This is a genomic window from Reyranella sp., from assembly GCF_052439685.1.
Classification (GTDB): Bacteria; Pseudomonadota; Alphaproteobacteria; order Reyranellales; family Reyranellaceae; genus Reyranella.
The window spans coordinates 121,107-174,994 of record NZ_JBQVQG010000009.1 but is presented as its reverse complement, the minus strand read 5'-3'; the positions used below and the strand labels follow the sequence as shown (position 1 = coordinate 174,994).

Sequence of the window (53,888 nt, the reverse complement as noted above, 5' to 3'; positions counted from 1 at the left end):
CCCAGCGCCTGGGCGCCCTGCAGGACGACGACCACGGTCTTGCCGGCCTGCTCCAGCGCCGCGACCCTGTCCGCTTGATCCGGCGTGAGCGCCGACTTTCCCGCGGCATGGCGTGGGGATCCGACCGATACGAAACCCGCCTTGAGGCGCGCCGTCACCGCCTTGCCGGGGGTGACGCTGCTGCCGCCGAAGGCGCGGGGAATGTCGAGCCCGCGCCGCTCCGCTTCGGCGACGATGGCGAGACCCAGCGGATGACTGGAGCCACGCTCGACGGCGGCCGCCATGGCCAGCATGTCGTTCTCGTCACCTGCAAGACACACGATGTCGGTGATCTGCGGCTTGCCGCGCGTCAGCGTGCCTGTCTTGTCGAACGCGACGGTCTTCACCTTGCTCAACGTCTCCAGCGCGGCGCCTCCCTTCATGAGGAGGCCGCGCCGGGCGCCGTTGGCCAGGCCCGACGCGACCGCGGCCGGCGTCGAGATCACAAGCGCGCAGGGACAGGCAATGAGGAGAACGGCCAGGCCGCGATAGATCCAGGTGAACCAGTCGGCGCCGAACAACAGCGGCGGCCCGACGATCACCAGCAACGAGATGGCCATCGCCGCCGGCGTGTACCACTGGCTGAACGTCTCGATGAAGCGGGCCACCGGCGCCTTGGTCGCTTGCGCCTCTTCGACCGCATGGATGATTCGCGCAATCGTGTTGTCGGCGGTCGTGCGGCTGATTTTGACCTGCAGCTCGCCGTCGATGCCGATGCTGCCGGCATAGACGGTCGAGCCGGGCTCCTTCAGCACGGCCACCGATTCGCCGGTCACGGGCGCCTCATCGACGCCGGACGTGCCGTCGATCACGTCGCCGTCAGACGGCACTCGGTCGCCCGGCCGGACCAGCACGACATCGCCGATCTGCAGCGCCTCGACGGGCACGGTTTCGACCTCGGATCCGCGCAGCCGGCGGGCCGTGCGAGGCACCAGGTCCATCAAGGCCCTAATGCCGGCCCGGGCGCGGCCCGATGCGAGGCCCTCGAGCAGCTCGCCAACCGAGAACAGGAAGATGACGAGGGCGGCTTCCGGCGCTTGGCCGATCGCAACCGCGCCGAGGGCGGCGACCGACATCAGCATCTCGATGCTGAAGGGCGTTCCGGACAGAGCGGCAACGATCGCACGCCGCCCAATGGGGACCAGTCCGATGGCCGTGGCGGCAACATAGGCCCACGTCGCCCATGACGGTTCGATGTGGGAGACGATGTAGGCGACGGCGAGCAGCGCCGCGGTGCCGATGACCAGCCTGCCTCGCGGCGACCTCCACCACGGGGCGGTCGCAGCCTGCGCGTCGTTGGCCGGGGTCCGTGCCACATCGGAGCCGGCCGGCGTGTAGCCCAGCGCTCGGATCTTGCCTTCGATGACTGCTCGAGAGGTTCGATCCTCGTCGAGCGTCACTGAAAGCAGTTCCTGCCCATAGCTCACCGAAATGTCGGTGACGCCGGGAAGCCGCTTCATGGCGTTCTCGATCTTGGTCGCGCAGGCGGCGCAATCCATGCCGCCGACGTGCAACTTCAAAGGAATGGTCATGGCGCTTCCAGTTATAGCATCAAAATTTCAGCTCGCCTGCGTGTCGATAAATCGCGGTGTCGGCGGCTAGCAGCGCGTCAGCAGACGCAATCCCGCGATCAGAAGAATACCGCTGAGCACGAAGCGCGTCGTGCGTTCGGACAGAAAGCGCCGTCCGATCATAGTGCCCAGGGCCGCGCCGACGAGCGCGGCGCCGGCATAGACAGGCAATTCGGCCGCCATCGTCTGCCCCGCGGCCAAGGCGCCGGCGAGGCCGGTCAACGAATTGCCCAAGATGAACAGCAGCGACAGCGCGGCGGAATGGCGGAGCGACGTCCAGGCTAAGACGATCAGGGCAGGGGGCGATGACCGCCGCCCGCGCCGGTCAGACCCGACAGCAGGCCCGCCGCGCCGCCCAGCAGCGCTAGATCGCGTTATGCTCCTTTGTCAGCAGGAAACAGACAAAAGCGGCGAATGCGAAGGTGGCCGCGAGTGCGCCCTCTGCACCAAACACGGACCATTCGCTGGCGGCCATCGGATGCAAATTAGCATGCACAAATAGCGTGACAGCGAGCAGCGATAGCGAGCCCGTCAGCACGATGGTAGAAAACAAGACCACAAGAGCTGGTCGCAGTCGCAAGGCTGCATGCGTCAGCAACAGAAAGCCGACGGCGAGAGAAGGGGCAGTCAGACTGTGATCGAACCTCTGACCTCGAGCAAACAGGTGTTCGTGAAAAAGGGCCACTACCAACAGGGCATCGATGACAACGAAGACCGACGTGAACCAAGCTGGCCCCCTTCGTATCCAGGTAAGCACCAAGGCAACGAAGGTCGCGATCACGTAACCGCCGATCACTTGAGCATGCACGAGCAGGCTATCGCCGTGGTTGCTAGCCATAAGGTTAAGCACGAGCACGGCGAAGACCAGCACCCGCAACCACGCGGACCGTATTTCGCGGCGCCACCGGAGTTCCTCCAGCGAAAGGCCGGCTTCATTTATAGCTAGCGCAAACAAAGGCGTTAGATTCGAAATGCTCTCAGCCGCAAGGCATTTGCAATGACACTGAACGAGGACAGCGCCATGGCAGCTGCTGCGATGATCGGCGACAGGAGGATGCCGAAAGAGGGGTAGAGCACGCCCGCGGCGATCGGGACGCCGGCGGCATTGTACACGAAGGCGAAGAAGAGATTCTGGCGGATGTTGCGCATCGTCGCTTCGGACAAGCGTCTGGCCCGCACGATGCCCATCAGGTCGCCCTTGAGCAGCGTCACGCCTGCACTCTCGATGGCAACATCTGTGCCGGTTCCCATGGCAATTCCTACATCTGCCGCAGCCAGCGCCGGCGCGTCATTGACGCCGTCGCCGGCCATGGCGACGACGCGGCCTTCGGCCCGCAACTTCTCGATGATCGCGCTCTTCTGTTCGGGAAGCACGTCCGCTTCGACCTCGGCAATGCCGAGCCGGCGCGCGACGGCTTCCGCCGTGGTGCGGTTGTCTCCGGTAAGCATGACGACCCGGATGTTCTCGGCGGTGAGCGCGCGGATCGCCTCGGGCGTTGTCGGCTTCACTGGATCGGCAATGGCAAAGACAGCCGCCGGGACTCCATCCACGGCAAGGAAGATCGCGGTTGCGCCCTCGAGCCGGAGACGCTCCGCTTCTGCCTGCAGACTGTCCGGACTGACGCCGAATTCCGCGAGGAACTTTGCGTTGCCAAGCACTAGTTTGCGACCGTCAACCGTGCCGACTACGCCCTTGCCGGTCGGCGAGTCGAACTCGCTTACCTCTGATAATTTAATCTTCCGGTCGGCAGCTTCCTTGACGATCGCCAGGGCAAGCGGATGCTCGCTGGCCCTCTCGGCACTTGCCGCCAGCGTCAGGACCGCGATCTCCGTGAACTCCTTGCCAGGGACGATGGCCACCACCTTCGGCTTGCCCTCCGTTAAAGTTCCGGTCTTGTCGACCACCAGCGTATCCACACGCTCCATGCGCTCCAATGCTTCCGCGTTTTTAATCAGGATGCCTGCCTGCGCACCGCGCCCGACGCCGACCATGATCGACATGGGTGTGGCAAGGCCCAGCGCGCAGGGACATGCGATGATCAGAACGGCGACGGCGGCGACGAGCCCGTAGGCGAGCCGCGGCTCTGGTCCAAACACGGACCAGACGATGAAGGCTGCAATCGAAACGGCGATCACGACGGGCACGAAGTATCCAGAGACCTGGTCGGCCAGCCTCTGGATCGGCGCGCGACTGCGTTGAGCTTCGGCCACCATCTGGACGATTCGGGCGAGCATCGTGTCGCGGCCCACCTTGTCCGCGCGCATGACCAGGGCCCCCGTCGAATTGAGGGTGCCGGCGATCAGACTTGCACCCGTCTCCTTGGTGACGGGCATGGATTCGCCGGTGACCATCGACTCGTCGATCGCCGACCGGCCGCTCAGCACCTCGCCGTCTACGGGCACCTTCTCGCCCGGCCTGACGCGCAGGCGATCACCGACCGAGATGGCGTCTAGCGACACAGTCTCGTCGCTGCCATCCTCCTTGAGCCGTTGCGCGGTCTTGGGGGCGAGATCAAGCAGGGCCTTGATGGCGCCGGAAGTCTGCGCACGCGCGCGGAGCTCGAGCACTTGGCCCAGCAGGACGAGCACCGTGATGACGGCCGCGGCCTCGAAGTACACTGCCACCGAACCATCGCTGCTCCGAAAGGCGGCCGGGAACAGACCAGGCGCGAGGACGGCCACGACGCTGTAAATCCAGGACACGCCAGTGCCGACGGCAATCAGCGTGAACATGTTGAGGTTGCGTGTGACCATGGACTGCCAGCCACGCACGAAGAAGGGCCAGCCGGCCCACAACACGACCGGCGTGGCCAGGACCAGCTGAATCCAGTTGGAAGTCCTCTGATCGAGCAGCATGTGAAGCGACGTGAGGTGTCCGCCCATCTCGAGCGCCACGACGGGCAAGCTGAAAGCCAAGCCAATCCACATGCGCCGCGACATGTCGATCAGCTCGTGGTTCGGGCCATCGTCGAGCGAGACCTCTGCGGGTTCGAGCGCCATGCCGCAGATCGGGCAGCTCCCCGGACCGACCTGTCGGATTTCTGGATGCATGGGGCAGGTAAAAATCGTGCCGGGCGCTACGGGAATGGCGGGTGTCTTGTCCCCTGGCTTGAGATAGCGGGCCGGCTCCGCCTCGAACTTCTGCAGGCACTTGGGGCTGCAGAAGTAATAGGTCTGGCCTTCATGCACGGTCGTGTGCTTTGCCGTCGCGACGTTTACCGTCATGCCGCACACGGGGTCCGTCGCGGTGTCAACCGCGGTGGGCTGGGGATGGGCATGGCCCTGATGGGCGGCGTGTCCGCCGCTGCAGCAATCGTGTTTCATGGCTTGCCATGTATACCCTACAGGGGTATGGTTCAAGGCATGGATGCTAAATTAAAGAAATCTCAACTCGCCCGGCTCGGCCGCATCGAGGGTCAGGTGCGTGGAATCGCCCGAATGATTGAGGAGGAGCGGTACTGCATCGACGTGCTGACGCAGGTCCGCGCCGTGCGCGCCGCGCTGAACAAGGTCGAGCAGGAGACGCTTGCTGACCATCTGCAACATTGTGTCGCCCATGCCTTCCATGCAGGCTCGGAGAAGGACAGGATCGGTAAGATCGAAGAGATTCTTGAAGTCCTCGACAGTCGCCGCCGCTGACCGCTTGCGATTCTGCTAATTGACAACTCACCAGTCCCTGCTCATTTATTGCCTCATGATCGCCGCGCTTTCTCTAAGAAGGCTTGCACAAGCAGTTTTGCTTGCGCTTGCGGCATGGCTGCTCACTGCGGGTGTTGCATCTGCTCACGGCGGTCATGCGGGCATGGACACGCGGTCTCCGTCAGAAGCGGTGTCATCGCTGCCGGCTTCCCAGAATGGAGATCTCACAGCGGGTAGCGCCGAGCTAGCGGAAGGGAATGAGGCGTTTGTTGAGCGCGGCGAAGACTCTTGCCCGACTGGCAACCCTGCGAAACACGCCGGTAGTTGCTGCACTGTGGCGTGTCATGCTGCAATGGCTGCCCCGGCCATCGATCCTTGGATTGGGCCCAGAGCGGTATTGTCCCTTCTCTCCGGGCTGAGCGACATGCTCGAGGGCCGCTGCGGCGATCGTTCGGAACGTCCACCCAGACTCGTCTGACCGCGTTCGCGCCATAGGCGCGTGTCCGGTAGAGAGCCTCTGATCGGTTCATCACCTCACGACACCTGACTTGCGCGAACTCCAAGAGGTCGCCGCGACCCGTGGCGATGCTCCGTCCGTCGCGTTCACGTTAATTCCGTTTGGGTCGTCATCATGAAATTCTTGGTTCTAGCCGTGCTCGCGCTGGGAGCGGCTTCCTGCGCCGCGCCGCCTTTACCCGAGTTGTCGCCTACCGATGCGTCCAGTTCGGATGCTCCGACCGTCGCCACTCCCTACCAGCCGGTGATGTCCGGCACTGCCCCCCACATGCCTGTCGGGCTAAAGCCCTGGCGGGAACTTAATGATCGCGTCACTCCCGGCGCGGGTCGTTCACAATGAAGATCATCACAAGAACTGCCGCCATTGCATGCGTAAGCTTGCTGGCCGCGGGCTGTGCGAAGTTCACGGACGATGGCGGCATGGCGCCAGTGACCGACAGCATTAGGAAGGAAATTGGCCGTGACGCGGTCAAGCTTTCGTCGCCCGAAGATATGCGTCGCGCACGCGAGCGCGTACAGGCTTTGCTGTCGGAGCCCCTGACCGAAGATACGGCCGTACAGATTGCACTACTCAACAATCGCGGGCTGCAGGCGGCGTACAACGATCTCGGAGTGTCGGAGGCTGAGTATGTCCAGACCAGCCTGCCCCCAAATCCGGCCATTACCGTGGGCCGTTCCTTCGGTACAGGCAGCTTCGTTGAGTTCGGCTTTCAGCTCGTCGGGAACTTGCTCGCATTTGCGACGCTGCCGAGAAAGTCTGAGATTGCGAAGCGTGAATTCGAAGAAGCGCGCTACCGCGCGGTCGCGACGACCCTCAGCCTGACTATTGATGTACGTCGGACTTACATCAAGGCGATTGCTGCCCAGCAACGCCTCGCCCTGCTGGAGCAGGCCCGACAGACCGCCGACGCATCGGCCCGAATGATGCAGCAGCTTGGCGAAACAGGTGCAGCCAACAAGCTCGACCAGGCGCGCGTCACCGCTTTTTATGCCGACCTGAGCGCCCAGGTTGCTCAAGCGCGACTGAGCGTCAGCAGCACACGTGAAGCTCTAAACCGGATGCTGGGCGTCTGGGGAAGTGATCTCACCTATAAGCTGCCGGCTCGTCTTCCGGCCCTGCCCGCGGCCGCGGATGCTCTTGCGGATATTGAAGTCGAAGCGATGAAGCGGCGCGTCGATCTCATCATTCTTCGCTACGAGATCGTGACGCTTGCGAAATCGGCAAAATTCGTCGACGCCACCCGCTACATGTCTTTTCTGGAACTTGGGCTCGGCTTCAGAAACGAAGTCGAAACCAATGATGCTGGCGAACAGACGTCAAAGAACAGATACGGTCTAGAGCTAGGCCTCGTGATTCCGATTTTTGACACCGGTGAAACCCGTGTGATCACGGCGCGGGAAATCTATATGCGCGCCGTCAACAGACTTATCGAGCGTTCCGTTAACGCCCGCTCGGAAGCGCGAGTTGCTTACACGACCTATCGCGCGACCTATGATATCGCGCGATTCTACCAATCGCGCATCGTACCGCTTCGACGCCAAATTTCGGCTGAGGTTCTCCTCCGTTACAACGGCATGCTCGTCGACGTTTTCGAGGTGCTGATCGAGGAGCGTGAGCGAATCACGGCCAACATCGCCTCGCTCGATGCGTTACGCGACTACCACCTCGCCGTCGCCGACATGCAGGCTGCTTTGATTGTTGGCGGCACCGTTCCGCCGTCCGGCGTCATCAACACGACCCCACCTCCGGAAACCGTCCCTCTCGGACTCTAGAAAAAGGGAGAAACACATGAGCATCTCCAGACGCGATCTCGTTGGAGCATCCGGGCTCGCACTCCTCGGCGCTGCCGCCGTAAGCGGGCGTGTCCAGGCGCAATCCATACCCGAAGCGCCGACTGCCACCACAAATACGATGCAGCCGCCTCTCTACCCGACCAGCGGCCCAGACTATCAGCCGGTGGTTACGCTGAATGGCTGGACGTTGCCTTGGCGTCAGAACGGTGACTGGAAAGAGTTCCATCTGGTCGCAGAGCCGGTCGAGCGCGAAATGGCACCGGGCATGACGGCGCGGCTGTGGGGCTACAATGGCCAGAGCCCTGGGCCCACGATCGAGGCCGTCGAAGGCGACAAGGTGCGGATCTTCGTCACCAACCGCCTGCCGGAGCACACCACCATCCACTGGCACGGACAACTGCTCCCGTGCGGCATGGACGGCGTTGGGGGTCTCACCCAGCCGCACATCAAACCGGGCCAAACATTCGTCTACGAGTTCCAGCTCATGAAAAGCGGAACCTTCATGTACCACCCACATGCCGACGAAATGGTGCAGATGGCAATGGGCATGATGGGGTTCTTCGTCGTCCATCCGCGCGATCCCAAGCTGCATCGCGTCGACCGCGACTTCGTCTTCTTGCTTAGCAGCTACGACATCGATCCCGGCAACTACGTGCCGAAGGTCGCTGAAATGCTGAATTTCAACATGTGGACCTTCAACAGCCGAGTCTTTCCAGGAATCGATCCGCTGGTGATCGCGAAGGGCGACAGGGTTCGGGTGCGGGTGGGCAATCTCACAATGACCAATCATCCAATCCACATGCACGGCTATGACTTCGAAGTGACGTGCACGGATGGCGGCTGGGTACGCCCCGAAGCGCGCTGGCCCGAGGTAACTATCGACATACCGGTCGGCGCCATGCGGGCCTACGAATTCGACGCCGTCTATCCGGGTGACTGGGCTTTGCACTGCCACAAGTCTCACCACACGATGAACGCGATGGGCCACGACATCCGTACCTTCATTGGCGTCGACAAGAAGCAGTTTGCAAAGCAGATGCGGCGCATGGTGCCGGATTACATGCCGATGGGAAGTGCCGGCATGGCCGACATGGGCGAGATGGAAATGCAGCTGCCGGACAACACCCTGCCAATGATGACTGGCTTCGCGCAATTCGGGGCAGTTGAAATGGGCGGCATGTTCACAGTCGTGAAGGTGCGCGAAGGCCTCGCCGCTAACGATTACAGGGATCCGGGTTGGTACAAGCACCCGCCCGGAACGGTCGCCTGGGAATGGAAAGGGCCTAGGCCCGCGGCGACTCGCGCTCCATCGCCTACGCCGCCTTCGAAGACCGGTGGCGCGCAACCACGCGCGGTTAAGCCGTCAGATCATGGTTCCCACTAGTAGTTCAATCATGAAGGCAATCTTGAAAGTTCGAACTCTCCTCGCTGTATTCATTGCTGCCGTGCTACTGACCGGCGCGGCCACGGCTAGCCCTGGACACAAGCCAGGCGAAGGGCATTCGCACGGCGACGATGCGGTATATGGCAAGCCGGGTGATCCCAAGAAGCCAGCGCGCATCGTTCAAATCGTCTTCCGCGAGGATGATGGGAAGATGCTGTTTCTGCCCGACAAGCTCAAGTTCAAGAAGGGTGAGCAAGTCCGCTTCCAGCTTCGCAACAATGGCGTCCTCGACCATGAGTTCGTCATCGGCACTGTCGAGGAAAACCTGAAGCACATGAAGGACATGGAAAAGAATCCGGACATGGAGCACGACGATCCTAATGCAAAGCGTCTGAAGCCCAAGGCAACCGGGGAGATCCTCTGGCAGTTTACCCAAGCGGGAACCTTTGACTTCTCTTGCCTCATTCCCGGACACCGCCAGGCCGGCATGTTCGGCACCATTGTCGTTGAGTAAGCCAACACAACTGAAGGAGCATCAAATGTTCAAGAATATCGTCACTATCGTGCTGACTGCGATCCTGTTCTCGGTTCCGGCATGGGCCGACGGCACCATGGTGAAGGCTGAGGTCGTAAAGGTGGACAAGTCAGCTGGAAAGGTCACGCTGAAGCATGGCCCCATAAAGAATCTCGATATGGACGCCATGACCATGGTGTTCCGCGTCGCTGATCCCGCCATGCTCGAAAAGGTGAAAGCCGGGGACAAGATCGAATTCGAGGCCGATCGCGTCAATGGCGCCATCACCGTCACCAAGATGGGCAAAGGGCACTGATGGTGCGCCGATGAAGCGGGCGATGGTCGGCGCCGCTGTTTGCCTAGCCGTGACAGCCATTAGAGGGCCGTCAGCAGTCGCCGACGACCGCGAGTTGCAGGCGATATTGGTCAAGCAAGCTTGCGTAGCCGACATAATAAATCGGACGGCCCTGTCACCGTTGGTCAGCGCCTACGAGGTGACCTGCCTAGGTTCGGGCCGGGTCCTTACCATCGTGTGCGTGGACGCGGACTGCCGCCTGCAGCCCAAGCCGCGACAGGACGATGAAGGCGCGAAAGCCACGGAATCGTTCGATGGGTAGACGATTGTTTGCCACGCCGCGCCGCGACTGGCGGAGGATCGGGTTTGGCAGCGCGATGCTCGTGATCGTTCTCACGGTCATTGGTTTCGTGCTCCTTGGGGAGGGATCGGTCCGCATCGATCCCAGCGACAACAACCAGGTGGCGCTCGGCAAGCGGCTCTATGCGACGGCTTGCGCGAGTTGCCACGGAGCCGCTCTCGAGGGACAGCCGGACTGGCAGCGGCGCCTTCCCAATGGCCGGCTCCCTGCACCTCCGCATGACGCAAGTGGGCATACTTGGCATCATTCGGACACCTTCCTGATGAGCGTCACCCAGCGTGGTCCCGCAGCCTATCCGAAGGGCTATCTGACCGATATGCCAGCCTTCCGAGATTCCCTTTCGGATCGCGAGATCGCAGCGATCCTGTCTTATATCAAAAGCGAGTGGCCGAAGGACATCAGAGTTCGGCAGAACCGCCTCAATAGCGCACGATGAGGGTCTGCCGCTCCGCCGCATATAGCTGACCTTATTGGAGATCGATATTGAGAATCGATCTGGACGTGGCGGTTGGTTGCCATCACTTCACCAATCCATAGATTGCGGGATTCACGAGCAAGGTAAGCAGCGTCGAACTCGCCATCCTGCGAGCATCGGCACAGCGATGCGCTGCATGATCTCCGAACCGGTGCCCTCGTTCCACAGGATGGGCGGTAGGCCGGCGGCGATCGCCGTGGCCGTCATCTTGGGCCGCACCCGCTCGACGGCACCCTCCATGACAGCGCCATGGAGATCGGTGCGCGTGAAGGCACGGCTCTCCTCGGCACATCGGGTGCCGTCGAGCGGGGTCGGTCGCGGTGACGGCGCGGCCTGCCTTGCCCAAACACCGAGGTGACCTCGGGGAACGACTTTTTGATCTTGTTAAAGGTCTGCAGCAGCTCGGCCGACTTGGCCACCGAGAGGCCGGCAGGGTGACCGGCATATAGAACAGCGTGCCCTCGTCGAGGCTCGGCATAAACTCGACCCCGAGCCGCATTGCCGACCACGCGGTCGCGGCAAGAGCAGCCATGGCCAGTCCCACGGTGAGCACGCGCGCCCGTAAGGGGAATAGCCGGGCGGTAGAGCCAGATCAGCGCGATTCATCGGGTTGCGTCGCTCGGGCATATGTGTGGTGCGCTCAGGATACTGATGGATGAACTAAAGCGACGCCTCGCGGAACTTCCCAAAGTCAGGAGATCGTGGCCTACTGTCGTAAGATCTGTTGTGTGCTGTCCTTCGAAGCAGTCGCGATGCTGCGGAGGAGAGGGTTCCTTGTTCGCCGCCTCGAAGAAGGCTTCCCTGAGTGGAAGGCGGCGGGTCTTGCAACGGAGGCTTCAGGCGCTGATTGGCCGCGATTGAGAGTCACGCGGGCCGAGAATCGATGTCTCCGCCTCCATTCCCAGGGTGGCTCAGACAGCGCAACTGCGGAAGCCGGCCAGGACGTCATTTCGATCGGGTGTGAAGAAATTGCGATAGGCGGGTCGGGCAATTCGAGCACTTGTTGCCCAGCAGCCACCGCGCAGCACTTTGCGGCTGCCAAACCAAGGCTGCGAGTAATCCGCGTAAGGATCGGCTGAGAAGCCGTCGAACGGCAGGAAGTCTGAGGCCGTCCATTCCCAGACATTGCCGATCATCTGCCGGCAGCCGAATGAGCTGTCGCCTTCGCCAAGCGCCGCAACGTCAACCGGCCCACCATAGGCAAAATCGAGATTGGCTTTTGCAGGTGACGGCGGATCATCGCCCCACGGCCAGCGTCTGCGGGTGTTGGACAGGCGATCACCTGCAGCTTCGCCAACGGCAGCGGCTTCCCACTCGGCTTCGTTCGGAAGTCGTCTGCCGGCCCAGCGACACCACGCGCTCGCCTCGAACCAGTTGACGAATACAACAGGTGCATCGGGCTGCAGCGGCCGAGCTTCGCGATAGTGCCGCGCCGTCCAGATGCCATCGCATTTGGTTAGCCAGTAGACGGGGCGCTCGGCATTGCGCGTCTGTCGCCATGTCCAGCCGGCATCGCACCAGAACTCACGCCGATTGTAGCCACCCTCATCGACAAAGGTCGCAAACTCGCTATTGGTCACGGCGGCTCGGGCAATATGAAAGGGGGCCAACTCGACCGGATGCGCCCACTTTTCGTTGTCGAAGATGAAGCCGTCGGTTTCGGTTGAACCCAGGCGCCAGGAGCCGCCGGGGACTGCGCCATCGCCCGGCAACGCTCCAGCAGACCGCAGGGGCGCGCCGCCGAGTCCCTGGGGCGGCCCATTCGAGGAAGTCTGGCGCATGTAGCTCTGCGCCTCGACGTGCATGTCCTCATGCCGGATCGAAAGCTCGTAGAAGTAGCGGGCCTCGTCGTCGATTCCGCGACTTAGAAGCTCCTCCTGCCTTGCCAATACGTCAGCCATGTAGCGACGGGTGCCGGCGCGGTCGGGCAGGTCGAGGGTCCAGCGCGTCTTGTGCACTACATTGCTGGAATCCCAAAAAGAGTCGCTGCGCTCGATTAGCGGTGCGTCGCGCTCCGCGTGCCTTAGCGTCCAGTATTCGTGGAACCAGGCGATGTGGCCAATCTCCCAAAGCACCGGATTGACGATTTCGCGGTAGGGGCCCATCAATTCCGCCGATGATAGATCTTCCGTCAAACGCTCGGTGCGATGACGGGCCTCGCGCAGTTGCGCAATCAGGTCGGAGGCGGAAGCGCCGCTGGTCGGGCGAAGCGCGTGGTCTTTGTCCATGAGGATTGTCCTTATCACACCAGCCGGGCCGACTTCACGCACTGGCAATCGGGTCGCGGCGTCCCGATGGGCTGGCATCCTGCGAAAGCTGGGCCATTACGTTACGATGGCGCCTCGCTACGATGGCAAGCGTTTCGATCTTATGGTCGCAATCCATGCGTGGCGGGCCACCGAGTCGATCCAGCGGTTCAAGGCGCTCCATCCGGCGTGCCCGGTCGTACTGCAGCTCAGCGGTACCGATATCTACGAGTATCTGCAGTCTGATCCGGGTCCCACCCTGCGCTCGATGGAGCTGGCGGACCGGCTGATCGGCCTCAACGATCTTGTGCCGAATGTCCTTCCAAAGAGATTCAGGAGCCGGCTTCGCATCATTTTCCAGTCGGCCAAGTCACCGACGCGGGAAAGGCGGCCCAGTGCCCGCGCTGTAACGATCGCTGTCATCGGCCACCTGCGGAACGTGAAGGATCCATTACGGGCAGCCAAAGCGGTGCGTTTGCTGCCGCCAGAAAGCCGGGTCCGGGTCGAGCAGGTCGGCCGTGCGTACTCTCAGCAATGGGCGGCGAAAGCCCGAACCGAGATGAAGGCCAACAAGCGGTACCGATGGCGAGACGACGTTCCCCGCGCGTCCGTGCGCGCGCTCCTGGCCCGCAGCCACGCGATGGTGATCTCGTCGTTGAGCGAGGGCGGGGCGAATGTCATCTCGGAAGCCGTTGCAGCCCGCGTACCGGTCTTGGCTTCGCGTATGGACGGAAACGTCGGTCTGCTCGGCCGCGACTACCCGGGATACTTCCCTGTCGGGGATACAGGGGCGCTTGCGCGGCTGCTGGACAAGCTGGAGCGGGAGCCGGGTTTTGTCAGATTGCTGGAGAAGGCCATCGCCCGCCGCGCACCGCTTTTCCGGCCTGCGCGCGAGGTCGCAGCATGGGGAAGTCTGCTTGCAGAATTGATCTCGCCATCAGGCCGAGACTAGTTGGGGCGCCCCGGACGGGAGCAACTATGCCGCTGGCGCGATGCGACCGCCATTCTCGAAGGTCCTGTAGCGAAGCCACAGCGCGAGCGGGGACGGCAGCGCTGGAAAGCCGGCTACCTGAACGGCGCCGGTGCGCGGCGGCGGCGATTGCGGGCCCGATGATCTCGACGCGCAGTTCCGCAATATCTCCGTGGCGATCTGCCGAGCGCGGCCGGCGGAAAAGCGCCGATTTTCCAGATCGAGACCGCGTACCTGACGCTGATCGCTCGAGCGCGGCACTATATCTATGCCGAAAGCCAATATTTCGCGTCGCGCCGTATCGCCGAGGCGGTGGCGCAATGGCTAAGCCCCCCCCCCCCGATGGCCAGCTCTCGTTGGCAGGCGTTCATCTTCGCTTGCTATCGTCGAGGTTGGCGAATGCAACCTCTAGGTGCCCGCGTTGTTCCCCTTGATCGAGAAGGATCGAAAAGGGGTCGTCAAATGTCCTATGCGCGCCTAGCGGCAATGATTGTCGTGTCAACTCTCGTGATGTTCATATTGATGTATCTCAACACCTACGCGATCGGCCACGTCTTCTTCAGTCAGACGCGGGCCTGGATGGCTGTCGTGATGGGCGCGACGATGGCCGTGCTGATGCTCGGCTTCATGTGGAGCATGTACAAGGGCGGGGCGGCCAATGCCGTGATCGTAGTTTGCGCGACCATAGCGTTCTCGGGCGCCCTGTGGCTGGTGCGCAGTCAGGAGACGGTAGACGACGTTGCCTACATGAAGGCCATGATTCCTCATCATTCGATTGCAGTGATGACCAGCGAGCGCGCCCATATCCGGGATCCACGCGTGCGGGAGCTGGCAGATGGCATTTTGCAGACACAGGTGAAGGAAATTGCCGAGATGAAGGAACTGATTTCTGAACTGGAGCGCCAACCTCCACCGAAAAGCTCTCCGCGGCTCCCGGCGCATCGGTAGGTAGTCACCGTCAGGGCCGAGGTTCCGGCTTTAGTCGTCGAACTGCCTTACTGGGAAGCTAGTTTTCGGCTGGCATGCGTCCCACTGCGGCGTTTCTAAATCATGCCCTCTGCTAGCACACTCAGAGAAAAGAATCCCGGAACCATAAGGGTTTTCGGGCTTTCCTGACCTGCTGATGCTTCCTACGATATGGAATTCGAAACCTCAAAAGCTTAATTCTATTGGGCTTCTTAACACTCTGTTCCAGGCTGAAAGCTGTTGGGCCTTGGGATGTTTGCCATGCTCGCGCTTCTCCGTGAGATCGAAGTTGTTCGGTCTATTTGTGGTGACGGCCCCATCGGATCGGGCGAGCGACCAGCTAGCTTAGCGTCAAAGCTACTGTTCTCTCAGGCGAGGAATAAATCCGGCTGTAAAGCACTCCTAATCTGTTTGGGCCGGGGAGATCGTGAACAAGTCTTCGAAGACATAGCGAACGGCTCATCAACTCTGCCTGAGGTAGCGTGAGCACGACCACGCGATACGCGGTGTATTCAAGTACGCTCGCGCCAAGTGCTTCGCGAAACAGCCCCTGCAGCAGCGCGGCTTTCCAGCGAGTCTGCAATCCCCCGTCCGATGGCGATCAGGCCGAGAGATGAAATGAACCCGTCGCCAAGGAAATCGAGGGCGTCGGCCGTCAGCGATTGCGAGCCGGCAAGGGACCCACCGACGATTTCGATCGCGCCATATCCAACATTGAGAAGAATGAAGATCCATAGCGCGCGCTTGTAAGACGCTGACGCGCGAGAGATCCGGAGTTTCTGTCGTCGTCGCCATCTTCGCTCAGTTGGGTGAGCTGGTAAGGCCCCGCGCGTCGAACTAGGCAGACCGCGTCGGTTGTTGTCGCGCAACGTGCAGGGCCAATAGCCTGACGCCGCGCTCGATCAAGACCCTATGCTCCCGGAACGACACCGACGATCAGCAACAAAATCGCGTTGCCGAACGTGATTAAGTCTTCTCAGTGGCAAGGATGGTTTGAATTGCGGCAGAAGCCGCAAGCATGGCTCGCTTTCTGATCGGCGTGCAAACCCTTTTGAAACATCGGACAGGTTGACTCTCCGGCACTATTTCCGACGCTGGAAGCTTGTGGCAATCCGTCTCCAGTGCGCAACTTCCCATGGAGTTGCTCTTATGGCATTGTGCAGTTCATGAAAGTCGGCGTGTGGCTCCGAACGGTGCTTCCGATCCTTGCGATCGTGGGGCTTATTGCCGGCCCGTTCGTCACCATGATGAGCGTGCCGATGATGGCGGCTGCATCGACAATGTTCGAGATGCCGGACGATATGCCGTGCTGCCCGCCCGAGGAACCCGCCGTTCCGGACTGCCAAAAGGCCTGCACGTTGACGACAGCATGTATGGCGAAGTGCTATTCAATCACGCTGCTGTTTTCGGGCATGGCCTACGTTCATTGGGAGCAGAGTGAAGTTATCCGCCCCGGCAGCGACGTCGCGGGCGACGCGCTCGCGCTAGAGCCTCCCGCCCGACCTCCGCGAACCTAGTACATCGCCGGCGTTTGCACGCCGGCTCGCGCCGCTCCAGCGAGGCTCGGGCGGTTAAGAGCGCGTAGCCATAGGCCACGCAACGCCGGGCCGTGCGCACGGTGCTCCGATGCATCTGGGATTTTTGAACCATGACGACCTTTCATATCAAGCGCGCCCCGATGGCGGCGCTCATGGTCGCACTCTCCGTATCGGCTGTCTCGACGGTGCGCGCCGACATTGCCGACTATGAGTTTCGTCTCGTTCAGACGAATCTAAAGCAAGGCGATGGTGCGATGGTTTCTGTCCGGCTCGTCGACAAGCGGACGGGCGGGACAATTCCAGACGCGGTCATCTTCGCCATGCGGATCGATATGGCGCCTGACGGCATGCCGACCATGACCGCTCCGATCGAGGCCCTGCCGTCGACCGAACCCGGCATCTACCGCTTCAAAACTAACCTGACGATGGAGGGCGGCTGGCAACTCTCGCTGGGGGCCAAGATTCAAGGTGAGAGCGGCACGCTTCAGAACAAGTTGATCCTGAGGGCAGTGCCATGAAGCGGATCGTCCTCACAGGCCTCGCCTTCGCCGCCGTTGTGGCGGCGGGGATCGGAGGCAATTTGGCGGGTGTCCGGGGGCTTCCGGTGCCTGGCGTCCGCGCATGGTTCGGTGTCGAGCCTACGCTTGCGGCTGCTGAGTCGGCCGGCACCGGCATGGTGATCTATTATCAGGATCCCGACGGCAAACCCTTCTATTCGGCAACCCCGCGCCAAACCGAAGACGGCCGGGCTTTCCGTGCCGTTCGCGCCAGCGAGGACGTGAGTTTCGAGGTCAAACCGCCGGCCAGGGCTGAGGCGACCGTCCCGGCAAGCGCGCGGCGTATCCTTTATTATCGCAACCCAATGGGCCTGCCCGACACCTCGCCCAAGCCGAAAAAGGATTCCATGGGGATGGACTATATCCCCGTCTACGAGGGAGAGGACGACGGCGGCTCGGTCGTGAAGGTGTCCCCCGGCAGGCTGCAGCGCACCGGCGTCCGGTCGGAGGTGGTAGAGCGGCGCACCGTCGGCCGGCTAGTGCGGGTGCCGGGAACGGTTCAGCTCGACGAGCGTCGCATCTCGGTGGTTGCAACGCGGAGCGAGGCCTTCGTCAATGATGTGGCGAACGTGACGACAGGCGACCAAGTGACAAAGGGTCAGGTGCTCCTCCGGCTCTATTCACCTGACATCGCTGCAGCGGGCGCTCAGTTTCTCACCGATCTCAGTATCGGCGGCCGCGACGGCGCAGTCGGCGGTGCCCGCCAGCGCCTCGAAAACCTAGGGCTGTCATCTCGGGTGATTGGCGAGATCGAGCGGACGCGCAAGGTCCCACTATCGGTGACGTGGCACGCACCACGCGATGGCATTGTGCTCGAGCGCAACGTCGTCGACGGCATGAAAGCGGCGCCTGGCGAGGTGCTTTTCCGTATTGCCGACATCTCGAGTGTCTGGGTGCTTGCGGATGTGCCGGAGTTTGACTTCGGTGTCGTCCGACTTGGCGCTCCGGCGACGATTCAGGTGCGGAGCCTGCCTGGGCGCAGCTTCGAAGGGCACGTGTCGCTGATCTATCCGCAAGTGGGCGAGGCGACGCGGGCCACAAGGGTACGCATCGAGATCGCGAACCCCGGCGGCGTGCTGCTTCCCAACATGTATGCCGATGTGGAGATCGGCACCGGCGGCGTGACGCCGGTGGTCGCCGTTCCGGACGACGCCATCATCGACGCTGGCACTCGGCAGGTAGTGATCCTTGACCGGGGGGAAGGCAGATTTGAACCGCGTGTGGTCAAAGTCGGACTCCGCGGCGGTGGTTTCACCGAAATCCGCGAAGGGATTGCCGCGGGCGACCGCGTCGTCGTGGCGGCGAACTTCTTGATCGATGCTGAAAGCAATCTGAAGGCCGCGCTGCGCAGCCTGGCAACACCGGAGGCGCAGCCATGATCGCCCGTCTCATTGGATGGTCCGCCCGCAATCTTGTGCTCGTCTTCGTCGGCACGATCTTCGCTGTCGCGGCCGGTGCCTACGCGCTGAAGACGCTACCGCTCGACGCCATCCCCGACCTCTCTGACGTGCAGGTGATCGTCTTTACCGACTATCCTGGTCAAGCGCCGCAGGTCGTGGAGGACCAGGTCACCTATCCCCTCACGACGTCCATGCTGACAGTGCCGAAATCGAAGGTGGTGCGCGGCTTCTCCTTTTTCGGCGTCTCTTTCGTCTATGTGATCTTCGAGGACGGCACCGATCCCTATTGGGCGAGAAGCCGTGTGCTGGAATACCTCAATGCGGCCGCGCAGCGCCTGCCAGCTGGCGTGACGCCGACTCTTGGACCGGATGCTACCGGCGTCGGCTGGGTCTACCAGTACGCCGTTGTCGCCAAGGAGATGACACTCGCCGAACTCCGCTCGCTCCAGGATTGGGTGGTCCGCTTCGGTGCGTCCAATGCAGAGGGCGTCGCCGAGGTCGCCAGCGTCGGCGGCTTCGTGAAGCGATATTCGATCGTGGTTGATCCGAATCGGTTACGTGCGCTAGGCATTTCGCTCGATAGAGTGCGCGATGCCGTCAAGGGGAGCAATGCCGATGTCGGTGGACGCACTGTCGAGCTCTCCGAATTTGAGTTTATGGTACGCGGCCGCGGCTATCTTCGCGGCGTTGCCGACATCGAGAATGTGGTGCTGAAGACCGACCGGGGCGTACCCCTACGGGTGAGAGATGTTGCCCGTGTCGAGGTCGGACCGGACGAGCGGCGCGGCATCACCGAGCTGAACGGTGAAGGCGAGGTGGCAAGCGGCATTGTGCTGCAGCGCTTCGGTGCCAACGCGCTGAGCGTGATCGAGAACGTCAAGGCGCGGCTCATGGAGATCGGGGCGAGCCTGCCCAAGGGCGTCGAGATCGTGCCGGTCTACGACCGATCCGAGTTGATCGACCGGGCGATCGAAACGCTTATGGGCACGCTGATCGAGGAGAGCATAATCGTTGCCCTTGTCTGCGTCGTGTTCCTGCTACATGTGCGTAGCGCGCTGGTCGCCATCTTGATGCTGCCGGTCGGCATCCTGATGGCGTTCGCGGCGATGAAAGTCATCGGACTCGGGTCCAACATCATGAGTCTCGGCGGCATCGCCATCGCCATTGGTGCTATGATCGACGCGGCGATCGTGATGATCGAGAACGCTCACAAGCATTTGGAGCGTGCTCCGCCGGACAAGCCGCGTGTCGAGACCCTGATCGAGGCGGCGAGCGAGGTCGGGCCCGCACTGTTCTTCAGCTTGCTGGTCATCACGGTCTCCTTCCTGCCCATCTTCACGCTGGAATCGCAGGAAGGACGGATGTTCGGTCCGCTTGCCTTCACCAAGACGTTTGCTATGGCGGCGGCGGCACTCCTTTCGGTGACGCTGGTGCCGGCCTTGATGATCGTCTTTGTGCGCGGGCGGATCGTTCCCGAGCACCGGAACCCGATCAACCGCTTTCTGATCTGGACCTACAGGCCGATAATCCAGGGGGTTCTCAGGGCAAAGACCCTGACCATTCTCATCGCCCTCGTCTTGCTGGGCGTCACTGTCTGGCCGGCGCGGCAGCTCGGCTCCGAGTTTATGCCGAACCTCGATGAGGGAACGCTGATGTATATGCCGACAACGTTGCCTGGGATTTCCGTCACCAAGGCGGCCGAACTCCTGCAAATGCAGGATAGGATCATCAAGAGCTTTCCGGAGGTCGCCTCGGTTTACGGCAAAGCGGGGCGCGCACTCACCGCGACCGATCCGGCGCCGATCGAGATGTTCGAGACCATCATCAATCTGAAGCCGAAGGGCGAATGGCGACCGCAGGTCACGATCGACAGTCTAAAGGCGGAGATGGACGAGGCGCTGCAATTCCCTGGCGTCTCAAACGCCTGGACTATGCCGATCCGCGCTCGCATCGATATGCTCGCGACCGGCATTCGAACGCCGGTCGGCGTCAAGGTGTTCGGCCAGGATCTGGCGCAGATGGAGCAGACTGCCCGCGAGATCGAGCGGGTACTGCGGTCCGTAGCAGGGACGTCGAGCGCCTACGCGGAGCGGGTGATCGGCGGTTACTATCTCGACATCGTGCCGGATCGGGATGTGCTTGGCCGCTATAATTTGGCCATTGACGACGTTCAAAGGGTAATCGCGAGCGCTCTGGGCGCAGAGACCGTGACGACCACGGTCGAAGGTCGTGAGCGCTACAGCGTCGCGATTCGCTATCCGCGCGACTTCCGGAGCGATCCGCAGGCAATCGCTCACGATGTGCAGGTGCCGTTGCCCGGCGGCGGCACTGTGCCGCTCGGCGAGGTCGCCAAGGTGGAACTCACACGCGGCGCGACCTCGATCCGCACTGAGAACGGAAGACTCGCTGTTTATGTCTTCGTTGATATCACCGGCCGCGACCTCGGCGGCTATGTCGCCGAGGCGCAGCAAGCAGTTGCGAAGGAAGTAAAGCTGCCGTCCGGCACTTATGTCTCGTGGAGCGGTCAGTTCGAATACCTGCAGCGCGCCGAGGCGCGACTGAAGATTGTCGTGCCGGTGACGTTGCTCGTCATCTTCCTGCTGCTCTATCTCAATTTTCGAGCACTCACTGAAACACTCATCGTCATGCTGTCGCTGCCCTTCGCTTTGGTCGGCGGAATCTGGCTGATGTGGTGGCTCGGCTTCAACATGTCCGTGGCAGTAGCGGTCGGCTTTATCGCGCTCGCGGGCGTTGCCGCTGAAACCGGGGTCGTGATGCTGATGTATCTCGAACAGGCTACAGCGGAGGTGAAGGCGGAGCGAATCCGACAATGCCGGGCCTTCACTGGGGATGACCTTTATGAGGCGATCATGATCGGTGCTGTCGAGCGTGTGCGGCCGAAGATGATGACGGTCGTTGCCATCATGGCGGGTTTGGTTCCGATCCTGTGGAGCGCGGGCGCTGGGTCGGAGGTGATGCAGCGGATCGCGGTGCCGATGATCGGCGGTATGGTATCCTCGACGGTCCTTACGCTGATCGTGATTCCGGCGGTCTACGGGCTGGTGAAGGGCTGGCGACTGCCGCGAAGGGCTGCGGACGAAGACGCTACGAGCGGACTGGAACCAGCCGAACTTAAGGCTACCGCCGAATAGGCGAACGGTTCGACGAGGGCGCGGCGCCGCCGGGCATCACGCTGGACGAGATCCATCTGGGCGTCCTCCCATCGTAGAGATCCGGTTGCTTGGCATTACGCCAAGATTCTGCCAGTGCTAGCGACCTGGTCGTTGAACCATGCGGCTATCCGCGCCGTGCTCGATTTCTGGCTCTTGCCGCAAGATGATCCCAACTACGGCACGCACCGCGACGTATGGTTCAAAAGCACCGCAGAGTTCGACGCGGAGATCACCGTCAGATTTGCAACGCTGCATGCACGCGCTCTTGCGGGCGACCTCGATCATTGGATGAGTGCGGCACACGGGACGCTTGCGCTCATCATCGTGTGCGATCAATTCTCACGAAACATCTACCGAAAAACGGCCAAAGCATTCTCAGGCGATGAGAAGGCATTGGCACTCGCTCGTTTAGCGCTCCGCCGTAGTTACCCGGAGGCATTCCCGCTCGCGGCACGAACTTTTTTTTACATGCCGTTTTGCCACAGTGAACATATCGTCGACCAAGATCTGGCTTGCGAACTAGTCGCCACCATCAACAACCCGTCTGGACTGAAGGAGGTGCTCGAGCATCGAGAGGTTGTACGTGCATTTGGCCGCTTCCCGCATCGCAATGATGTGCTTGGCAGGACAACCACGCCAGAAGAGATGGAATATCTTAGGGCTGGTAAGCGCTGGGGACAGTAGCTCAATCATTCGCGCTCCCAAGTCCAGGCACGAATCTCCTGGCAGCTGTTTGTTTCAATGCTTTCGCTCTCGGACAGCGCGAGGCATGTGAACTGGAATCGCATTGGGTTTCCAGAGTGCGGGGTCGGGGGGACGGCAACGAAACGTTCTCCCCATCGCGATGAGCGCTATGAGAAGAGCAGGACGCGACGCACTTCGGCCTCGAGCCCAACGATCAGCATGTCACTGCCTAGCTGGCATTATCGGACGCGTCACTCGAGAGCGGCTGCATTCAGTTCTCGGCAGGCAGCCACCAGCGCGGTCAGCTTGCGCACGGTTATGGCGTCGCCGCCAGCGTCAACGACGCTAACCAGTTCATCCCCAATCCGGGACAGCTGGGAACGATCGCCGACTGCCGCCTCCAGCCCGGCGAATTTTCGCTGCACAACACCCTGTTGGTGCACCAGTCGGGGCCGAATAACGGTAGGGACCGGCGCATCGGCATTTCCTAAAGGCTGACGCGGGTCAAGCACGCCGGGTCCCAACGACACACCGCGTATTTGGTACACGGCGTCGACAACCATGCCACTTCGACCTCGATCCGCCGCTCGCTTGCGATTTCGATGCGGCAGCGAAGCCACGCATGATGCCTCGTACTCTAGCTATGTTCAGAACTACGCGGAACAGGTCAAGCGGCACATCGAGAAGACACGCCCGGCTGTTGGCCGGACTGAGGCGGGCAGGCGTCAGATGATGCCCAACGCATGGCTGTCAAGCGCTGGGTACGTTGGTGGGTACACTAGAAAAAGCTCTTCGGAAAAAGGACGTGATCGCAGCTAGATAGAAGAAAGTTCGATTCCGTCTCGGGGCACCACTCCACTTTATGCGCTGTCTAAGGCGTTGAAATTACAGCGCTTTTCACTCGGCCTGTTGCGTTTTTCGCGCGGCACGACCTAGCGCATGGCCTCCGCGGCCATCATGATCATGGTCGCCTCACGCGTGTAGAGTTCGGCCTGTTTCTGCGTCTCCCATCCGTAGATCGACATCAGCTGATGGACGGTGGCCTTGTTCTCGGCCGCGATCTTGGTGCCGGCCTTGCGCAGCCCATGGGCTGAGCAGTGCGGAAGTCCGACCTGATGAGGCTTCAAACAGCTGTCGAACGTGTCCGCCAGATCGGAGGAGAGGCCCCCAACCTCGTGGAACAGCCTCCAGACGATGCCCTTCGTTTCCGTCTCGGACAGAGACCACGCGTCGCCGTCCATGGCACCGTGCGCCCCACCTATTGACCTCTGCAGGAGGGGGGCACGCGCTGCGACGCAGTCTGGACCAGTCGCCCATGCGAAGGACACAAACCCCTCCAGGAGACATGTCACTTCGCGCAGCGCTTCTTCTTGACGCCTTTCCTGGATCGCCATGCCACCGTCAAGGACACTTCGGATGAGCGACAGGGTGGCGAGGCCATCGGCGACAGCGTAGCAGCGAAGATGGACGCCAGTGCCTTGGTTAACCCTTGGGGCGACAACAGGTCGTCGTCTTCATCGATCATCGGTGTAGTGGCGTCAATGATCTCCTTGATGAAAGCGGCGGCAGCGTCAGATATTCGGCGACCTCTCTAATCATTTCTTCATCGTAAGGGCCCATGCCCTTTTCGTTGCCTGCGAGGGCGGCGCCCCAGTGAGATGGCCAAAATTCGTTTCGGGTTCAGCAAGGCGTCAGCTCATTCCCATACGGCATCCAGTCGATCGATTGGAGGTTGCATGGTTGGATTGCTGCGGTTCTGGGGCTGCTCTTGGGTAGCACTGGGAACTTTGCTCTTGGGGCTCTACGACTGGAAAATCCTGCACCACTTCCCAAGGGGACCGGAACTCCTTGAGGGCATCGTCGTGCTGCCAGGTCTTCTGTTCATCGCCCTGTCGTTCCTGATCCCGTTACGGGCCGAGAAGGACTAGCTCAACATCCGGGCTTGGGGCCGTGGCATCCCTCCGTAGGGCGCTGCCCTCGGGCCTGTGGACTTAGGCTTCTTCCGGAGCTGCCGCGACGCCCGCGGCAGTGAGGATGACAATTCCTCTTTGTCCAGCAGAAGCGATCCAGTTCATTTCTGCCGCATAGCGGCGCCCTGCATCGAGCAATTCAGGCGACCATGGCGAGTGCGAGAAATGCCGAACCAGTCCCCCGGGGCTGAAGGCATGTCCGGCCTCTGTGTTCAATTGCCAGACGGCCAATCGCAAGATCTCCTTGGCTGCCGCTTCTGCTGACGGTGTGTTCACGCTGTTCGCCTTCCGAGTTGGTCGTCAGCCAAGGTAAGCAACAGTCCTCGGCGGCGATAACGCTATTGCGCCAATCAGTTTTCGCCGTCGGCTGCGTGGCAGGAGGTCGGCCCACGCGCATCGAGATGCGGGCCGATAATGTCCTGGCCAAGTTCGGTCCGCAGCATGGCCGATCTCAGCAAGAGGGCCAGGGTCGAGATGTCCCGAATGGAGGATCGTCTATGGTGGCCTTGAAGACGCTCGAGGTCCGGCTCAATGAGCGGGGCCAGATCCTCAAGCAGTTCGGCAAGGTCTGTGACGCGCTGGGCAAGGGCGGCGCCAACCGCATCATGACGATGGCGCTGAACAAGGAGGATGACGGCGGCGGCCGCACCCAGGTCCGCAAGGCGTTGCGGGAGCAGACTGGCATCTTCCCCCAAACCCACACGGCTACAGTAGCTCCAGGTCTGTGGATCTCGTCGACCTGAGCCTGCGTCAGGGGCAATTCAGAAAACGCGGGAACACTCAATCATTCTGGCCGCCATCTGGGAACTCCATGAAGACCTGGGTCTCCCGTCCAGCGCGACAATCCGGTGAGACGAACCTCGCAGTCCCGACGTCCAGGATTCTGACTTTACCCGCGCGATTGGAAGTGTTTCCTCCCAGTGCCCAGTCATTACTGGCCTCAGCGTCGCCGTTATTCAGCCCCGCTCCAGTAGGTCTTCCAAACGCTTCCGGATCGCAGTCACAGACCTTGCCTCTCGCGGGCTCGCCCGCGTGCACAGCCGTTGCAACGAATATCGCGGCCAGTGCCAGCAGCCCGATGCGCTTCATCTTCTCTCCCCGAAAGATAGGCGTGGCCCAGCCTAAGGTGGATTGAGCGGCTGTTCTCCACGGCGGTGCGAATCTGTCCCGCTTGCCGGCCTTCGGAGCATCGGCGAATCGCTTCCGGCGAACCGGCCCTGACACGGGTCAACGAACCGACGCGGATCCTTCATGGGGCGGCAACACGCCCGGCATATGGGTTTTCGCGTGGTGTCCCGGATTCGTAGCATCCTCGACCAGCGCTGGCCGTCTCTCGCTTGCTGGATGATCGTCGCCGCCGTGCTGGCCGGGGCCGCGCTCGGCCGCGAGCCGGCGGTCGCGATCTACCTCGTCAGCTTCGTCTATTACGGCCTCTACTGGTACGCCTTCGCCTGGGGCGTCGACTCGTTCGAGATCTTCAAGCGCGACGCGCTGCTGCTGAAGGCCCTGTCGGTCGGGTTGCTCGCCTTCGTCTACCTGCAGGCGCCGCCGGACTGGCTCTCCCTCGGCACGATCGCCCTCGGCATTCTGCTGAACGCCCGCGCCGCCGCGGTGCTGGGGATCGACCGGACCTACTACGGCCACGAGCTGGCCGGGTTGCCCGCGCGGCGGGTCACGGAATTTCCCTATTCCCTGATGTCCCACCCGATGATCGTCGGAAACGTGATGGCCTTCGGCGGCACCCTGCTCAACCCGGCGTTCCGCGCCGCGTGGTGGCCACTCGCCGCGCTGCACGTCGCGTTGAACATCGGCCTGCTCGCGATGGAGCGGGGGGGAACGCGCCGCCGGCCGGTCCTCCGGCTGGTGGGACTCCTCGTCCTCGCGGTCACGGCGGCGGCCGGATCGGTCGCCGCGGTCGACGCCATCGCTTCGAGCCATCTCAGCCAGGAACCCTCGTGACCGACATTCTCGACACCACCGCTCCCGGCACCACGCGGGGCACCGCCTCGACCCTGTTTCCCGCCACGCTCGGCCGCTTCGAGACGCAAGACGATCGCGCCCTGATCGACGGCCTGTCGCGGTGGGTCGAGGATCATTTTCGCGAGGAGTTCGGCCAGCGGCCCTCCTGCCACGTCTATGTCGAGACGCTGCCCGCGGAGATCGTCGCGCTGATCGACCGGCTGCGCGATAGCCCGGTCATCCGCGGGCTGATCGTGCGGCAGGTTCCAGCCGGCAGCGGCTTCGAGCCGATGAAGCACACCGACGAACTCTACATCTCGCACTACAACAAGGATCGCGGCGGCGACCAGGGCCTGTTCGACAGGCACTATGACGGCAACCTGCGATTTCTCTCGTCGAGCATGGTCGTGCGGGCGCTGATCTATCTCCAGTCCGACGCAAGCTACAAGGTGGTGTTCGGCGACAGCCGGGTCGAGAAGGCCTTCACCACCTACGAGTTCGGCCTGCTCGACTTCCATCGCGAATTGCACTGGGTCGAGGGCAGCTACACGCCGGGCGCGCCGCAGCGCATCCTGCTCAAGTGCAACTACCTCGTGACCCTGCCGGGCGCCGGCGTCCGCGGCCGGTTCGCGCTGGCTGCCAACACGGCCGTCTTCTACGTGGTCAAGGCGGCGATGGAATACTCCAAGAGCCCGCGCACGCCCGCGCAGAAGGCGGTGGGCCATCTCTGCAACCTGTTCCGCCGTCTCAACATCGTTCACCCGCTGGTGCCGCTCGCGGCGATTGCCGCGAGCGCGATCGGCGTCGCCGCCCTCGGATATTTCACCGTCAACCTGTAGCGCCCCCTCCCAAACGAAGGAAAACGCCATGACCGGACTCCTGCACGAGTTGAAGGTCCAGCGATGGGACGACCATCGCTATTACCATCACAGCAAGGTCAACCAGTCGCTGCACCTCCTGAGCGCGACCAGCTTCCTGTTCGCCTATGTCGTCGCCTTCACCGATCCGGCCCTGGCGGCGCTGATCGGCTGGCTGGTCGCGATGACGACCCGCCAGGTTGGCCACCTGTTCTTCGAGCCGCGCGGCTACGATGCCGTCAACCAGGCGACGGACGAATACAAGGAGGAGATCAAGGTCGGCTACAATATCAAGCGCAAGCTGGTGCTGCTCGCGATCTGGGCGGCGTCGCCGCTGCTGCTGGTGGTCGATCCGACCCTGCTGGGCGTCTTCACGCCGCACGCCGACTGGACTGGATTTGTGACCCATGTGGGCGAGCTGTGGCTGGTCGTCGGCTTGGCCGGCATCGCCTTCCGCGCCCTGCAGCTGTTCGTGACCAAGGATCTGACCACTGGCCTGGTCTGGGTGACCAAGATCGCCACCGACCCGTTCCACGACATCAAGCTCTATCACCGCGCGCCGTGGGAGCTCCTGACCGGCCGCCACAGCCGCCACACGCCGGAGACCGTCGCGGCTCCCATCCTGCCGGCCAACCTGCACGACGAAATCCTGCACGAGGTCATGCCCGAGCTGCCCGCCGCCGTCGTCGAGGACGCCGTCGCCCCGGCCTCAAAGGGTGGCGTCTAGGGGCTGCGGTCCGGCCAGGCGCTCCTTGCGGCGCCGTCCCGGTAAGCCCATCAGATGCGACGCCATCTCGCGCAGGATGCGCCGCTTGATCGCGCGGTCGGTGGTCAGCGCCCCCGGCTCCCACCAACCGTCGCGCTGCATCGCTTCGGCCGCCGTCACGAAGCGATCGGCCACCGCCTGGAACTGCTCCTCGGTGAAGTTGAGGCTGAAGATCAGGCGCCCCGTGCCCACCCAGCTCAGCGCAAGGCCATGGGCCTTGAGGTAGTACTGGAACATCCAGTGGTAGCGCGAGGCGATCGGGTAGCAGACCGTCCAGATGGACGAGAGATGCCTGATGCGCACCGGCAGGTGCCGCTCGGCCAGCCGGCGGTTGAGATCGGATGCCCGCCGGTCCCAGGTCTCGTCGAGGTCGCGATAAACTTGCTTCATCCCGGGGGAGTCGAGGTGCAGCAGGAATTCGTTCATCGCCCCCATCACATAGGGATGGGCGTTGAAGGTGCCGCGCGCGAAGCAGATGTCGGCAGGGCGATCATCGCGGAACCGCTTCATCAGCCGGTGGTCGCCGCACACGACGCCGATCGGAAAACCGCCGCCCACCGTCTTGCCGTAGGTCACGAGGTCGGCCTCGACGCCGAAATAGCCCTGGGCGCCGCCGGCCGCGAGCCGGAAGCCGACGAAGACTTCGTCGAGGATGAGGACGATGCCGCGCTCCGTGCAGACCTGGCGCAGGGCCTTCAGCCAGGCGGCATAGTTTTCTCGGCTGACGCCGCGGTCGGGCCGGCTGGCGATCAAGGTGGAATCGGCGGGTGCGCCCTGGTTGGGATGCATGGCCTGGATCGGGTTGACCAGCACGCAGGCGATGTCGGTGCGGCGGCGCAACACGGCGAGGCTCTTCTCCGAGAGATCGGCCAAGGTGTAGGTATCGTGCGCGACCACCGGATTGCCGACGCCGGGCTGTACGTCGCCCCACCAGCCATTGTAGGCGCCGCAGAAGCGCACGAGATGGGAACGGCCGGTGTGGTAGCGCGCCAGCCGTACGGCCTGCATCACCGCTTCCGTGCCCGACATGTGGAACGACACTTCCGGCTTGCCCGAGATACGCGCGAGTCTCCGCGCATTGTCGGCCACGAGATCGGGATAGGCCCCGAGCACAGGACCCAGTCCGGCGACGCGGCGGGCGCCGCGTTCCATGCAGCCCTTGTAGAAGTCGTAGCCCAGCAGGTTGACTCCGTAGGAGCCGCTGAGGTCGTAGCGCGCCGTGCCGTCGAGGTCAGTGACCTGGACGCCCTCGGACGAGGCGACGAAGGCGCCGGCCGGCAGCGCCGCGCGAACGAGCGGGCTGAACTGGAACGGGACCCGGTAGCTTTCGGTGAACTGCAGGTCGGAGATGTGGCGCGTCGCCTCCGAGGTCAGCTGCAGCATGCGGCCATCGTCCGACCGCAAGGTCTTCGCCAGCGCCTCGAAGCCGGCTTTGCGGCGGGCGGCGACGGCTTCGCTCGCATCGTCGGCGCGGAAGAACAGGTCGCCTTCATAGACGTAGCGCGGGACCAGGCCGGCGATCCGCCTCGACATCCGTGCATGGCCGGCGAGGGAGCGATGCTTGGCCCGCGAGAGCTGCAGGCGGCCGCGCAGCCTCGGTCCCAGCAGCCCCAGCGCCAACACTCCCGCGGCCAGCACCGCGAGGGTCTCACCATCCATCAGGTTCATCATCCAGCGTCCCCGGAGTTTTCGACGTGGCCAAAAGCGTGCAGTCGCAACTGCTGAAGGTCCTCCAGCAGGAGGACATCAATTTCCTGCTGACCAACCGCATCCCGCGCCGGCTCGCGACGCGCTGGATGGGCTGGTTCAGCCGCATCGAGAGCCCGGCCCTGGCCCGCGCCGCGATCGCGGTCTGGCGCCTGTTCACCGATCTCGATCTCGCCGAGGCGAAGGAGCAGTCCTTTGCGAGCCTGCGCGACTGCTTCACGCGCGAGCTGCGCGCCGGCGCCCGGCCGCTCGACGGCGATCCTTCGGTGATGATCAGTCCCTGCGACGGCATCGTCGGGGCGTGCGGCGCCGTTCGGGGGACCGAGCTGTTCCAGACCAAGGGTTTCCCGTACCGGCTCGAGGATCTGCTGATTGATCCGGGCCTCGTCGAGACCTGTCGCGACGGCACCTATGTCACGCTGCGTCTGACCTCGAGCATGTATCATCGCTTCCACGCGCCGCACGACGCGACGGTCGAGCGCGTGACCTACGTGTCGGGCGACACCTGGAACGTGAACCCGATCGCGCTCAGGCGGGTCGAACGCCTGTTCTGCCGCAACGAGCGCGCCGTACTGCGGCTTCGCCTCGCCGCAGGTGGCCACCCCGTAACGCTGGTGCCGGTCGCGGCGATCCTGGTCGCCGGTATCCGGCTGCACTTCCTCGACGTGGTGATGAACATGAACTATCGCGGTGCGGCCGACATCGCCTGTTCGACGCGCGTGCGACGCGGCGACGAGCTGGGCTGGTTCGAGCACGGTTCCACGATCATCGTCTTCGCCCCGCGCGGCTTTCGCCTGTGCGACGGCATCGCCGACGGCACGAAGATCCGGATGGGCCAGCGCCTGATGGTTCTGCCCTGATGCGACCGGGGAGCGGGAGGCGGACACTCCCTTTCCAATGCAACAGTCGCGTTGCCGTCTCGTGAGGCCGGCATGTCAGTTCGGTGACCGGCCATTCCGGCATCATGCTATGGAGGCGCATGGCCGACAAACAGGAAGCTCCCTCCTTCATCGCCGTTGCCCAGCAGATTCGCGACGCTCTGAACCATGTCGAGGCGGTCGCGGAGAAGCCCGAGGCGCGTCAGTCCGACCTGCTGGCGCAGGCGGTTGCCCATCTTCGAGACGGCAACCTTTCGCTGGCCCAGGATGCCGCATTCCGGGCCTGCCGCCGTTCGCTGTCCCTCGGCAGGACGACGATGGTCGCCCTCGGTGGCGGGTCGGCGGTGACGGTAGACGACATAAGAGCCGACCTCTATCGGCTGCTCGCCGAAGCCCCGCCCTGGATGCTCGACTCGATGCTCTAGGAGTGACAGAGGGCGGTCAGGACGGAGATACGCACGAACCTTTGGTCCGGCCGAGCGTTACACCTGGCGGGAGACGCGCCTGCCGGGAGTTCAATGCCGATCTATATGGACATCGTACCGCTCGACCGGGTCGTGGTCATCGTCGCCCGCGGCCACGTGGGCGCCGACGAGATTGCCGAATGCACCCGGAAGCTCATCGAGGCGAACGTGCCCGGTTACGCGAAGATCATCGACGTTACAGGCTCGGCGTCGAGCCTGACCAGGGAACAGGTCAACGACATCGCGGCGATGCTCCGGGGCGGGCGCGATGCGGCCGCGCGCGGTCCCGTCGCTTTCGTTGTGGATCCCGCACGCAACGGGTTCGCCGACAGCTTCGCCGAAGCCACCGGGAGCGATCGGCCCACGCGACTGTTCAGGAGTCTCCACGAGGCTCGGAGGTGGTTGAAGGAGAATCTTCCGGGGTCACCCGGGCGCGCAGAGCCCGGACACTGATAAGGGCCGGCGCCGGCTTTTCAGCGCCAGCGATCGCTGCTCATCGCTTCGCCCGTGCTCGTGCAACAAGTGAGATGAGGTCGTCGACGGTGATCAGCCTGTCGGCATCGGTGTCGGGGATTTCAACGCCGAAGACATCCTCGATCGCCATCACCAACTCGACGAAATCGAGGCTGGTCGCGCCGAGGTCGGCGACCAGGGCGGCGCTCCCGATGGCGCGGTCGGGCGAAATGCCCAGGATGGTGCCCACGATCTGCCGCACCTGGGCCGGGAGCGTATCCAGTCCAGGGGGAAGGGGAGAGGTGGTCTCGGTGCCGGGGGTCATCTGGTCGACCTCATGTTGATCTGGCCATCGCAGCCGGGCGATGGGGCGGGCCGGGATTCACCGACGGTGACCCGGCGCAGGGTGATCGGCGCGTCGGGGATGAGCAGGATCGATTTGTCGATCATGGCAGGGTTCCCTCGAAAGGAGACTCACGCCGGCGGTGGACCGGGCGGTGGCTCGCGTGGCGGTGCCGTGGGGGGCGGCGGCGGTCGCCGGGAGCCGGGAGGCGGTTCGCGTGGAGCTTTGTTCGGAGGCCTCGGGATGCTCGCCATCGAAGGTCAGCCGCGTCGCGCGCGCGCCAAAGCGGAAGAGACCACGAAATCCGCGGCGGTCGCGGGAGGAGAGTCGGACGGATCGTACCAGTGATTCACGCATGCTCCTCGGTGAGGGCGGGAGCACATACATCTCTCAGCCATTGCACGCCGGATATTCGAACAATGGTGCCATTTTTTATACCATCGCGAGGGGGGCGTCACGGAGGGATCCGTGAACAGCCACGCCCGGGCGAGCAGCTTCGCCCGGCGGGGTGTGACGCTCTCAACGCTTCGCCTGACCAAGCCTGTGGGGGCCGGAAATCCGGTTTCAATGGAAGTTCGAGAATATTACAGTGAGGAGGCAAACAATATGTGTTGCTGACTGACCGCGACCGGCAGCACACGCGGTGAAAGCACGGCGATGCCCTTGCATTGGACTATCAGTTCGGAAAAGAGGCTGTTCGAGGTCGCCTGCTCGGGCTTCGTCGAGGCGGACGAAGTCCATCGCATGCTGGATATCCTGGTCAGCTCGAAGGCTCTCGGCTACCGCAAGCTGTTCGATGCCAGCGACGCGGACACCCGGATGACCGCTTTCGAAATCCTCAATATTGGCGTCCGCATGCGCAGCCTTCACGCCGGGGGCAGGGCGCTGGGCGCTCTGGCCGTCGTCATTCCCGGCGAGAAGTTCCAGCTGCTGTCGCGGGTTCTCGGCATTCTGGCTACGCCGCGGCGGCCGATGCGAATCTTCAACAAGACCGATCAGGCCCGGCGGTGGCTGGAAAAAGCCGCGGTCCGCGCAAGTGCGCGCACCCTCGATCGCTAGATCTGGGTTTCTGCGTCCCGACGCGGCCCCCCATCACCTGTTCCGCTCGGCGCCATCACTGTAGAGGGCGATTCTCCACTTCCGGTCGATGCCGGGCCGGCGGCGACCATCATGACGTCGGATCCTCGCGCGAGGTGGCCTGCCCGATGGCCGTCGAGAGCAGCCTCGGCGCGCAAGACCAGTTCTTCCGCCGCCCGAATGGCGCGCGCGTCGCCGACGGCAAAGCGCACGCGCAAGAGCCGTTCCCGGGCCTTCATCAGCGCCGCTTCCAGGCGCCCGAACTCTCCGTGTCCTTCAGCCGACATCTCGAACCGAACAGCAAAACGCCCGCCCGCGGCTAGCGTTGGGGTTTCCCAAGCAGCGTTACGGAGGCACTGCCTGAATGGATCACGCGAAATCTGCGTCGGGATCGAACCCGGGTCGGCCACTCGACGGCAGGGTCGAGACGCGTATAGGCGAGGCGGGGCCCCGCCCGGTCTTGACCTGCTGGACGCCGTCGAAGGACGGCTGCACCATCGCCGCCGGCACGCGCGCCAAGCGCCTCGCCGGTCGCTGCCAGCCTTCCGATCGACCTTGGATGCGTCATGAAAGTTCGGGCACCCGGTGAGCCTCCTTCGGCGGAACACTCGTTCTCGTTCGACGGATTCTGTCTCATCCCGCACCGCCAGCTGCTGCTGCGCGACGGCGAGCACGTGAGGGTCGGCGGCCGGGCACGGGACATCCTCACTCTGCTGGTCGAGCGGGCAGGCTAACTCGTTTCCCATGCCGACCTCGAAGCGCATGCCTGGCCGGACAGCTTCGTGCATGCGAGCAACCTGAAGGTTCATATCGTCGCGCTGCGGCGGATCCTGCGCGGGGCTTCCGGCGATCCGCAGGCGATCCTGAACGTACCGGGCCGAGGTGCTCCTTCTCCTTCTGGAGCATCCAGGCGCGCATCGAGGACGGCAAGGTCGGCAATATGCAGGCGAAACGTGTCGCCGAACTGCGCGGCTGTGCGCTCGGGGCGCGTCTGTGGGGCGTGCAGCATTTCGGCCTGACGGTCCAGAACATGGAGCGCGCGTTCGCCTTCTACACCGAGGTGCCGGGTGGCACGGAGATCATGCGCGATGGCGATTTTCAGGGCGAGCCCATCCACAACACGCTTCTGACCGCCGAGGAGATCGAGGCGCACGCGCGGCACGTCAACTCAACGCGGCATGGCATTGCGTGCGCGATCCACCGTACGCGAGGGAGCGGGAAGCCACGCCGTCTACGTTTCGAAGCCCGAGGCGGTCGCCGCCTTGATCGAGGAGGCGGCCCAAGTGTCTCGCGGCAAATCGATATAGCCGCGACGGGAAGGCCTTCTTCTGCAGGGGCGTTTGGTTTGCCGCGAATCGGGCTGTCTGTCTTGCGTAATGGCCGCAATGCCGGAAGAATTGGAGCTCACTCACGAGGCTTCCGGGGAACCAGAGCAATGCAGTTCGATGACGTTATCCTCGGTCGCCGGAGCATCCGCGGTTACAAGCCCGAACCGGTTCCCCGGGCTCTGATCGAGGAGATCATAACGCTGGCAATGCGCGCGCCGTCGTCGATGAACACCCAGCCGTGGAATTTCTATGTCATCACCGGCGAACCGCTGGACCGGATCCGCGCCGGCAACACGGAGCGCATGCTGGCGGGCGTCCCCCAGTCGCGGGAGTTCCGGACGGGACAGCCCTTTGCGGGTCCCCATCGCGACCGGCAGGTCGGCGTCGCCAAGCAACTGTTCTCCGCGATGGGGATCGCACGCGACGACAAGGAGATGCGGCAGGACTGGGTGTTGCGCGGCTTCCGCCAGTTCGACGCACCGGTGTGCATCATCGTGACCTACGACCGCGTGCTGGACGGCAGCGACGACACGCCGTTCGATTGCGGTGCCGTGACGACGGCGCTGGTCAATGCCGCCTGGTCGCGCGGGCTCGGCGCCGTCATCAACAGCCAGGGCATCATGCAGTCGCCGGTGGTGCGCGAACATGCCGGAATTGCCGACGACCAGGTCATCATGAAGAGCGTTGCGCTCGGCTGGCCAGACGAGAGCTTCCCGGCCAACGTGGTCGTGTCCGAACGGAAGTCCGTCGGTGAAGCCACGGTGTTCGTCGGCTTCGACGACTAGGGCGCAGCCATCTCCCCTCCATTGACCAGAGTGCAACGGTCTTTTCCGCGGCGCTGATAGGTTGATTTCCGCAACGAAGGCGCGGCCTTTGCTTGGCGCGAACACGTCCCTCGGGGGAGCGAGGAATCGATGACCGAATGGCCTGCCGGTCAGTCGGTGCGCTTCCTCACGGCTTTGCCGACAGCAGGCCCCGCGCCACCGCGACCAGGTCGCAGGAGCCAAAGACTGACGTCTTCTTTCCGTCCGTGTTGCCCGTCACCCTTCCGGAGACGTGCTGGAGCAGCAGTTGATGGAGCGTCGCGGCAATCACTTCAGGGGTGGGAGGTGCCGGCTTTTCGGCACGGTTGGCGACATCCTTCCGGACGCGTGTCGCCTGGACGGCGGACCGGATGGTGCTTGCGATCAGCTGCTTGTCGATCTCGGCGGCCCCTGTCTCAAAGAACTTGACGGCGTGATCCGTCGAACTCGCGAATCCGAGAATTGCGTCCTTGCGCTCCTTGCTCGCGAGTTTGAGGCCGTTTGCGAAATCGTTGACTTCCTTTGCTTCCTCATCGGTCGGCTTTGCTTCGGAGGAGAGGCGAACCTTGAGCTTCGGGGTCTTGATGATCGCTACGCGGGTGCGCTCCGGTTTGCCCTCCGTTGTCTTTTCCCTGAAAACGATGATTGCATTCGCGCGGCTGACGTATACGAGCATTCGAGGCCCTCAAGCAGTCCGGGCAGTTGATCAGGAAACGGCCGCGCGATCCAGTTCAGGGAGGCTCTTCCACGAGGATCGGGGTTGCGCGTTCGGCTATTACGCGGCACCGTCCCGACATGCTTCGTGTCACCAGCGTCCTCCTGTCCCTTGCCCTTCTCACTGGCTGTGACGGCTTGAAGGTCGGCCGCGATAATCCGCAGCCCTCGCCCGGGTGGGTCGGCCATACGGTCGCTGACTTCGCGGCCCGCAATCCCGCGGCGAAGCAGATCCACGAGCATGACGCGGTATATGTGTTCGAGAATAGTCCCGGCTACGGCAAGTGCGAGGTCATTCTCAGGACGGATGGCGAATTCATCACTGATGTCTTCAACATGTGCGCACCAGGAAGGCTCTGGCTGGCGCCACCGTCGCACCGGGCCGACGCGGGCTGAGCGGCGCGCGCCTTTCGACTCCTCAGAGATTCTGGAGCTTGTTGTCGACGCCGAGGATGTGGCGTCCGACCATTTCGACATGGCCCATCATGGCCTGCAGATGCTGGCTGGCGCTCATGGCGTCGCGGAAGCGGCGCTCGAAGGGGGCCGAGTCCAGGATCGCCGTGGTTCCGGCGGCGCGATAGGCCGCGATCGAAACGTCGGTCGCTTCGTTCATGCCATGTGTGGTCGCGAGCCTGAGCCGCATACGGCGGTCGATGTCGAGCGTGCCATTGGCCGCCGCGTCGTAGGTCTCGCACACCTCGGCATGCAGGTAGGCGCGGGCGGCCGAGAGCTTTGCCTCGAGCAGGGCGATCTCGCGCTGGACCGCATTGTTGGCCGACATGGGGTTGATCGAGGCGCGGCTGTGCTTGCCGCGCGCCAGATCGACATAGGCTTCGAGGAGGCGCCGCGCGACACCGAGCGTCACACTGCAGAAGCCGCTGGCATAGAGCAGCGTCGAGCCCATCGTGTAGAGCGGCCCGGGTTCGCGCCTCTCCTCCAAAGCGTCGCGCGCCGGCGCCTGGGCATCGGGTACGAAGAGATCTTCGACCGTATAGGTGTCGCTGCCGGTGCCGCGCAGGCCCAGCACGAACCAGTCGTCGACGATCCTCGCGTCGCTCCGCTTGAAGAGGAAGCTGCGGTCGTCGGGTCGGCCGTAACGATGATGCGGTGTCCCGTCGGGATTCTGCGCGGCGCTGTGCGCGCCCATCCAAGTGGTGTGCCGACCGCCGCTGGCGAAACTCCAGGTGCCGCTCAGCCGGTAGCCACCCTCGACCCGCACCGCCCGGCTGCTGCCGTTGCGCGCGCCCCAGGCGAGGCCGACGCCGGGACTGCCGAACAGGGCGGCCGCCGTCTCGGGCGGCATGGCCGCGGCCGAGGTTGCGGAGGAGACGTTCGACTGGTTGACGAACCAGGCGGTGCTGGCGTCGGCATAGGCGATGGCCTCGACGGTCCGGCAGAAGTCGAGCAGGGGCAGTTCCTGCCCGCCGAGCCTGCGCGGCAGGAGCAGTCGCAGCATGTCCTGACCCACGAGCGCTTCGACCACCTCGGGCGTGAGGTCGCGGCGACGGTCCATCTCCGCGCCGTGCGCGTCGAGCTGCGACTGCAGGGCGCGCGCCCTCTCCGGGGCGCTGAGGGTGGGGGCCGGCTGAACGCGGGTGTCCATGGAATCCTCGGGAAGGCGTCGTGATCTGCTTTCGCGTCCATACTGGACTGCGCGTGTTGCCGGTCAATCGATCGCCCGCGCGTGCCACTACCCAGCGAAAGGAGCCCTATCCGGCGAGGTCGGCCGCGACGCGTCGGTCGCGCGCGACCGCCTCGAGGATCGCGGAGGGTCCGTCTAACTGCAGGGGAATGTTGGCGAGGCGGGCCTGGGTCTGCACCGACCTGTCGGTGCGCAATCCCAGCAGCGCGGCTGTCAGCCGGTGCGCCACCGCCGAAGGTGTCGACGCCGGCGCGAACACGCCGAAGCTGATCGTGTAGGCGAGCTTCTCGTCCCCGACCAGCTCGCCCAGGGTCGGAACGTCCGGCAGTTGCGGCGAGCGGCGGGCGCCCGAGGTCGCCAGCACGCGGAGCTTCGTGCGATTGCGGGCATTGTGGAGCAGCGCGGTCCGCGTATCGACGGCCGCGATGTCGGCGCGGCGCGTCAGCAGCATGTCGACGGCGGCGTTGGTGCCGGCCACGTCGATCGCCTCAAAGGATAGCTTCAAGCGACGTTCGACCAGCGCCAGCAGGAGGCCGATGGTCGTCTCGGCGCCCATCGTCGCAGCCTTCAGGCGATTGGCGCGAGCGGCGGCGACCAGGTACGGCCAGGCGCGGATATCGGAGAGTTCGTTCACCACCAGGGCGGTCGAGAAGCCGCGCGTCACCTTGGCGATCGGCTGGAGCCGCGACAGGAGCGGCTCGGCCGGCGTCTCCTGCAGCGCGAGGTTCAGGATTTCGGCGATCAGCAGCATCCGCCCGTCGGGCGCGGCGTCGATCACCTGGAGGGCGGCCCGGCGGCCGGCCTGGCCCAGCGTGTAGTCGAACTCGACGGGCTCGTTGAGCGCGGCCGAAAATCCGTCCTGGATGAGCTGGGCGCAGAGGTCGGTGGGATTGCCGACGCCGAAGCCGCAGATCAGGCGAACCGCCTCCGTCGCGGCATGGGCGCGGCCACCGGTCAACGCTGCTGCGGCCATAGCAGCAGTCCCACGCAGCGCGTCCCGCCGGGCCAGCTTCATGCGGCGATGATACGTCAACTCGCGAGCGCGGTCTCGCTGGCCGGGTCGCCGGCGATGCGGCTGTGCCACATGATGCGCTGCTGGCTCATGTCCCACGGTGTCGCCTGGTGCAGCAGGCAGCGATTGTCCCACAGCACCGCGTCGCCCGGTGCCCAGTCGTGATGATGGATACGCGGCGGCTGGCAGGCGAAGTCGATCAGCTCCTGCAGGAAGCGCTCGGACTCGGCCGGCTCCATGCCGGGAATGGCGTGGGCATGGCGGCCGATCAGCAGCGACTTGCGGCCGGTCTCGGGATGGGTCTTCACCAGCGGCCGCAGCGGCACTGGCCCGTCGTGCAGCCCGTAGCCGCTGTATTCACCATCTGCCTTCTTCGTCTGATGGCCGAGCTTCGACTGGCTGAAGTGGAGCGAGTGTCGGGCCTGCAGAGTCTCCACGCGCGCCTTGAGATCCTCGTCTAGCGCGTCGTAGGCGGCGCGCATGTCGGCGAAGCCGGTCTGGCCGCCGATTGTCGGTACGACCTCGGCGCTGAACACCGCGCCCTTGGCCTGGACCGGCATGTAGGTGCTGTCGGCATGCCAGCCCATGTTGCCCTTCAGGATCTTCATCATGTCGTCGTTGTCGCTCTCGACCCGCAGGCTGCCGTCGGCGCGCACGTTGCTGATCGCGGCCATCTCGAACTCGAGCGGGCCGAAGCGGCGGGCGAAGGCGATCTGCTCGTCGCGCGTGAGATGCTGATCGGGGAAGACGAGAAGGGCGTATTCGAGCCAGGCCGCATGCAGTTCGTGCCATCCGTCATCGTCGAGTTCGGTGAGCTTCACGCCGGTGATGACGGCGCCGAACGTGGCGTCGAGCGGGGCAATGTCGAAGGCGCGTGGCATGCGGATCCTCCTGATCGTTTTCGCCAGTCTAGTGCACTCGCCCCAAAAGAGAACGGCCGGGCGATGCCCGGCCGTTCGTGCTTTGGAATCTGAGACCCGATTACTGGATCACGATCTCGACGCGGCGGTTCTGCGGCTCGCGGACATTCGGGCCGGTCTGCACCAGCAGACCCTGCTCGCCACGGCCGAGGACGGCGATGTTGGTCGCCGGCACGCCCTCGCGGACCAGCGCATCCTTGACGGCATTCGCACGACGCAGAGACAGCGCCATGTTGTAGGCCGGCGCGCCCGACGTGTCGGTGTGACCGGTGGCGGTGATGCGGGCGTTGCCCTTCTGCTTGTAGGCCGAAGCGGCCTGGCGGATGGTGGTCAGGGCCTGGTCGCTCAGGTTCGCGCGATCCCAGTCGAAGAACACCATGAAGGACGGCGGCGCCACGGCCGGGGCGGTCGGCGCAGGCATCGGCGCCGCGGCCGGCTGGCCGAACTTGTAGGCGACGCTCAACATCGTCGTGATGTTGTTGTTCTGGTACATGCCCGGATTCGTCGTGCCGTAGTAGCGGCCGTCCAGGTTCACGCGGAAGTTCTGGTCGACGTTCCAGCCCAGGCCGATGATGCCCTGGTAAGCGAACTGGGTGCTGCAGAGCGAGCAGCCGTTGATCGACGAGTCCGCGAAGGCGATACCGGCGCCGGCGCCGATATACGGGGTGATGGTCGCGCCCGGGATGAAGTCGTACAGCAGGTTGGCCATGACGGCGAGCTGCTCGATGCGGCCGCTCGTATTGCTGAAGATGTTGCCGAAGTTGGCCGTGCCCGTGCCGTTGTTCGACCGGAACACGCCTTCCAACTCGACCCTGGGACCCACGAAGTCGTAGCCGACGAAGCCGCCGACCGCGTAGCCGAGGTCCATATTGTAGTTGTTGTTGTTCAGCAGCCAGTTCAGGCCGCCTTCACCACCGATGTAGATACCGGGGTTGGACGGGCCGGGGCTCCACATCGACTGCGCGTTGGCGGCCATGGGTACAGCCATCAGTGCTGCAGCAGCGAGAAGTGCCTTTTTCATTTTCAAACAATCCCTCGTTGGGTGACGCGTCCGGGCTGACGGACGCACGCGACACCAACGAGGGTTGCCGAGATTAAGTTGCTGCTTCCGGGGAACCGGAGGCCACGGAGCCTGCGACCGTGGCAGCAGGGCAACAGTGTGGCAGGCCTACTGCATAAACAGGCTTACTGCATGAACCAGCCGTGGCTGACCACGGCGGACTGGCCGCTGTGCACCGTGCTCTTGGCCGCGGCATAGAAGAGGACCGCGTCGGCCACATCGTCGGTCGTGGTGAACTGGCCGTCGATCGTGTCCTTCAGCATGACGTTCTTGATCACCTCTTCCTCTGTGATCTTCAGTTCCGCCGCCTGCTCGGGAATCTGCTTCTCGACCAGCGGCGTGCGCACGAAGCCCGGGCACACGACGTTGGAGGCGACGTTGTATTCCGCGCCTTCCTTTGCCAGCACCTTGCTGAGGCCGATCAGGCCGTGCTTGGCGGTGACGTAAGGGGCCTTCAGCTTGGAGGCCTCCTTGGAATGCACGGAGCCCATGTAGACGACGCGGCCGTACTTGGCCTTGTACATGTGCTTCAGGCAGGCCTTGGTCGTGAGGAAGGCGCCGTCGAGATGGATCGACAGCAGCTTCTTCCAGTCGGCGAAGGGGAAGTCGACCAGCGGCTTGACGATCTGGATGCCGGCGTTGCTGACCAGGATGTCGATCTTGCCGTACTTCGCGATCGTGTCGGCAACACCCTTTTCGACCTGTGCCTCGTCGGTGACGTTCATGGCCACGGCGAAGGCATCGCCGCCCTTGGCCTTGATCTCGTTGGCCGTGGCGGTCGCGGCATCAAGGTTGAGGTCGGCAATGACCGGCGTGCCGCCCTCGGCGGCCAGGCGGAGTGCGATTTCCTTGCCGATGCCCGAAGCGGCGCCCGTGACGATGGCAATTCTTCCCGTGAAACGCGACATTCGCTGATCCTTCTCTCTTGCCGGTTACTTTGCGAGATAATCGAAGACCACTTCACCAAGGCCCAGCGTCAGGTCGGTGACATAGTGGCTGGCCGAGACGACCTCCCGCACCGGCAGGCGCGAGACGTCGCACATGGCATGATCGAAGAGCTGGAGGGCGGCAGGCCCGGTCCAGGCGCCCTTCAAGGTCACGTCCTCGCAGTAGTAGCGCACGAGTTCGCAGATGCGAGGCGTGCAGTCGACGTGCGGGATGATCTTGATCATGAAGGCCGGTTTGGCCAGCGCCTTGATGAGCGGCGCAGGGTCGATCTCGCGGTGCTTGTAGCCCATCGTCGCGCTGACGCAGAGCACCGAGCCGTAGTGCAGCGTGCAGACCAGCGTCTCGTTCTCGTGGCTGATCTTGGGCGAGGCGAGCTTCTTGGGGAAGCCCCAGATCTCGCGACCGCCGGCGATCGGCGAATTGTCGTCGAGGTACATGGCGTGCACGTAGCCGCCTTCCTGCACCTGGCCATCCTTGTCCTTGAAGCGCACCGGGATGACCTGTCCGGTCTCGGTGTAGTCACCGAAGCCCGTCGAATCGGGCATGCGGATGAATTCGTAGTTCACCGTGTCGCCCACGACCTCCAGCGGCTCCGGTACCAGGGCGCGCAGCACCTCGGGATCGGTGCGGTAGGTGATGACGACGAATTCGCGGTTGTAGAATTTGTACGGCGGCTTCGGATAGCTCGGGTTGTTGAGCGGCATCGCGAAGGCGTTCTTGCGGACGTCGTCGACTTTCATTTCTGCGGCTCCTTGCGGCCCTGCAGGGCCAGGTCGAAGGTGAACACGCCGTCCGGGCTCTCCGGACGCTGCAGGACTTCCGGATGTTCGAGCGTTTGGGTCATGTCGGAGTAGCCCGATTCCCAGTGCTCTTCCATCGTTCGACGGGAGAACTCGTAGTCCTTCGACGAGCCCTCGTACTTCCGCGCGTGATAGATCGTATGGATGATGTTGTAGACCTTTGTGTCGGCTTCCTGTGCCACCAGCGCGGCCTCGGGCGTCTGCCGCAGTTCGGGCGGCATGTCGGCCAGCAGCTTGGCGGTGGCGCGGCGTAGCGCCTGCATCTGGCGGAACTGGTCGGTGCCGGCGCGCGTGCGGCTGGAGTAGCGGATGTCCTTCATGCGCGTATCGACCTCGATCATGTCGCGCGGCAGGTCGCCTCGCGCGCTCCACAGGTCGATCTGGAAGGCCAGCGTGTCGGCGCGCGGGCGGGCGTCGAGCACCCATTGCAGCGGCGTGTTCGAGACGATGCCGCCGTCCCAGTAGAACTCGCCGTCCACCTCGGCCGCGGGAAACCCCGGCGGCAGCGCAGCGCTGGCGATGACGTGCTGCGGTCCGATCGTGTGCGTGTCGTTGTCGAAGTAGATGAAGTTGCCGGTCCTGACGTTGGTGGCGCCGACGCTGAAACGCATTTCCTTGGCGTTGATGCGGTCGAAGTCGACCAGCCGTTCCAGCAGGGTCTTGAGCGGCGAGAGGTCGTAGTAGGCGAGGTTGCCCGGATTGCCAGCGGGGGTGAAGATCGGGGGCGGGAAGCGCGGCTTGAAGAAATCCGGCGCGCCGAACATCAATATGCCGATGGAACGCAACTGGTTCACGAACTGGTGTTCCATGTCGCTGCTGAATTCGAGGCCCTTCATCATCGGCAACCCTAGCGGCGGCCGTGAGATGGTCTCCCAGAAGGTGCGCAGCTTCTCGACACGGCTGTCCGGCGGGTTGCCGGCGATCAGCGCGGAGTTGATCGCGCCGATCGAGATTCCGGCGACCCAGTCGGGATGCAGGTTGGCCTCGGCGAGCGCCTGATAGACGCCGGCCTGGTAGGAGCCCAGCGCTCCACCACCCTGCAGCAACAGGGCAATGCGCTCGAAGGGAGGGCGGGGTCGGGGTACGGACTGGATACTGATCGCGCTTTCTCCCTCGTGGTGCGGCACCGCAACGTGGCTTTCTGGCGTGCCCGCCGGATGGCGGCAATGGCTGTTCCGCAAATTGCAGGCCGAAATCAGGCGGCCGCCATTATGTGTACATTACAATGGCGAAGCTGGACCAGCCGGGAGGGCCCGATAGCAGGCATGGCCTGCTCGCCTTTTACGCCGCCGCGGCGGCAAAGCGCAGGTCGGGCAGGGGGGCGGCGCGGTCCACCGCCGCACCGGCATCGAACTTCCGCAGTTCCGGCAGCACCGTGCGGGCGAACAGGTTCATGTTCCGCGCCGCTTCCTCGTGCGGCATGCCGGCATAGGAGAAGACGCCGACATAGGCGCAGTTCTTCGTCTGTTCATGGATCGCCAGGATCTTCCCGTAGACCTGCTCCGGGGTGCCGTAGACCTGCAGATCGGCGAAGAACTCGATCGCCTTCTGGTCGCCGTAGACCGCAAGCTTCTCGTTCATCTTGGCGTAGTACTCGTAGCCGCGCTGGTTCTTCATGTGGGCGCCGGCGAACTGGTAGTGGTCGAGAACCGTGCGATAGTAGCCACCGATATACTTCACAGCCATCTCGCGCGCCCGCTCGGCGCTCTCGTCGACGAAGGTCCAGCCGGCCGAGATCGGCTGCGGCGCGTCCGTGCCGTTGATCTCGCGATAGAGCGTATTGTACTCGGTGAGTTCCTTCTCGACCTCGCGCCACGGCTTCTGCGGGATGATCAGCAGGCCGACGCCCAGCCGCGCCATGATGCGCGCGCTCTCGGGCGAGACGGCGGCGGCATAGGTGCGCCCGCGAAAGCTCTTGAACGGGGCGGGGCGGATCTCGATCGCGGGCTGCTTGTAGTGCTTGCCCTGGTATTCCATCACGCCGGTCTCGAGGCCCTTCAGGAGCGCCTCGCCGTACTCGACGAACAGCTCGCGGCTGTCGCCCATGTCGAGGCGGAAGCCGTCGAACTCGACCTTCCCCGCGCCGCGTCCGAGACCCAGGATCATGCGGCCGCCCGAGAGATGGTCGAGCATGGAGATCTGTTCGGCGACCCTTACCGGATCGTGCCAGGGCAGCACGACCACCATGGACCCCAGCCGCACATGCTTCGTCCGGCCGGCCATGTACGACAGGAACTGCACCACGTCGGGGCACATCGTGTAGTCGGTGAAATGATGTTCGACCGACCAGATCGATTCGAAGCCCAGCGGCTCGGCCATGTCGGCCAGCGCCAGCTCGTTCAGGTAGATCTGGCGGTCGCTGAGCGTGCGGCCGGTGTTCTGGAAGACTGCAGCCATTCCGACATGCATGGCGTTACCTCCTGCTGATGGCCGCATGGTAAACGGCCGTTCATGTGATTGGGAAGTCCCTGCCGATGCTTGATTCCGCCGTATTCGACCGTCATATCCGCCGGATGCGCTTCCTGCTCGCCGCTCTCTCCTCCGTTGCCCTACTCTCGGTCGGCGCCCTCGAGGCGCAGGCTCAGGCGCCCGCTCTGGCCCAGGCTCCCGCCTCCAATCCGCAGGTTGCGGAGGTGGAGCGCTATTTCAACGCCATCCGCACCCTGCAGGCCCGTTTCGTGCAGTCGAACCCGAACGGCACCGTGGTTCAGGGCACACTTTCGGTGAGCCGACCCGGCCGCATGCGCTTCGAATACGATCCGCCGTCGCAGCTCAAGATCGTGGCGGACGGCAGCCAGGTGACGATGTGGGACATCGCCAACCGCGACTTCGGCCAGTGGCCGATCGGCTGGACCGCCGCCTCCTTCCTGGTGCGTGAGCCGTTGGTGCTGCAGGGCGGAGATCTCACGGTCGAGAAGGTCGAGCGCGCAGACGGAATGCTGCAGCTCACCATGAGCCAGACCCGCAAGCCCAACGAAGGCAAGGTCATCGTCCGGGTCAACGAGAACCCGATGGTGCTGCGCGGCTGGTCCATCATCGACAGCCGCGGCCAGCGGGTCGACGTTTCCCTGAACGGCCTGCAGACCGGCCTGCCGCTGGCGGCAAATCTCTTCAAGTTCGATGGTCCGGATGCCGGTGCCATCCGGCGCGGCGTCGATCGCAACTAGGTCTATACTCCTGCCGGAACTGGCGTGGAGACGGAAGACGTGAGCGGATTGACGGTGAGGGCCTCGACCGAGGCCGACGTGGCGCGTTGCGCCGAGATCTACGGACATCATGTGCTGCACGGGACGGCCTCCTTCGAGGTCGATCCGCCGGACGTGGCCGAAATGCGCCAGCGCCGCGCCGCGGTTCTCGATCTCGGCCTGCCCTATATCGTTGCCGAGAAGGAGGGGCGCCTGCTGGGCTACGCCTATGCCGGCCTCTACCGCACCCGCCCGGCCTACCGCTTCACGGTCGAGAACTCGATCTACATCGACAAGGACGCGGTCGGGCAGGGTGTCGGCAAGGCGCTGCTCGTGCCGCTGATCGACCTGTGCGCCCGCGACGGCCGCCGCCAGATGATCGCAGTGATCGGCGATTCCAAACATGTAGCCTCGATCAACCTCCACGCCTCCTGCGGCTTCGCGATGGTGGGCACCCTTAAGAGCGTCGGCTTCAAGTTCGGTCGCTGGCTCGACAGCGTTCTCATGGAACGGCCGCTCGGACCGGGCGACACCACCCTGCCGGTTGCCTGAGGCGGTCGCAGCCTCTATCTTCAGACTAGTCATCTAACCAGTCAGGAGGGTGGGATGAAGACTTGGCCTGTCCAGGACGCCAAGGCGCGGTTCAGCGAGATGCTCGAGGATTGCCTCCGCAACGGTCCCCAGCTGGTCACCCGGCGCGGCAGCGAGGCTGCCGTCCTCGTTCCGATCGAGGAGTGGCGCCGCCTGCGCGGCGCGACCGTACGGACGCTGAAGGAGCTTCTGCTTTCCGAGGAAGCGCGCGGCGATCTGAAGGTACCGCCGCGCGGGCGGCATCCGCGGCGGGCGCCGCCGCGCTTCGATTGACGTCGCGTGTATCTGCTCGACACCAATGTCGTTTCCGAACTGCGGCGTGCCCGTCCTCACGGAAGCGTCGTGGCCTGGCTTCGGGAAGCCGATCACCGCCTGCTCCGGCTCTCTGCCGTTACGCTTGGTGAGATCCAGGCCGGCATCGAATTGACCCGGGACCAGGACCCCGGTCGCGCCGCAGAGATCGAACGTTGGGCCGACGAAGTCGCGCGTGCCTACGAGGTGCTGCCGATGGATGCGGTGATTTTCAGGGCCTGGGCCAAGTTGATGCACGGCAAGTCGGACACGCTGGCGGACGATGCCCGCATTGCCGCCACGGCGCTGGTCCATGGGCTCACCGTCGTGACCCGCAATGTCCGCAACTTCATCCCGTTCGACGTCCAGACCTTCAATCCCTTTCAGGTGTCGCGATGAGGCTGATCGACTATTTCGACCGTGGCGCCGATCTCTATCCGGAGCGGCATTGCCTGCACGACGGAACGCGCGGCTGGACCTATCGCGAGGTGCGGGGCCAGACCCATCGAGTCGCCAACGGGCTACTGGCGATGGGGCTCGGGCGCGGCTCGAAGGCCGCCGTTTACAGTCCGAACCATGCGGCGGCCTATGCCTGCCTGCTGGGCATCGTGCGCGCGGGTGTCACCTGGGCGCCAGTCAATGCGCGCAACGCGCTGGAGGAGAACCTCTACATCCTGAACAACACCGACGTGGAGGTATTGTTCTACCATTCCAGTTTCGAAGGTTACCTCGCGCGCATTCGCGAGGCCTGCCCGCGCATCACCGGCTTCGTCTGCATCGATACGCCGTCCTTCGAGACATGGCTGGCGGCGCAGGAGGACGTGGCGCCTGATCTCCCGGATGCGCCGGACGACGTGGCGTTCCTCGCCAGTTCGGGCGGCACGACGGGCCGGCCCAAGGGCGTGCAGATCACCAACGGCAACATCGAGACGATGAACTCGATCTTCTGGGCCTGCATGCCGGTGAAGTCGCCGCCGGTCCATCTGATGGTGGCGCCGATGACGCATGCGGCGGGCGTCTGCTCGTTTCCGCTGCTGGCCTTCGGCGGCACCAACATCTTCATGGGCACGGCCGATCCCGGCGGCATTCTGGCCGCAATCGAGAAGCACAAGGTCACGCATGTCTACATGCCGCCGACCCTGATCTACATGCTCCTCGCACATCCCGACGTGGGCAAGTACGACTACAGTTCGCTTCAGCATCTGGTCTATGCCTCGGCACCGATGTCGGTCGACAAGCTGGTCGAGGCCGTGAAGGTGTTCGGCCCGGTGCTGACCCAGACCTACGGCCAGGCGGAAGCCTGCATGATCTGCACCTTCTTCTCACCGGAAGATCACGTGACCGCACTCGAGACCAACAACCGTCACCGGCTCGCAAGCTGCGGCAAGGTCTCGCCGCTGGTCCGGCTCGAGGTGATGGACGATGCGGGCAGGCTCCTGGCTCGCGGGCAGCGGGGTGAGATCGTCGTGCGCGGCAATCTCGTCATGAAGGGCTACTACAACAACGTCGAGGCGACGGCCGAGGCCTCGGCCTTCGGCTGGCACCATACCGGCGACATCGGCGTCATCGACGAGGACGGCTTCGTCTACATCGTCGATCGCAAGAAGGACATGATCATCTCCGGCGGCTTCAACGTCTTCCCCAGCGAGGTCGAGCAGGTCCTGTGGGGCCATCCCGCGGTGCAGGATTGCGCCGTGATCGGCGTGCCCGACGAGAAGTGGGGCGAGGCGGTGAAGGCCGTAGTCGAGCTGAAGCCGGGGGCGCAGGCGACCGCCGAGGAACTGATCCAGCTGGCCAAGGACAAGCTCGGCGGCGTCAAGGCGCCGAAGTCGGTCGACTTCACGCCCGCCCTGCCGCGCAGCCCCGTCGGCAAGGTGCTCAAGAAGACGCTGCGCGAGCCGTTCTGGGTCGGTCACGAGCGGAAGATCTGATGCGGGACTGGCTGCGGCGCCTGCCGCCCAACGTGCAGGGGGCGCTGTGGCTGGTGAGCGGCGGGTTCATCTTCACTTCGACGGGTGTGATGATCCGCCTGCTTTCGGAGCAGATCGAGAGCGTCCAGACCGCCTTCTTCCGTGCGATCCTCTCCGTCATCATGCTGCTGCCGCTGATGATGACGGGGAAGGTGAAGCCCTGGCTCAGCCAACGCATCAAGGGTCATTTCTGGCGCACTTTCATGGGCACCACCTCGATGGTGCTGGGCTTCTACGCCATCTCGATGCTGCCGCTGGCCGATGCCACGGCCATCGCCTTCTCGCAGCCGCTCTTCTCCGTCGTGGTGGCCGCGCTCATCGCCAAGGAGAAAGTCCGCTGGCGGCGCTGGACCGCCACGGTCGTGGGCTTCGTCGGCGTGCTGGTGATGGTGCGGCCGGGCGAGGGCAGCCTGCAGCTCGGCGCGCTGGTGGCGCTGGCCAACGCGGCCTGCGTCGCCATCTCGATCCTGCTGGTGAAGCGCCTCTCCGATTCCGAATCGCCGCTGATGATCCTGACGCAGTTCGCGATCTTCTCGACTCTGTTTCTCGCGGGGCCGGCGATTTGGGTGTGGCGGTGGCCCGACCTGTTCGGCTGGGTGCTGGCGATCGGCATCGCCTCCTCTGCCACGGTCGGTCAGTATTTCTGGGTGCAGGCCTTCAAGTCCGGCGAAATGTCGGCCATCGCGCCGTTCGAATACATGCGCCTGCCCTTCGCGGTGTTCATGGGCTGGCTGATGTGGAACGAGATGCCTGTCGTCTGGACCTATGTCGGCGCCGCCATCGTCATCGCCTCGGCGCTCTACATCGCCCACCGCGAGCATGTGGTGGCGCGCGAGCGGCGGCGCGCCGCTACGGTCACCCCGCCGGAGAAGCCTCCGGGCGGGCCCCCGTCCGGCCCTGCTCCTTGAGCAGCCAGGCCCGGGCCCGCGCGCGATGGTCTTCCGTGATGTGCATGCGGGCGGCGGTGAAGGCCGCGACCATGATGGCCGCATCGTCGGTGAAGCCCAGGCCCAGCAGCAGGTCGGGAATGGCGTCGAACGGCAGCACGAAATAGGCCAGTGCCCCGAACAGGGTCGCCCGGATCGGCAGCGGCGTGGCGCTGTCGCTGGCACAATAGAAGGCCGCGACGGCATCCTCGGTGAAGGGCACGCGCCCCAAGGTGCGGCGGGCCTTGTGCCAGAAGTTCCGGCGGACGGTCGTCTCGTTCCGGACCAGGTCGGATGCATCGCTCATGCAGGGAAAGGTTGGGTCGGCGGGCCCGCTTGGCAAGGGGGATGGAAATGCTAAAAGCGCCCAACCACGGAGGACACGGATGAACGTCAAGGGGCAGGCCGCCATCGTTACGGGCGGTGCATCGGGATTGGGCGGCGCCACGGCGTCGGCACTGGCGGCCGCCGGCGCCAAGGTCGCGATCTTCGACCTGCAGGACGAGCTGGGCGAGCAGAAGGCCAAGGAGATCGGCGGCCTCTTCGTCAAGACCAACGTGGCCGACGCCGGCAGCGTCGAGGCTTCCGTGAAGACGGTCGTCGAGAAGCTGGGCGCGCCGCGGGTCGTCGTGAACTGCGCCGGCATCGGTCGCTCCGGCCGCACCATCTCCAAGTCCGGCCCGCATGATCTCGCCATGTTCAGCCAGGTGATCCAGGTCAACCTGATCGGTACCTTCAACGTGATCCGCATCGCGGCCTACGCCATGAGCCAGGCTGAGCCGTTGGACGGCGGCGAGCGCGGCGTCATCGTCAACACCGCGTCGGTCGCGGCCTTCGATGGCCAGATCGGCCAGGCGGCCTATTCGGCGTCCAAGGGCGGCGTGGTCGGCATGACCCTGCCGATCGCGCGTGACCTGGCGAGCCTCGGCGTCCGCGTCTGCACCATCGCGCCGGGCCTGTTCCTCACCCCGATGATGATGAGCCTGCCGGCGGAAGCGCAGAAGAGCCTGGGCGCACAGGTGCCGTTCCCGTCGCGCCTCGGCGATCCGAAGGAATATGCTCAGCTCGCCATGAGCATCGTCGAGAATCCCATGCTGAACGGCGAGACGATCCGCCTTGACGGCGCGATCCGCATGGCGCCGAAGTAACCGCCGGAGGGCATGTCGATGCGGCTCGCGACGTTCCTGACGGCGGCGGTCGGACTGGCCGCCGTCGCCTCTCCGGCCAGCGCCGAGCCGCGCTGGCTTGCCTGCAAGGTCACAGACCAGGGGGGGCAGGTGCGCAATTTCAGCGTCGTGTTCGACGACCGGCGCAATACGGTTGGCGTCTGGGACGGTACCTCGTTGGCCGAAGGCACGAGCGTGGTCACCACCTTCCAGGCGCTGCGCGCGACTTTTCCCAATTTCTCGATGACCTACAATCGCAACGACGGCGCCTTCTCGATGACGCCGCTCGGTGCCAACTATGGCGGGCTGCTGCACGGCGAATGCCGCCGCAGTCTGCCACCACCCGGCGCTCCGGCCGGGCAGCGCTGAACCCTCAGTCGAGGTCGGCCGCCTGCTCGCAGCGCAGGTCGGCGACGCTGTTCTCCGTCGCCTGTCGCGCGGGCGTCGTCTGGCCGTTGCAGGTGTAGCGGATGCGCAGCGTCTTGGTCAGACGATCTGGCATACCGAAGATATAGGCCATCGCCGGCACCTGGCAGCGAGTCGGTCCGTTGCCGCAGATGTCGCGCACCTGCTGGGTCACGTCGATCGTGGAGGTGGGACCGCCCCAGGAGGCTTCGACGATGTCGATGCGCCGAGGCACCAGCGGCGTGCCGCCGACGCATGCCATCCGGACCTTGAAGGTGGGCGTCGCAACTTCGGACAGGACGAAGTTCTGCGGCTGGCAGGTCCAGATCACCGTCAACCTCTTGGCGACGTCGAAGCGGTTGTCGCTGTACGCGGGGCCATTGGCGAACACGTCACAGGGATAGCCACCCGGGCAGGTCACCAGGCTGGTCACGTCGGCCCCTGGCGCGTCCTGCGGCAGGCCCCAATAGGCGCGCTTTATCTGCGCCGTCTGCGGCACCGTCCGCGGAGACTGGTTGCACGCTACGACCGTTCCCACCACGGCGAGTGCCAAAATAACGAGACGACCCCAAGTCATGAAACCCCCGGCGGCTTTTTGCACTGACGTTCCCACTATTCCCGCGGGGCAAACTAACCGCGGGCCGCGACCCCGGCAATCGGCCAAGCTTGACACTATTTGCACTCTCCTTATGAAGCGGGGACGGAGATCGCGTTCACCCCATCAGGCGCCAGCCGGAGCATCGCGTCGAGTTCCCATCGAGAGGACGCCGGACATGCCTTCGCCTGACGCGCTTTCTCACGACGAAGGCCTTTCCCCTCCAAGTCATGGGGTTCCCCTGTCCGAGGCCGTGAAGGTCTGGCTGCGGGTTGCCGCCCTGTCGTTTGGCGGGCCCGCGGGCCAGATCGCCGTGATGCATCGCATCGTCGTCGAGGAGAAGAAGTGGATCGGCGAGCAGCGCTTCCTGCAGGCGCTGAACTACTGCACCTTGCTGCCCGGTCCCGAGGCGCAGCAACTCGCGACCTACATCGGCTGGCTGATGCACCGCACCGCGGGCGGGCTGATCGCCGGCACGCTGTTCGTGCTCCCGGGCCTGCTCGCCATCATGGCGCTGTCCTGGGTCTACGTGCTGCTGGGCAAGGTCAGCCTCGTGCAGGGCCTGTTCTTCGGCCTCAAGGCCGCTGTGCTGGTGATCGTGGTCGAGGCGGTGCTGCGGGTTGGCGGGCGCGCATTGCGCAACAACGCCATGCGCCTGCTCGCGGTCGCGTCGTTCGTCGCGATCTTTTTCTATGGTGTGCCGTTTCCGGTGATCGTGGTCGCGGCCGGCCTGATCGGCTTCACCGCCACGAAGTTCGGCCGGTCGGAATTCCAGACCGGCGGCCACCGTGCGGGCGGCCGGGCCGGACTGGGAGACGCCGAGTCGCTGCTCGGTGAGGCCACGCCCGACCATGCCAGACCCAACCTCGCCTGGACGCTGTCGATCGGCACGCTCTTCCTCGTTCTGTGGCTGGCGCCGGTGGCGCTGCTCTGGCTCATCCGCGGACCCGACGACGTGTTCACCCAGATCTCGGTCTTCTTCAGCAAGATGGCTGTGGTGACCTTTGGCGGCGCCTATGCGGTGCTGGCTTACGTCGCGCAGCAGGCGGTCGACAAATATGGCTGGGTGACGGCCGGCGAGATGCTCGATGGGCTCGGCCTCGCGGAATCGACACCTGGTCCGCTGATCATGGTGACGCAGTTCGTGGGCTTTCTCGGAGCCTGGCGCGATCACGAGGGCCTCCATCCGCTGCTCGCCGGGACGCTGGGCGGCCTTCTCACCACCTGGGTTACCTTCACGCCCTGCTTCCTCTGGATCTTCGTCGGCGCGCCCTATGTCGAAAAGCTGCGCTCGAACAAGGCCCTGTCGGGGGCGCTGGCGGCCATCACGGCTGCGGTCGTCGGGGTCATCCTCAATCTCGCCGTCTGGTTCGGGCTGCAGGTCCTGTTCGGCGAGCTGCGGCCGGTGCAGCTGCTCGGCGCCATGGTCAACGTGCCGGTTCTTGCCTCTGCCAACGTTGCCGCCGTGGCGCTGGCGGCCGCCTGTGCCGTTGCTGTATTCCGCTTCCGCTTCGGGATGATCCCGGTCCTGCTGGCCAGTTCGATGGCCGGCATCGTCTACGCATTGATGCTATAGGAACCCAATGACCGATACGCTCCCCGACCGACTGTCCACCAATCCCAAGAGCCCGCACTATGACGAGGCGCTTCTCCAGCGCGGCATCGGCATCCGGTTCGATGGCCAGGAGAAGACCAACGTCGAGGAGTATTGCGTGAGTGAGGGCTGGATCCGCGTTGCCGTGGGCAAGACGGTGGATCGCAAGGGCAATCCGCTGACCATCAAGCTCAAGGGCACGGTCGAGCCGTTCTTCGAGGCGAAGAAATCCTAGAGGGGGCCGGATGGCACGGGCGCGCGCGGATCAAGACTCACCGACGTTGCGCCCGCGCCGGCGCGGGATGCTGCGAGGCGCGGCGGCACTCGGCCTGCTGCTCGCGGCCGGACCGGCCGGGGCGCAGACCGTGAAGGTCCGCCTCGGCACGGCGACGCCAGGCGGCGGCTTCCCGGTCTACGGTGCTGCCTTCGTCGAGGGCGTGCGGCGGTTCGATCCGGCGTTGGAAATCGAGGCGATCAATACCCGGGGCAGCACCGAGAACGTGCCGATGCTCGAGGCTGGCACGCTCGACATCGCGCTGGTTCAGGGCGAGGTCGTGCATGCGGCGCTGCAGGGCGTGGGGCGCGCGCCCGCCGATCTGCGCGTGCTCACCGCCATGTATCCGACAGCCGGCATGTTCGTCGTGCGTGCCGACTCTCCCTATCGCACCATCACCGACCTCAAGGGCAAGCCGATCGCCTGGGGTGCCGGTGGTTCCGGCCTGGTGATTCTCGGTCGCTATGCCATGGACGGACTCGGCCTCGACGCGGCCCGGGATTTCCAGCCGATCTATCTCGAGCGCGCCGGCGATGGCCCGGCGATGGTGCTCGACGGCCGCGCTGCTGCCCTGTGGGGCGGCGGCAATGGCTGGCCGGGCTTCATGACCATGGCGACGAGCAAGGAGGGCGCCCGTTTCATCGCGCCCGATGCCGACGAGATCCGGCGAATCCTGGCCAGACACCCCTTCCTGAAGCCCGTCACCCAGCCGGCCGGGAGTTTTCCCGGACAGGCCACGGCCATCCCGTCGGTCGGTTCCTGGAGCTTCGTGCTGGCCCGTCCCGGTCTCGACGAGACGGTGACCTATCGCATGGTGAAGGCGCTGCACGCCCTGCAGCAGGCCGGCAATCCGCCGCCGCAGCTCGCCGAGACGACGGCGGCCAATACGGTTGCCGTCTTGTCAGGTCGCGAGAAATTGCACCCGGGTGCTGCGCGTTTCTACCGGGAACTCGGCCTTCTCACGTAACCAACGGCGGTCTGCCGCGTTGCCCGTCTGGAAACGATGGAGCACGCCATGGACAAGGCCAAGGACAAGATCGAAGGCGAGGGCAGTTACACCGCCACCGC

The 53,888-nt window shown here is 64.1% G+C and carries 62 protein-coding genes and 2 pseudogenes (2 of these 64 cut by a window edge); 39 read left to right on the top strand and 25 right to left on the bottom strand.

The features are described 5' to 3' along the window. From ACT6UX_RS14570 to ACT6UX_RS14555, 4 genes are all read right to left on the bottom strand, one after another. On the bottom strand, window positions 1-1,571 hold the 5' portion of the coding sequence (locus ACT6UX_RS14570) for a heavy metal translocating P-type ATPase (RefSeq protein ID WP_444775873.1). 556 nt of this gene lie to the left of the window's left edge; only the first 1,571 of its 2,127 coding nucleotides appear in the window; its start codon is at window positions 1,569-1,571; its stop codon lies off the left edge, out of view. Window positions 1,572-1,637: 66 nt separating this feature from the next. After that, window positions 1,638-1,901 (bottom strand): hypothetical protein, encoded by a 264-nt coding sequence (locus ACT6UX_RS14565; protein WP_444775897.1) that lies wholly within the window; start codon window positions 1,899-1,901, stop codon window positions 1,638-1,640. A gap of 73 nt (window positions 1,902-1,974) precedes the next feature. Beyond that, a complete protein-coding gene (locus ACT6UX_RS14560) occupies window positions 1,975-2,481 on the bottom strand; it encodes a hypothetical protein (RefSeq protein ID WP_444775872.1) in 507 nt (168 codons plus the stop codon). 89 nt (window positions 2,482-2,570) lie between these two features. Then, window positions 2,571-4,934, bottom strand: a complete 2,364-nt coding sequence (locus ACT6UX_RS14555) for a heavy metal translocating P-type ATPase (protein ID WP_444775871.1) — start codon at window positions 4,932-4,934, stop codon at window positions 2,571-2,573. Between ACT6UX_RS14555 and ACT6UX_RS14550 the strand changes: the two genes are divergently transcribed. The 6 genes from ACT6UX_RS14550 (at window position 4,887) to ACT6UX_RS14525 (ending at window position 10,549) form a co-directional block, all read left to right on the top strand. Further along, window positions 4,887-5,249 (top strand): metal-sensitive transcriptional regulator, encoded by a 363-nt coding sequence (locus ACT6UX_RS14550; protein WP_444775870.1) that lies wholly within the window; start codon window positions 4,887-4,889, stop codon window positions 5,247-5,249. The two genes, ACT6UX_RS14555 and ACT6UX_RS14550, sit on opposite strands and share 48 nt — an antisense overlap. Window positions 5,250-6,101: 852 nt before the next feature. Beyond that, window positions 6,102-7,538, top strand: a complete 1,437-nt coding sequence (locus ACT6UX_RS14545) for a TolC family protein (protein WP_444775869.1) — start codon at window positions 6,102-6,104, stop codon at window positions 7,536-7,538. A gap of 16 nt (window positions 7,539-7,554) precedes the next feature. Beyond that, window positions 7,555-8,943, top strand: coding sequence for a multicopper oxidase family protein (locus ACT6UX_RS14540; RefSeq protein WP_444775868.1), 1,389 nt, complete (start codon window positions 7,555-7,557; stop codon window positions 8,941-8,943). A 10-nt stretch (window positions 8,944-8,953) separates the two neighbouring features. Continuing rightward, window positions 8,954-9,457, top strand: a complete 504-nt coding sequence (locus ACT6UX_RS14535; RefSeq protein ID WP_444775867.1) for a cupredoxin domain-containing protein — start codon at window positions 8,954-8,956, stop codon at window positions 9,455-9,457. Window positions 9,458-9,482: 25 nt separating this feature from the next. Then, window positions 9,483-9,773, top strand: a complete 291-nt coding sequence (locus ACT6UX_RS14530; RefSeq protein ID WP_444775866.1) for a copper-binding protein — start codon at window positions 9,483-9,485, stop codon at window positions 9,771-9,773. Between the two features lie 293 nt (window positions 9,774-10,066). Beyond that, window positions 10,067-10,549, top strand: coding sequence for a c-type cytochrome (locus ACT6UX_RS14525; protein WP_444775865.1), 483 nt, complete (start codon window positions 10,067-10,069; stop codon window positions 10,547-10,549). An 82-nt stretch (window positions 10,550-10,631) separates the two neighbouring features. On the opposite strand, the pseudogene ACT6UX_RS14520 reads toward ACT6UX_RS14525, so the two are convergent. From ACT6UX_RS14520 to senA, 3 genes and pseudogenes are all read right to left on the bottom strand, one after another. Continuing rightward, a pseudogene (locus ACT6UX_RS14520) lies at window positions 10,632-10,879 on the bottom strand (efflux RND transporter permease subunit); the annotation flags it as partial. A gap of 13 nt (window positions 10,880-10,892) precedes the next feature. Then, a pseudogene (locus ACT6UX_RS14515) lies at window positions 10,893-11,215 on the bottom strand (efflux RND transporter permease subunit); the annotation flags it as partial. Window positions 11,216-11,499: 284 nt separating this feature from the next. Next, on the bottom strand, window positions 11,500-12,816 hold the full coding sequence (senA, locus tag ACT6UX_RS14510) for a selenoneine synthase SenA (protein WP_444775864.1): 1,317 nt from the start codon (window positions 12,814-12,816) through the stop codon (window positions 11,500-11,502). On the opposite strand from senA, the gene senB reads away from it, so the two are divergent. From senB to ACT6UX_RS14470, 8 genes are all read left to right on the top strand, one after another. Beyond that, window positions 12,815-13,786, top strand: a complete 972-nt coding sequence (gene senB / locus ACT6UX_RS14505; protein ID WP_444775863.1) for a selenoneine biosynthesis selenosugar synthase SenB — start codon at window positions 12,815-12,817, stop codon at window positions 13,784-13,786. The two genes, senA and senB, sit on opposite strands and share 2 nt — an antisense overlap. Window positions 13,787-14,266: 480 nt before the next feature. Continuing rightward, complete coding sequence (locus ACT6UX_RS14500) at window positions 14,267-14,752, top strand: DUF305 domain-containing protein (RefSeq protein WP_444775862.1); 486 nt, start codon at window positions 14,267-14,269, stop codon at window positions 14,750-14,752. 1,184 nt (window positions 14,753-15,936) lie between these two features. Continuing rightward, window positions 15,937-16,287, top strand: a complete 351-nt coding sequence (locus ACT6UX_RS14495; protein WP_444775861.1) for a hypothetical protein — start codon at window positions 15,937-15,939, stop codon at window positions 16,285-16,287. A 131-nt stretch (window positions 16,288-16,418) separates the two neighbouring features. Continuing rightward, window positions 16,419-16,826 (top strand): FixH family protein, encoded by a 408-nt coding sequence (locus tag ACT6UX_RS14490; protein WP_444775860.1) that lies wholly within the window; start codon window positions 16,419-16,421, stop codon window positions 16,824-16,826. Next, a complete protein-coding gene (locus ACT6UX_RS14485; protein WP_444775859.1) occupies window positions 16,823-18,244 on the top strand; it encodes an efflux RND transporter periplasmic adaptor subunit in 1,422 nt (473 codons plus the stop codon). Before ACT6UX_RS14490 ends, ACT6UX_RS14485 begins: the two co-directional genes overlap by 4 nt. Next, complete coding sequence (locus ACT6UX_RS14480) at window positions 18,241-21,417, top strand: efflux RND transporter permease subunit (RefSeq protein ID WP_444775858.1); 3,177 nt, start codon at window positions 18,241-18,243, stop codon at window positions 21,415-21,417. Before ACT6UX_RS14485 ends, ACT6UX_RS14480 begins: the two co-directional genes overlap by 4 nt. Before the next feature lie 114 nt (window positions 21,418-21,531). After that, window positions 21,532-22,122, top strand: a complete 591-nt coding sequence (locus ACT6UX_RS14475; protein WP_444775857.1) for a DUF924 family protein — start codon at window positions 21,532-21,534, stop codon at window positions 22,120-22,122. 233 nt (window positions 22,123-22,355) lie between these two features. Beyond that, window positions 22,356-22,613, top strand: a complete 258-nt coding sequence (locus ACT6UX_RS14470) for a phytanoyl-CoA dioxygenase family protein (protein WP_444775896.1) — start codon at window positions 22,356-22,358, stop codon at window positions 22,611-22,613. A 441-nt stretch (window positions 22,614-23,054) separates the two neighbouring features. Here ACT6UX_RS14470 and ACT6UX_RS14465 read toward each other — a convergent pair whose 3' ends face one another. Further along, window positions 23,055-23,363 carry a hypothetical protein gene (locus tag ACT6UX_RS14465; protein WP_444775856.1) on the bottom strand — a complete coding sequence of 103 codons (309 nt, stop codon included), beginning with the start codon at window positions 23,361-23,363 and terminating at the stop codon, window positions 23,055-23,057. Between the two features lie 495 nt (window positions 23,364-23,858). Here ACT6UX_RS14465 and ACT6UX_RS14460 point away from each other — a divergent pair, with 495 nt between their 5' ends. Next, window positions 23,859-24,050 (top strand): hypothetical protein, encoded by a 192-nt coding sequence (locus ACT6UX_RS14460; protein ID WP_444775855.1) that lies wholly within the window; start codon window positions 23,859-23,861, stop codon window positions 24,048-24,050. Window positions 24,051-24,113: 63 nt separating this feature from the next. Here ACT6UX_RS14460 and ACT6UX_RS14455 read toward each other — a convergent pair whose 3' ends face one another. Further along, window positions 24,114-24,368: a hypothetical protein gene (locus ACT6UX_RS14455; protein WP_444775854.1), complete on the bottom strand. Its 255-nt coding sequence runs from the start codon at window positions 24,366-24,368 to the stop codon at window positions 24,114-24,116. A 221-nt stretch (window positions 24,369-24,589) separates the two neighbouring features. Between ACT6UX_RS14455 and ACT6UX_RS14450 the strand changes: the two genes are divergently transcribed. Beyond that, the gene (locus ACT6UX_RS14450) at window positions 24,590-24,835 is read left to right on the top strand and encodes a hypothetical protein (RefSeq protein WP_444775853.1); all 246 of its coding nucleotides are present in this window, start codon (window positions 24,590-24,592) and stop codon (window positions 24,833-24,835) included. Between the two features lie 37 nt (window positions 24,836-24,872). Here the strand turns inward: ACT6UX_RS14450 and ACT6UX_RS14445 are convergent, their stop codons facing one another. Then, window positions 24,873-25,181 carry a hypothetical protein gene (locus ACT6UX_RS14445; RefSeq protein ID WP_444775852.1) on the bottom strand — a complete coding sequence of 103 codons (309 nt, stop codon included), beginning with the start codon at window positions 25,179-25,181 and terminating at the stop codon, window positions 24,873-24,875. Window positions 25,182-25,382: 201 nt separating this feature from the next. Between ACT6UX_RS14445 and ACT6UX_RS14440 the strand changes: the two genes are divergently transcribed. The 3 genes from ACT6UX_RS14440 to ACT6UX_RS14430 are packed head-to-tail and all read left to right on the top strand — an operon-like array spanning window position 25,383 to window position 27,635. Then, window positions 25,383-26,051, top strand: a complete 669-nt coding sequence (locus ACT6UX_RS14440) for a methyltransferase (RefSeq protein ID WP_444775851.1) — start codon at window positions 25,383-25,385, stop codon at window positions 26,049-26,051. Next, a complete protein-coding gene (locus tag ACT6UX_RS14435; protein ID WP_444775850.1) occupies window positions 26,048-26,890 on the top strand; it encodes a hypothetical protein in 843 nt (280 codons plus the stop codon). Before ACT6UX_RS14440 ends, ACT6UX_RS14435 begins: the two co-directional genes overlap by 4 nt. Before the next feature lie 28 nt (window positions 26,891-26,918). Then, the gene (locus tag ACT6UX_RS14430) at window positions 26,919-27,635 is read left to right on the top strand and encodes a hypothetical protein (RefSeq protein WP_444775849.1); all 717 of its coding nucleotides are present in this window, start codon (window positions 26,919-26,921) and stop codon (window positions 27,633-27,635) included. Here ACT6UX_RS14430 and ACT6UX_RS14425 read toward each other — a convergent pair. Beyond that, window positions 27,618-29,333 (bottom strand): aminotransferase class III-fold pyridoxal phosphate-dependent enzyme, encoded by a 1,716-nt coding sequence (locus ACT6UX_RS14425; RefSeq protein WP_444775848.1) that lies wholly within the window; start codon window positions 29,331-29,333, stop codon window positions 27,618-27,620. The genes ACT6UX_RS14430 and ACT6UX_RS14425 overlap by 18 nt on opposite strands. Window positions 29,334-29,368: 35 nt before the next feature. Here ACT6UX_RS14425 and asd point away from each other — a divergent pair, with 35 nt between their 5' ends. The 3 genes from asd (at window position 29,369) to ACT6UX_RS14410 (ending at window position 31,176) form a co-directional block, all read left to right on the top strand. Beyond that, a complete protein-coding gene (gene asd / locus ACT6UX_RS14420; protein WP_444775847.1) occupies window positions 29,369-30,241 on the top strand; it encodes an archaetidylserine decarboxylase in 873 nt (290 codons plus the stop codon). Between the two features lie 119 nt (window positions 30,242-30,360). Beyond that, window positions 30,361-30,684, top strand: coding sequence for a hypothetical protein (locus tag ACT6UX_RS14415; RefSeq protein ID WP_444775846.1), 324 nt, complete (start codon window positions 30,361-30,363; stop codon window positions 30,682-30,684). A 105-nt stretch (window positions 30,685-30,789) separates the two neighbouring features. After that, window positions 30,790-31,176 (top strand): hypothetical protein, encoded by a 387-nt coding sequence (locus tag ACT6UX_RS14410; RefSeq protein ID WP_444775845.1) that lies wholly within the window; start codon window positions 30,790-30,792, stop codon window positions 31,174-31,176. A 40-nt stretch (window positions 31,177-31,216) separates the two neighbouring features. Here the strand turns inward: ACT6UX_RS14410 and ACT6UX_RS14405 are convergent, their stop codons facing one another. Next, the gene (locus ACT6UX_RS14405; RefSeq protein ID WP_444775844.1) at window positions 31,217-31,501 is read right to left on the bottom strand and encodes an acyl carrier protein; all 285 of its coding nucleotides are present in this window, start codon (window positions 31,499-31,501) and stop codon (window positions 31,217-31,219) included. Next, window positions 31,498-31,626 (bottom strand): hypothetical protein, encoded by a 129-nt coding sequence (locus ACT6UX_RS14400; protein ID WP_444775843.1) that lies wholly within the window; start codon window positions 31,624-31,626, stop codon window positions 31,498-31,500. Before ACT6UX_RS14400 ends, ACT6UX_RS14405 begins: the two co-directional genes overlap by 4 nt. 637 nt (window positions 31,627-32,263) lie before the next feature. Between ACT6UX_RS14400 and ACT6UX_RS14395 the strand changes: the two genes are divergently transcribed. The 3 genes from ACT6UX_RS14395 (at window position 32,264) to ACT6UX_RS14385 (ending at window position 33,330) form a co-directional block, all read left to right on the top strand. Then, window positions 32,264-32,578 carry a hypothetical protein gene (locus ACT6UX_RS14395; RefSeq protein WP_444775842.1) on the top strand — a complete coding sequence of 105 codons (315 nt, stop codon included), beginning with the start codon at window positions 32,264-32,266 and terminating at the stop codon, window positions 32,576-32,578. A 146-nt stretch (window positions 32,579-32,724) separates the two neighbouring features. Further along, window positions 32,725-32,919: a hypothetical protein gene (locus ACT6UX_RS14390; protein WP_444775841.1), complete on the top strand. Its 195-nt coding sequence runs from the start codon at window positions 32,725-32,727 to the stop codon at window positions 32,917-32,919. 243 nt (window positions 32,920-33,162) lie between these two features. Then, window positions 33,163-33,330: a hypothetical protein gene (locus ACT6UX_RS14385; RefSeq protein ID WP_444775840.1), complete on the top strand. Its 168-nt coding sequence runs from the start codon at window positions 33,163-33,165 to the stop codon at window positions 33,328-33,330. A 71-nt stretch (window positions 33,331-33,401) separates the two neighbouring features. Here ACT6UX_RS14385 and ACT6UX_RS14380 read toward each other — a convergent pair whose 3' ends face one another. Next, complete coding sequence (locus ACT6UX_RS14380) at window positions 33,402-33,749, bottom strand: hypothetical protein (protein WP_444775839.1); 348 nt, start codon at window positions 33,747-33,749, stop codon at window positions 33,402-33,404. 282 nt (window positions 33,750-34,031) lie between these two features. Here ACT6UX_RS14380 and ACT6UX_RS14375 point away from each other — a divergent pair, with 282 nt between their 5' ends. Continuing rightward, window positions 34,032-34,709 carry a nitroreductase gene (locus ACT6UX_RS14375; RefSeq protein WP_444775838.1) on the top strand — a complete coding sequence of 226 codons (678 nt, stop codon included), beginning with the start codon at window positions 34,032-34,034 and terminating at the stop codon, window positions 34,707-34,709. Window positions 34,710-34,875: 166 nt separating this feature from the next. Here ACT6UX_RS14375 and ACT6UX_RS14370 read toward each other — a convergent pair whose 3' ends face one another. Continuing rightward, window positions 34,876-35,403, bottom strand: coding sequence for a hypothetical protein (locus ACT6UX_RS14370; RefSeq protein ID WP_444775837.1), 528 nt, complete (start codon window positions 35,401-35,403; stop codon window positions 34,876-34,878). 176 nt (window positions 35,404-35,579) lie between these two features. Between ACT6UX_RS14370 and ACT6UX_RS14365 the strand changes: the two genes are divergently transcribed. Then, window positions 35,580-35,837 carry a hypothetical protein gene (locus tag ACT6UX_RS14365; RefSeq protein WP_444775836.1) on the top strand — a complete coding sequence of 86 codons (258 nt, stop codon included), beginning with the start codon at window positions 35,580-35,582 and terminating at the stop codon, window positions 35,835-35,837. 22 nt (window positions 35,838-35,859) lie between these two features. On the opposite strand, the gene ACT6UX_RS14360 is transcribed toward ACT6UX_RS14365, so the two are convergent. The 8 genes from ACT6UX_RS14360 to ACT6UX_RS14325 form a co-directional block, all read right to left on the bottom strand. After that, a complete protein-coding gene (locus tag ACT6UX_RS14360) occupies window positions 35,860-37,044 on the bottom strand; it encodes an acyl-CoA dehydrogenase family protein (RefSeq protein ID WP_444775835.1) in 1,185 nt (394 codons plus the stop codon). Between the two features lie 106 nt (window positions 37,045-37,150). Next, window positions 37,151-38,056: a tripartite tricarboxylate transporter substrate-binding protein gene (locus tag ACT6UX_RS14355; protein ID WP_444775834.1), complete on the bottom strand. Its 906-nt coding sequence runs from the start codon at window positions 38,054-38,056 to the stop codon at window positions 37,151-37,153. 56 nt (window positions 38,057-38,112) lie between these two features. Next, window positions 38,113-38,976 carry a TauD/TfdA dioxygenase family protein gene (locus ACT6UX_RS14350; protein WP_444775833.1) on the bottom strand — a complete coding sequence of 288 codons (864 nt, stop codon included), beginning with the start codon at window positions 38,974-38,976 and terminating at the stop codon, window positions 38,113-38,115. A 100-nt stretch (window positions 38,977-39,076) separates the two neighbouring features. Next, window positions 39,077-40,036, bottom strand: coding sequence for an OmpA family protein (locus tag ACT6UX_RS14345; protein ID WP_444775832.1), 960 nt, complete (start codon window positions 40,034-40,036; stop codon window positions 39,077-39,079). A 164-nt stretch (window positions 40,037-40,200) separates the two neighbouring features. Then, entirely contained in the window at window positions 40,201-40,983 is a 783-nt protein-coding gene (locus ACT6UX_RS14340; RefSeq protein ID WP_428678252.1) for a 3-hydroxybutyrate dehydrogenase, read from the bottom strand. Window positions 40,984-41,007: 24 nt separating this feature from the next. Continuing rightward, the gene (locus ACT6UX_RS14335; protein ID WP_444775831.1) at window positions 41,008-41,763 is read right to left on the bottom strand and encodes an acetoacetate decarboxylase; all 756 of its coding nucleotides are present in this window, start codon (window positions 41,761-41,763) and stop codon (window positions 41,008-41,010) included. Further along, entirely contained in the window at window positions 41,760-42,923 is a 1,164-nt protein-coding gene (locus ACT6UX_RS14330) for a patatin-like phospholipase family protein (RefSeq protein WP_444775895.1), read from the bottom strand. The genes ACT6UX_RS14335 and ACT6UX_RS14330 overlap by 4 nt, the downstream gene beginning before the upstream one ends. Window positions 42,924-43,104: 181 nt before the next feature. Beyond that, entirely contained in the window at window positions 43,105-44,232 is a 1,128-nt protein-coding gene (locus ACT6UX_RS14325; protein ID WP_444775830.1) for an LLM class flavin-dependent oxidoreductase, read from the bottom strand. A gap of 65 nt (window positions 44,233-44,297) precedes the next feature. Here ACT6UX_RS14325 and ACT6UX_RS14320 point away from each other — a divergent pair, with 65 nt between their 5' ends. Genes ACT6UX_RS14320 through ACT6UX_RS14295 form a run of 6 tightly spaced genes read left to right on the top strand, consistent with a single transcriptional unit; the run spans window position 44,298 to window position 48,768 of the window. Continuing rightward, a complete protein-coding gene (locus tag ACT6UX_RS14320) occupies window positions 44,298-44,990 on the top strand; it encodes a LolA family protein (protein ID WP_444775829.1) in 693 nt (230 codons plus the stop codon). Window positions 44,991-45,029: 39 nt separating this feature from the next. Next, entirely contained in the window at window positions 45,030-45,560 is a 531-nt protein-coding gene (locus tag ACT6UX_RS14315) for a GNAT family N-acetyltransferase (protein ID WP_444775828.1), read from the top strand. A gap of 54 nt (window positions 45,561-45,614) precedes the next feature. Continuing rightward, entirely contained in the window at window positions 45,615-45,872 is a 258-nt protein-coding gene (locus ACT6UX_RS14310; protein WP_444775827.1) for a type II toxin-antitoxin system Phd/YefM family antitoxin, read from the top strand. Window positions 45,873-45,878: 6 nt separating this feature from the next. Further along, window positions 45,879-46,289, top strand: coding sequence for a type II toxin-antitoxin system VapC family toxin (locus tag ACT6UX_RS14305; protein ID WP_444775826.1), 411 nt, complete (start codon window positions 45,879-45,881; stop codon window positions 46,287-46,289). Beyond that, a complete protein-coding gene (locus ACT6UX_RS14300; RefSeq protein WP_444775825.1) occupies window positions 46,286-47,821 on the top strand; it encodes a class I adenylate-forming enzyme family protein in 1,536 nt (511 codons plus the stop codon). Before ACT6UX_RS14305 ends, ACT6UX_RS14300 begins: the two co-directional genes overlap by 4 nt. Then, window positions 47,821-48,768, top strand: a complete 948-nt coding sequence (locus tag ACT6UX_RS14295; RefSeq protein WP_444775824.1) for a DMT family transporter — start codon at window positions 47,821-47,823, stop codon at window positions 48,766-48,768. The genes ACT6UX_RS14300 and ACT6UX_RS14295 overlap by 1 nt, the downstream gene beginning before the upstream one ends. On the opposite strand, the gene ACT6UX_RS14290 is transcribed toward ACT6UX_RS14295, so the two are convergent. Continuing rightward, window positions 48,716-49,093, bottom strand: coding sequence for a YkvA family protein (locus tag ACT6UX_RS14290; RefSeq protein WP_444775823.1), 378 nt, complete (start codon window positions 49,091-49,093; stop codon window positions 48,716-48,718). The two genes, ACT6UX_RS14295 and ACT6UX_RS14290, sit on opposite strands and share 53 nt — an antisense overlap. Window positions 49,094-49,172: 79 nt before the next feature. On the opposite strand from ACT6UX_RS14290, the gene ACT6UX_RS14285 reads away from it, so the two are divergent. Then, window positions 49,173-49,934: an SDR family NAD(P)-dependent oxidoreductase gene (locus tag ACT6UX_RS14285; RefSeq protein WP_444775822.1), complete on the top strand. Its 762-nt coding sequence runs from the start codon at window positions 49,173-49,175 to the stop codon at window positions 49,932-49,934. 18 nt (window positions 49,935-49,952) lie between these two features. Continuing rightward, window positions 49,953-50,321 carry a hypothetical protein gene (locus ACT6UX_RS14280; RefSeq protein ID WP_444775821.1) on the top strand — a complete coding sequence of 123 codons (369 nt, stop codon included), beginning with the start codon at window positions 49,953-49,955 and terminating at the stop codon, window positions 50,319-50,321. 4 nt (window positions 50,322-50,325) lie between these two features. Here ACT6UX_RS14280 and ACT6UX_RS14275 read toward each other — a convergent pair whose 3' ends face one another. Further along, window positions 50,326-50,934: a hypothetical protein gene (locus ACT6UX_RS14275; protein WP_444775820.1), complete on the bottom strand. Its 609-nt coding sequence runs from the start codon at window positions 50,932-50,934 to the stop codon at window positions 50,326-50,328. A 196-nt stretch (window positions 50,935-51,130) separates the two neighbouring features. Between ACT6UX_RS14275 and chrA the strand changes: the two genes are divergently transcribed. From chrA to ACT6UX_RS14255, 4 genes are all read left to right on the top strand, one after another. Beyond that, window positions 51,131-52,528 (top strand): chromate efflux transporter, encoded by a 1,398-nt coding sequence (chrA, locus tag ACT6UX_RS14270; RefSeq protein WP_444775819.1) that lies wholly within the window; start codon window positions 51,131-51,133, stop codon window positions 52,526-52,528. Between the two features lie 7 nt (window positions 52,529-52,535). Continuing rightward, a complete protein-coding gene (locus ACT6UX_RS14265; protein ID WP_444775818.1) occupies window positions 52,536-52,781 on the top strand; it encodes a DUF3297 family protein in 246 nt (81 codons plus the stop codon). A 67-nt stretch (window positions 52,782-52,848) separates the two neighbouring features. Further along, entirely contained in the window at window positions 52,849-53,787 is a 939-nt protein-coding gene (locus tag ACT6UX_RS14260; RefSeq protein ID WP_444775817.1) for a TAXI family TRAP transporter solute-binding subunit, read from the top strand. A 48-nt stretch (window positions 53,788-53,835) separates the two neighbouring features. After that, window positions 53,836-53,888 carry the beginning of a hypothetical protein gene (locus ACT6UX_RS14255; RefSeq protein ID WP_444775816.1) on the top strand. 169 nt of this gene lie beyond the right edge of the window, so the window shows 53 of its 222 coding nt (coding positions 1-53); its start codon is at window positions 53,836-53,838; its stop codon lies beyond the right edge, outside the window.

Coding starts and splice junctions, on each gene's coding strand:
- ACT6UX_RS14350 (WP_444775833.1), bottom strand. CDS start 38,976: ATGCCACGCGCCTTCGACATTGCCCCGCTCGACGCCACGTTCGGCGCC.
- ACT6UX_RS14340 (WP_428678252.1), bottom strand. CDS start 40,983: ATGTCGCGTTTCACGGGAAGAATTGCCATCGTCACGGGCGCCGCTTCG.
- chrA (WP_444775819.1), top strand. CDS start 51,131: ATGCCTTCGCCTGACGCGCTTTCTCACGACGAAGGCCTTTCCCCTCCA.
- senB (WP_444775863.1), top strand. CDS start 12,815: ATGAGGATTGTCCTTATCACACCAGCCGGGCCGACTTCACGCACTGGC.
- ACT6UX_RS14320 (WP_444775829.1), top strand. CDS start 44,298: ATGCTTGATTCCGCCGTATTCGACCGTCATATCCGCCGGATGCGCTTC.
- ACT6UX_RS14280 (WP_444775821.1), top strand. CDS start 49,953: ATGCGGCTCGCGACGTTCCTGACGGCGGCGGTCGGACTGGCCGCCGTC.
- ACT6UX_RS14460 (WP_444775855.1), top strand. CDS start 23,859: ATGGTTGGATTGCTGCGGTTCTGGGGCTGCTCTTGGGTAGCACTGGGA.
- ACT6UX_RS14495 (WP_444775861.1), top strand. CDS start 15,937: ATGAAAGTCGGCGTGTGGCTCCGAACGGTGCTTCCGATCCTTGCGATC.
- ACT6UX_RS14290 (WP_444775823.1), bottom strand. CDS start 49,093: ATGAGCGATGCATCCGACCTGGTCCGGAACGAGACGACCGTCCGCCGG.
- ACT6UX_RS14555 (WP_444775871.1), bottom strand. CDS start 4,934: ATGAAACACGATTGCTGCAGCGGCGGACACGCCGCCCATCAGGGCCAT.
- ACT6UX_RS14375 (WP_444775838.1), top strand. CDS start 34,032: ATGCAGTTCGATGACGTTATCCTCGGTCGCCGGAGCATCCGCGGTTAC.
- ACT6UX_RS14265 (WP_444775818.1), top strand. CDS start 52,536: ATGACCGATACGCTCCCCGACCGACTGTCCACCAATCCCAAGAGCCCG.
- ACT6UX_RS14490 (WP_444775860.1), top strand. CDS start 16,419: ATGACGACCTTTCATATCAAGCGCGCCCCGATGGCGGCGCTCATGGTC.
- ACT6UX_RS14405 (WP_444775844.1), bottom strand. CDS start 31,501: ATGACCCCCGGCACCGAGACCACCTCTCCCCTTCCCCCTGGACTGGAT.
- ACT6UX_RS14390 (WP_444775841.1), top strand. CDS start 32,725: ATGGCCGTCGAGAGCAGCCTCGGCGCGCAAGACCAGTTCTTCCGCCGC.
- senA (WP_444775864.1), bottom strand. CDS start 12,816: ATGGACAAAGACCACGCGCTTCGCCCGACCAGCGGCGCTTCCGCCTCC.
- ACT6UX_RS14260 (WP_444775817.1), top strand. CDS start 52,849: ATGCTGCGAGGCGCGGCGGCACTCGGCCTGCTGCTCGCGGCCGGACCG.
- ACT6UX_RS14415 (WP_444775846.1), top strand. CDS start 30,361: ATGGCCGACAAACAGGAAGCTCCCTCCTTCATCGCCGTTGCCCAGCAG.
- ACT6UX_RS14310 (WP_444775827.1), top strand. CDS start 45,615: ATGAAGACTTGGCCTGTCCAGGACGCCAAGGCGCGGTTCAGCGAGATG.
- ACT6UX_RS14430 (WP_444775849.1), top strand. CDS start 26,919: ATGACCGGACTCCTGCACGAGTTGAAGGTCCAGCGATGGGACGACCAT.
- ACT6UX_RS14325 (WP_444775830.1), bottom strand. CDS start 44,232: ATGCATGTCGGAATGGCTGCAGTCTTCCAGAACACCGGCCGCACGCTC.
- ACT6UX_RS14395 (WP_444775842.1), top strand. CDS start 32,264: ATGCTGGATATCCTGGTCAGCTCGAAGGCTCTCGGCTACCGCAAGCTG.
- ACT6UX_RS14355 (WP_444775834.1), bottom strand. CDS start 38,056: ATGGCCGCAGCAGCGTTGACCGGTGGCCGCGCCCATGCCGCGACGGAG.
- ACT6UX_RS14545 (WP_444775869.1), top strand. CDS start 6,102: ATGAAGATCATCACAAGAACTGCCGCCATTGCATGCGTAAGCTTGCTG.
- ACT6UX_RS14335 (WP_444775831.1), bottom strand. CDS start 41,763: ATGAAAGTCGACGACGTCCGCAAGAACGCCTTCGCGATGCCGCTCAAC.
- ACT6UX_RS14295 (WP_444775824.1), top strand. CDS start 47,821: ATGCGGGACTGGCTGCGGCGCCTGCCGCCCAACGTGCAGGGGGCGCTG.
- ACT6UX_RS14425 (WP_444775848.1), bottom strand. CDS start 29,333: ATGGATGGTGAGACCCTCGCGGTGCTGGCCGCGGGAGTGTTGGCGCTG.
- ACT6UX_RS14385 (WP_444775840.1), top strand. CDS start 33,163: ATGAAAGTTCGGGCACCCGGTGAGCCTCCTTCGGCGGAACACTCGTTC.
- ACT6UX_RS14445 (WP_444775852.1), bottom strand. CDS start 25,181: ATGAAGCGCATCGGGCTGCTGGCACTGGCCGCGATATTCGTTGCAACG.
- ACT6UX_RS14285 (WP_444775822.1), top strand. CDS start 49,173: ATGAACGTCAAGGGGCAGGCCGCCATCGTTACGGGCGGTGCATCGGGA.
- ACT6UX_RS14485 (WP_444775859.1), top strand. CDS start 16,823: ATGAAGCGGATCGTCCTCACAGGCCTCGCCTTCGCCGCCGTTGTGGCG.
- ACT6UX_RS14540 (WP_444775868.1), top strand. CDS start 7,555: ATGAGCATCTCCAGACGCGATCTCGTTGGAGCATCCGGGCTCGCACTC.
- ACT6UX_RS14370 (WP_444775837.1), bottom strand. CDS start 35,403: ATGCTCGTATACGTCAGCCGCGCGAATGCAATCATCGTTTTCAGGGAA.
- ACT6UX_RS14500 (WP_444775862.1), top strand. CDS start 14,267: ATGTCCTATGCGCGCCTAGCGGCAATGATTGTCGTGTCAACTCTCGTG.
- ACT6UX_RS14530 (WP_444775866.1), top strand. CDS start 9,483: ATGTTCAAGAATATCGTCACTATCGTGCTGACTGCGATCCTGTTCTCG.
- ACT6UX_RS14275 (WP_444775820.1), bottom strand. CDS start 50,934: ATGACTTGGGGTCGTCTCGTTATTTTGGCACTCGCCGTGGTGGGAACG.
- ACT6UX_RS14450 (WP_444775853.1), top strand. CDS start 24,590: ATGGTGGCCTTGAAGACGCTCGAGGTCCGGCTCAATGAGCGGGGCCAG.
- ACT6UX_RS14535 (WP_444775867.1), top strand. CDS start 8,954: ATGAAGGCAATCTTGAAAGTTCGAACTCTCCTCGCTGTATTCATTGCT.
- ACT6UX_RS14410 (WP_444775845.1), top strand. CDS start 30,790: ATGGACATCGTACCGCTCGACCGGGTCGTGGTCATCGTCGCCCGCGGC.
- ACT6UX_RS14480 (WP_444775858.1), top strand. CDS start 18,241: ATGATCGCCCGTCTCATTGGATGGTCCGCCCGCAATCTTGTGCTCGTC.
- ACT6UX_RS14360 (WP_444775835.1), bottom strand. CDS start 37,044: ATGGACACCCGCGTTCAGCCGGCCCCCACCCTCAGCGCCCCGGAGAGG.
- ACT6UX_RS14525 (WP_444775865.1), top strand. CDS start 10,067: ATGGGTAGACGATTGTTTGCCACGCCGCGCCGCGACTGGCGGAGGATC.
- ACT6UX_RS14300 (WP_444775825.1), top strand. CDS start 46,286: ATGAGGCTGATCGACTATTTCGACCGTGGCGCCGATCTCTATCCGGAG.
- ACT6UX_RS14400 (WP_444775843.1), bottom strand. CDS start 31,626: ATGATCGACAAATCGATCCTGCTCATCCCCGACGCGCCGATCACCCTG.
- ACT6UX_RS14550 (WP_444775870.1), top strand. CDS start 4,887: ATGGCCCTGATGGGCGGCGTGTCCGCCGCTGCAGCAATCGTGTTTCAT.
- ACT6UX_RS14465 (WP_444775856.1), bottom strand. CDS start 23,363: ATGGACGGCGACGCGTGGTCTCTGTCCGAGACGGAAACGAAGGGCATC.
- ACT6UX_RS14345 (WP_444775832.1), bottom strand. CDS start 40,036: ATGAAAAAGGCACTTCTCGCTGCTGCAGCACTGATGGCTGTACCCATG.